The organism is Neobacillus sp. NPDC097160 (assembly GCF_044762155.1).
GTDB lineage: Bacteria > Bacillota > Bacilli > Bacillales > Cytobacillaceae > Neobacillus.
In genome coordinates, this window is record NZ_JBIWDU010000023.1 from 1 (window position 1) to 57671 (window position 57671).

The 57671-nt window shown below is 39.6% G+C and carries 59 protein-coding genes and 1 other annotated feature; of the genes, 21 read left to right on the forward strand and 38 right to left on the reverse strand.

Going from position 1 to position 57671, the window contains the following annotated elements:
• Nucleotides 1-114: 114 nt before the first annotated feature.
• The 5 genes from ccpA to ACIQXV_RS25560 form a co-directional block, all read right to left on the reverse strand.
• Nucleotides 115-1113, reverse strand: coding sequence for a catabolite control protein A (gene ccpA / locus ACIQXV_RS25540; RefSeq protein WP_402963854.1), 999 nt, complete (start codon nt 1111-1113; stop codon nt 115-117).
• A gap of 237 nt (nt 1114-1350) precedes the next feature.
• Nucleotides 1351-2427, reverse strand: coding sequence for a bifunctional 3-deoxy-7-phosphoheptulonate synthase/chorismate mutase (locus tag ACIQXV_RS25545; RefSeq protein ID WP_402963857.1), 1077 nt, complete (start codon nt 2425-2427; stop codon nt 1351-1353).
• 304 nt (nt 2428-2731) lie between these two features.
• Nucleotides 2732-3064 (reverse strand): bacillithiol system redox-active protein YtxJ, encoded by a 333-nt coding sequence (gene ytxJ / locus ACIQXV_RS25550; RefSeq protein WP_402963860.1) that lies wholly within the window; start codon nt 3062-3064, stop codon nt 2732-2734.
• Nucleotides 3065-3131: 67 nt separating this feature from the next.
• Complete coding sequence (locus ACIQXV_RS25555; RefSeq protein WP_402963863.1) at nt 3132-3626, reverse strand: YtxH domain-containing protein; 495 nt, start codon at nt 3624-3626, stop codon at nt 3132-3134.
• Between the two features lie 17 nt (nt 3627-3643).
• Nucleotides 3644-4105, reverse strand: a complete 462-nt coding sequence (locus ACIQXV_RS25560; RefSeq protein WP_402963866.1) for a DUF948 domain-containing protein — start codon at nt 4103-4105, stop codon at nt 3644-3646.
• Between the two features lie 214 nt (nt 4106-4319).
• Between ACIQXV_RS25560 and ACIQXV_RS25565 the strand changes: the two genes are divergently transcribed.
• Entirely contained in the window at nt 4320-5435 is a 1116-nt protein-coding gene (locus ACIQXV_RS25565) for an aminopeptidase (protein WP_402963869.1), read from the forward strand.
• 37 nt (nt 5436-5472) lie between these two features.
• On the opposite strand, the gene murC is transcribed toward ACIQXV_RS25565, so the two are convergent.
• The 7 genes from murC to ACIQXV_RS25600 form a co-directional block, all read right to left on the reverse strand.
• Nucleotides 5473-6771: a UDP-N-acetylmuramate--L-alanine ligase gene (murC, locus tag ACIQXV_RS25570; protein ID WP_402963872.1), complete on the reverse strand. Its 1299-nt coding sequence runs from the start codon at nt 6769-6771 to the stop codon at nt 5473-5475.
• Between the two features lie 245 nt (nt 6772-7016).
• Nucleotides 7017-9608, reverse strand: coding sequence for a DNA translocase FtsK (locus tag ACIQXV_RS25575; protein ID WP_402963875.1), 2592 nt, complete (start codon nt 9606-9608; stop codon nt 7017-7019).
• Nucleotides 9609-9773: 165 nt separating this feature from the next.
• Nucleotides 9774-10562, reverse strand: a complete 789-nt coding sequence (locus tag ACIQXV_RS25580; RefSeq protein ID WP_402964104.1) for a DUF1444 domain-containing protein — start codon at nt 10560-10562, stop codon at nt 9774-9776.
• An 88-nt stretch (nt 10563-10650) separates the two neighbouring features.
• Nucleotides 10651-11019 carry a thioredoxin family protein gene (locus tag ACIQXV_RS25585; RefSeq protein WP_402963878.1) on the reverse strand — a complete coding sequence of 123 codons (369 nt, stop codon included), beginning with the start codon at nt 11017-11019 and terminating at the stop codon, nt 10651-10653.
• 104 nt (nt 11020-11123) lie between these two features.
• On the reverse strand, nt 11124-11621 hold the full coding sequence (locus ACIQXV_RS25590; protein WP_402963881.1) for a hypothetical protein: 498 nt from the start codon (nt 11619-11621) through the stop codon (nt 11124-11126).
• Between the two features lie 134 nt (nt 11622-11755).
• Nucleotides 11756-12277 carry a DUF84 family protein gene (locus tag ACIQXV_RS25595; protein WP_402963884.1) on the reverse strand — a complete coding sequence of 174 codons (522 nt, stop codon included), beginning with the start codon at nt 12275-12277 and terminating at the stop codon, nt 11756-11758.
• Between the two features lie 57 nt (nt 12278-12334).
• Nucleotides 12335-13408, reverse strand: coding sequence for a M42 family metallopeptidase (locus ACIQXV_RS25600; RefSeq protein WP_402963887.1), 1074 nt, complete (start codon nt 13406-13408; stop codon nt 12335-12337).
• Between the two features lie 178 nt (nt 13409-13586).
• On the opposite strand from ACIQXV_RS25600, the gene ACIQXV_RS25605 reads away from it, so the two are divergent.
• On the forward strand, nt 13587-13910 hold the full coding sequence (locus tag ACIQXV_RS25605; RefSeq protein ID WP_402963890.1) for a PepSY domain-containing protein: 324 nt from the start codon (nt 13587-13589) through the stop codon (nt 13908-13910).
• Between the two features lie 61 nt (nt 13911-13971).
• Here ACIQXV_RS25605 and ACIQXV_RS25610 read toward each other — a convergent pair whose 3' ends face one another.
• Together ACIQXV_RS25610 and trmB are read right to left on the reverse strand one after the other, a co-directional pair.
• Nucleotides 13972-14814, reverse strand: a complete 843-nt coding sequence (locus ACIQXV_RS25610; RefSeq protein WP_402963893.1) for a YtnP family quorum-quenching lactonase — start codon at nt 14812-14814, stop codon at nt 13972-13974.
• Nucleotides 14815-14907: 93 nt separating this feature from the next.
• Entirely contained in the window at nt 14908-15549 is a 642-nt protein-coding gene (gene trmB / locus ACIQXV_RS25615) for a tRNA (guanosine(46)-N7)-methyltransferase TrmB (RefSeq protein ID WP_402963896.1), read from the reverse strand.
• Nucleotides 15550-15712: 163 nt separating this feature from the next.
• Between trmB and ACIQXV_RS25620 the strand changes: the two genes are divergently transcribed.
• On the forward strand, nt 15713-15991 hold the full coding sequence (locus tag ACIQXV_RS25620; protein ID WP_402963899.1) for a YtzH-like family protein: 279 nt from the start codon (nt 15713-15715) through the stop codon (nt 15989-15991).
• Nucleotides 15992-16114: 123 nt separating this feature from the next.
• On the opposite strand, the gene ACIQXV_RS25625 is transcribed toward ACIQXV_RS25620, so the two are convergent.
• From ACIQXV_RS25625 to pepV, 5 genes are all read right to left on the reverse strand, one after another.
• Nucleotides 16115-16888, reverse strand: a complete 774-nt coding sequence (locus ACIQXV_RS25625; protein WP_402963902.1) for a phosphotransferase — start codon at nt 16886-16888, stop codon at nt 16115-16117.
• Nucleotides 16889-17096: 208 nt separating this feature from the next.
• Complete coding sequence (pulA, locus tag ACIQXV_RS25630) at nt 17097-19232, reverse strand: type I pullulanase (protein WP_402963905.1); 2136 nt, start codon at nt 19230-19232, stop codon at nt 17097-17099.
• A complete protein-coding gene (locus ACIQXV_RS25635; protein ID WP_402963908.1) occupies nt 19219-20202 on the reverse strand; it encodes a diacylglycerol/lipid kinase family protein in 984 nt (327 codons plus the stop codon). The genes pulA and ACIQXV_RS25635 overlap by 14 nt, the downstream gene beginning before the upstream one ends.
• A gap of 12 nt (nt 20203-20214) precedes the next feature.
• Entirely contained in the window at nt 20215-20784 is a 570-nt protein-coding gene (thpR, locus tag ACIQXV_RS25640) for an RNA 2',3'-cyclic phosphodiesterase (RefSeq protein WP_402963911.1), read from the reverse strand.
• Between the two features lie 122 nt (nt 20785-20906).
• Nucleotides 20907-22328 (reverse strand): dipeptidase PepV, encoded by a 1422-nt coding sequence (gene pepV, locus ACIQXV_RS25645; protein WP_402963914.1) that lies wholly within the window; start codon nt 22326-22328, stop codon nt 20907-20909.
• 423 nt (nt 22329-22751) lie between these two features.
• On the opposite strand from pepV, the gene ACIQXV_RS25650 reads away from it, so the two are divergent.
• Together ACIQXV_RS25650 and ACIQXV_RS25655 are read left to right on the forward strand one after the other, a co-directional pair.
• Complete coding sequence (locus ACIQXV_RS25650; protein WP_007086548.1) at nt 22752-22973, forward strand: DeoR family transcriptional regulator; 222 nt, start codon at nt 22752-22754, stop codon at nt 22971-22973.
• A 395-nt stretch (nt 22974-23368) separates the two neighbouring features.
• Nucleotides 23369-24724, forward strand: coding sequence for an amino acid permease (locus ACIQXV_RS25655; protein ID WP_402963919.1), 1356 nt, complete (start codon nt 23369-23371; stop codon nt 24722-24724).
• A 797-nt stretch (nt 24725-25521) separates the two neighbouring features.
• Here the strand turns inward: ACIQXV_RS25655 and ACIQXV_RS25660 are convergent.
• From ACIQXV_RS25660 to ACIQXV_RS25670, 3 genes are all read right to left on the reverse strand, one after another.
• Nucleotides 25522-25854, reverse strand: a complete 333-nt coding sequence (locus ACIQXV_RS25660) for an ArsR/SmtB family transcription factor (RefSeq protein WP_402963922.1) — start codon at nt 25852-25854, stop codon at nt 25522-25524.
• Nucleotides 25855-26277, reverse strand: a complete 423-nt coding sequence (locus ACIQXV_RS25665) for an SRPBCC family protein (protein WP_402963925.1) — start codon at nt 26275-26277, stop codon at nt 25855-25857.
• 136 nt (nt 26278-26413) lie between these two features.
• A complete protein-coding gene (locus ACIQXV_RS25670; protein ID WP_402963928.1) occupies nt 26414-26842 on the reverse strand; it encodes a DUF2935 domain-containing protein in 429 nt (142 codons plus the stop codon).
• 153 nt (nt 26843-26995) lie between these two features.
• Here ACIQXV_RS25670 and ACIQXV_RS25675 point away from each other — a divergent pair, with 153 nt between their 5' ends.
• Nucleotides 26996-27742: an AAA family ATPase gene (locus tag ACIQXV_RS25675; RefSeq protein WP_402963931.1), complete on the forward strand. Its 747-nt coding sequence runs from the start codon at nt 26996-26998 to the stop codon at nt 27740-27742.
• A gap of 40 nt (nt 27743-27782) precedes the next feature.
• On the opposite strand, the gene speD is transcribed toward ACIQXV_RS25675, so the two are convergent.
• Entirely contained in the window at nt 27783-28592 is an 810-nt protein-coding gene (gene speD, locus ACIQXV_RS25680; RefSeq protein WP_402963934.1) for an adenosylmethionine decarboxylase, read from the reverse strand.
• A 221-nt stretch (nt 28593-28813) separates the two neighbouring features.
• Between speD and ACIQXV_RS25685 the strand changes: the two genes are divergently transcribed.
• The 8 genes from ACIQXV_RS25685 (at nt 28814) to ACIQXV_RS25720 (ending at nt 37730) form a co-directional block, all read left to right on the forward strand.
• Nucleotides 28814-30070 (forward strand): TolB family protein, encoded by a 1257-nt coding sequence (locus ACIQXV_RS25685; RefSeq protein WP_402963937.1) that lies wholly within the window; start codon nt 28814-28816, stop codon nt 30068-30070.
• Between the two features lie 94 nt (nt 30071-30164).
• Nucleotides 30165-30599: a Dps family protein gene (locus tag ACIQXV_RS25690; RefSeq protein ID WP_402963940.1), complete on the forward strand. Its 435-nt coding sequence runs from the start codon at nt 30165-30167 to the stop codon at nt 30597-30599.
• A 191-nt stretch (nt 30600-30790) separates the two neighbouring features.
• A complete protein-coding gene (locus tag ACIQXV_RS25695; protein WP_402963943.1) occupies nt 30791-32281 on the forward strand; it encodes a spore germination protein in 1491 nt (496 codons plus the stop codon).
• A 16-nt stretch (nt 32282-32297) separates the two neighbouring features.
• Nucleotides 32298-33389 (forward strand): GerAB/ArcD/ProY family transporter, encoded by a 1092-nt coding sequence (locus ACIQXV_RS25700; RefSeq protein ID WP_402963946.1) that lies wholly within the window; start codon nt 32298-32300, stop codon nt 33387-33389.
• Nucleotides 33386-34450, forward strand: a complete 1065-nt coding sequence (locus tag ACIQXV_RS25705; RefSeq protein WP_402963949.1) for a Ger(x)C family spore germination protein — start codon at nt 33386-33388, stop codon at nt 34448-34450. Before ACIQXV_RS25700 ends, ACIQXV_RS25705 begins: the two co-directional genes overlap by 4 nt.
• 67 nt (nt 34451-34517) lie before the next feature.
• Nucleotides 34518-35771 carry a DUF4309 domain-containing protein gene (locus ACIQXV_RS25710; protein ID WP_402964107.1) on the forward strand — a complete coding sequence of 418 codons (1254 nt, stop codon included), beginning with the start codon at nt 34518-34520 and terminating at the stop codon, nt 35769-35771.
• 133 nt (nt 35772-35904) lie between these two features.
• A complete protein-coding gene (locus ACIQXV_RS25715) occupies nt 35905-36936 on the forward strand; it encodes a hypothetical protein (RefSeq protein WP_402963952.1) in 1032 nt (343 codons plus the stop codon).
• A gap of 5 nt (nt 36937-36941) precedes the next feature.
• Nucleotides 36942-37730, forward strand: coding sequence for an alpha/beta fold hydrolase (locus tag ACIQXV_RS25720; protein ID WP_402963955.1), 789 nt, complete (start codon nt 36942-36944; stop codon nt 37728-37730).
• Between the two features lie 102 nt (nt 37731-37832).
• On the opposite strand, the gene ACIQXV_RS25725 is transcribed toward ACIQXV_RS25720, so the two are convergent.
• Nucleotides 37833-38552: a pseudouridine synthase gene (locus ACIQXV_RS25725; protein WP_402963958.1), complete on the reverse strand. Its 720-nt coding sequence runs from the start codon at nt 38550-38552 to the stop codon at nt 37833-37835.
• Complete coding sequence (locus ACIQXV_RS25730; RefSeq protein WP_402963960.1) at nt 38542-40173, reverse strand: putative polysaccharide biosynthesis protein; 1632 nt, start codon at nt 40171-40173, stop codon at nt 38542-38544. Before ACIQXV_RS25730 ends, ACIQXV_RS25725 begins: the two co-directional genes overlap by 11 nt.
• Before the next feature lie 204 nt (nt 40174-40377).
• Here ACIQXV_RS25730 and ACIQXV_RS25735 point away from each other — a divergent pair, with 204 nt between their 5' ends.
• A complete protein-coding gene (locus tag ACIQXV_RS25735) occupies nt 40378-41658 on the forward strand; it encodes a BaiN/RdsA family NAD(P)/FAD-dependent oxidoreductase (protein ID WP_402963963.1) in 1281 nt (426 codons plus the stop codon).
• A 108-nt stretch (nt 41659-41766) separates the two neighbouring features.
• On the opposite strand, the gene ACIQXV_RS25740 is transcribed toward ACIQXV_RS25735, so the two are convergent.
• Nucleotides 41767-42345: a DUF2087 domain-containing protein gene (locus tag ACIQXV_RS25740; protein ID WP_402963966.1), complete on the reverse strand. Its 579-nt coding sequence runs from the start codon at nt 42343-42345 to the stop codon at nt 41767-41769.
• A gap of 192 nt (nt 42346-42537) precedes the next feature.
• Nucleotides 42538-42723: a sporulation protein Cse60 gene (locus ACIQXV_RS25745; RefSeq protein WP_283919851.1), complete on the reverse strand. Its 186-nt coding sequence runs from the start codon at nt 42721-42723 to the stop codon at nt 42538-42540.
• 131 nt (nt 42724-42854) lie between these two features.
• Between ACIQXV_RS25745 and ACIQXV_RS25750 the strand changes: the two genes are divergently transcribed.
• The 3 genes from ACIQXV_RS25750 to ACIQXV_RS25760 are packed head-to-tail and all read left to right on the forward strand — an operon-like array spanning nt 42855 to nt 44654.
• Nucleotides 42855-43250: a hypothetical protein gene (locus ACIQXV_RS25750; RefSeq protein WP_402963970.1), complete on the forward strand. Its 396-nt coding sequence runs from the start codon at nt 42855-42857 to the stop codon at nt 43248-43250.
• On the forward strand, nt 43250-44128 hold the full coding sequence (locus ACIQXV_RS25755; RefSeq protein WP_402963973.1) for an FAD:protein FMN transferase: 879 nt from the start codon (nt 43250-43252) through the stop codon (nt 44126-44128). Before ACIQXV_RS25750 ends, ACIQXV_RS25755 begins: the two co-directional genes overlap by 1 nt.
• Nucleotide 44129: 1 nt before the next feature.
• On the forward strand, nt 44130-44654 hold the full coding sequence (locus ACIQXV_RS25760) for a ferric reductase-like transmembrane domain-containing protein (RefSeq protein ID WP_402963976.1): 525 nt from the start codon (nt 44130-44132) through the stop codon (nt 44652-44654).
• 43 nt (nt 44655-44697) lie between these two features.
• Here the strand turns inward: ACIQXV_RS25760 and ACIQXV_RS25765 are convergent, their stop codons facing one another.
• The 9 genes from ACIQXV_RS25765 to ACIQXV_RS25805 all read right to left on the reverse strand — a co-directional run bounded on the left by ACIQXV_RS25765 (nt 44698) and on the right by ACIQXV_RS25805 (nt 53207).
• A complete protein-coding gene (locus ACIQXV_RS25765; protein ID WP_402963979.1) occupies nt 44698-45003 on the reverse strand; it encodes a rhodanese-like domain-containing protein in 306 nt (101 codons plus the stop codon).
• 59 nt (nt 45004-45062) lie between these two features.
• Nucleotides 45063-47480: a leucine--tRNA ligase gene (leuS, locus tag ACIQXV_RS25770; protein WP_402963982.1), complete on the reverse strand. Its 2418-nt coding sequence runs from the start codon at nt 47478-47480 to the stop codon at nt 45063-45065.
• A gap of 41 nt (nt 47481-47521) precedes the next feature.
• Nucleotides 47522-47746, reverse strand: a binding site (T-box leader).
• A 156-nt stretch (nt 47747-47902) separates the two neighbouring features.
• Nucleotides 47903-49096 carry an MDR family MFS transporter gene (locus ACIQXV_RS25775; RefSeq protein ID WP_402963985.1) on the reverse strand — a complete coding sequence of 398 codons (1194 nt, stop codon included), beginning with the start codon at nt 49094-49096 and terminating at the stop codon, nt 47903-47905.
• Nucleotides 49097-49137: 41 nt separating this feature from the next.
• Entirely contained in the window at nt 49138-49323 is a 186-nt protein-coding gene (locus ACIQXV_RS25780; RefSeq protein WP_402963988.1) for a hypothetical protein, read from the reverse strand.
• A gap of 165 nt (nt 49324-49488) precedes the next feature.
• Nucleotides 49489-50940, reverse strand: coding sequence for an ammonia-forming cytochrome c nitrite reductase subunit c552 (locus ACIQXV_RS25785; RefSeq protein ID WP_402963991.1), 1452 nt, complete (start codon nt 50938-50940; stop codon nt 49489-49491).
• A 2-nt stretch (nt 50941-50942) separates the two neighbouring features.
• Nucleotides 50943-51455, reverse strand: coding sequence for a NapC/NirT family cytochrome c (locus ACIQXV_RS25790; RefSeq protein WP_402963994.1), 513 nt, complete (start codon nt 51453-51455; stop codon nt 50943-50945).
• A 105-nt stretch (nt 51456-51560) separates the two neighbouring features.
• Nucleotides 51561-52376, reverse strand: a complete 816-nt coding sequence (locus ACIQXV_RS25795) for a hypothetical protein (RefSeq protein ID WP_402963996.1) — start codon at nt 52374-52376, stop codon at nt 51561-51563.
• Between the two features lie 386 nt (nt 52377-52762).
• Entirely contained in the window at nt 52763-52927 is a 165-nt protein-coding gene (locus ACIQXV_RS25800; RefSeq protein ID WP_402963999.1) for a glycogen biosynthesis protein GlgD, read from the reverse strand.
• A 16-nt stretch (nt 52928-52943) separates the two neighbouring features.
• Complete coding sequence (locus ACIQXV_RS25805) at nt 52944-53207, reverse strand: YtzC family protein (RefSeq protein WP_402964001.1); 264 nt, start codon at nt 53205-53207, stop codon at nt 52944-52946.
• A gap of 206 nt (nt 53208-53413) precedes the next feature.
• Between ACIQXV_RS25805 and mnmL the strand changes: the two genes are divergently transcribed.
• Nucleotides 53414-54373, forward strand: coding sequence for a tRNA modification radical SAM protein MnmL/YtqA (mnmL, locus tag ACIQXV_RS25810; protein ID WP_402964004.1), 960 nt, complete (start codon nt 53414-53416; stop codon nt 54371-54373).
• Nucleotides 54370-54942, forward strand: coding sequence for a tRNA 5-(aminomethyl)-2-thiouridylate-methyltransferase MnmM (mnmM, locus tag ACIQXV_RS25815; RefSeq protein WP_402964007.1), 573 nt, complete (start codon nt 54370-54372; stop codon nt 54940-54942). The genes mnmL and mnmM overlap by 4 nt, the downstream gene beginning before the upstream one ends.
• Nucleotides 54943-54964: 22 nt before the next feature.
• On the opposite strand, the gene ACIQXV_RS25820 is transcribed toward mnmM, so the two are convergent.
• Together ACIQXV_RS25820 and ACIQXV_RS25825 are read right to left on the reverse strand one after the other, a co-directional pair.
• Nucleotides 54965-56047, reverse strand: coding sequence for a tetraprenyl-beta-curcumene synthase family protein (locus ACIQXV_RS25820; RefSeq protein WP_402964010.1), 1083 nt, complete (start codon nt 56045-56047; stop codon nt 54965-54967).
• A gap of 18 nt (nt 56048-56065) precedes the next feature.
• Nucleotides 56066-56869 (reverse strand): alpha/beta hydrolase, encoded by an 804-nt coding sequence (locus ACIQXV_RS25825; RefSeq protein ID WP_402964013.1) that lies wholly within the window; start codon nt 56867-56869, stop codon nt 56066-56068.
• Nucleotides 56870-56987: 118 nt separating this feature from the next.
• Between ACIQXV_RS25825 and ACIQXV_RS25830 the strand changes: the two genes are divergently transcribed.
• Nucleotides 56988-57500: a gamma carbonic anhydrase gene (locus ACIQXV_RS25830; RefSeq protein ID WP_402964016.1), complete on the forward strand. Its 513-nt coding sequence runs from the start codon at nt 56988-56990 to the stop codon at nt 57498-57500.
• Nucleotides 57501-57671 lie beyond the last annotated feature (171 nt).

Here is a 57671-nt window from a genome sequence, read left to right on the forward strand (position 1 = left end):
TTTTTGCCATAGAAAAATCCCCTCCAAGTAGTAGTGTATCATCCATAAGAAATAATGGACTTTTTTACACTGTCTACCTAAAGGGGATAATATCATATGGGCAGCCTTTTTTGCTTACTTCGTTGATTGTCGCTGTTCAATTCTATGTGGAAGTACAACTATTTGCTCATCTGTTTTTTCCTTATTCATCAATTTGGTTAAGAGCCTCATGGCAACTGCACCAATATCATATAATGGCTGAACAATCGTTGTAAGCTGTGGACGCACCATAAGTGACAGCCTTGTATTGTCTGATGTGATGATTTCAAAATCATCAGGAATACTATAGCCTTTGTCCTCGGCACCATGAACAACACCCAGTGCCATTTCATCAGAACCCACTAAAATGGCAGTTGGCCTTTCAGCAGCTTCCAATAATTTATCGAAGGCTTCAATACCAGAGTCGTAGGTATAATCTCCTTCAAAGACAAGCTCTTCATTATAGCTGAGCCCGGAATCCTGAAGTGCTCGTTGATATCCTTTGAGTTTTTTCTGTGCATTTTTTGGCTCATGAAGCGGACCAACAACGAAGGCAATATGTTTATGGCCTTTGTTAATGAATTCCATAATAGAATCATAAACGGCTGCTTCGTAATCAATATTGACTGAAGGAATTGCATTGGACTCTTCGATTGAACCAGCCAATACGATAGGCACCGGTGATTTTTCAAATTCCTCTACATGATCAGGGGTAATATTTCCTCCCATAAACACAAGGCCATCCACTTGTTTACCGAGCATGGTATTCAGCAAATGTAATTCCTTATCTTTGTTTTGGTCAGAATTGCTTAAAATGATATTGTATTTATACATAGTTGCAATATCTTCAATACCGCGCGCTAATTCAGCAAAGAAGATATTGGAGATATCGGGAATGATGACACCGACAGTTGTTGTTTTTTTACTAGCCAATCCTCTTGCCACTGCATTTGGACGATAGCCGAGTCTTTCAATAACCTCTAACACTTTTTTGCGGGTTACTGGTTTTACATTTGGATTTCCATTGACTACACGGGAAACGGTTGCCATTGATACATTGGCTTCCCTTGCCACATCATAAATAGTAATATTCACGAATAACACTCTCCTAAAACGTACATTGTTTTCATTATTTTACAACAACATAAGTAAACTTAGTCATTTTTGTTAATGTATGTGAGAACATAAACAATCTTAATGATGTTTTAATGATACGACAAGAATAGTAAAGCCGCAATTGCATTTGTCAATATTTTTTTATAAACTTCCCTTTTTCATAAAAAAACCTTCTGCATTGGGGATACAGAAGGTTTTTTTAGTGGTATTGTGAAATTAAAGCTTAACAAAGTTTGATGCAAGTAATTCAGTATAGAATTTGTCAAACTGGTTGAGGTCCATTTGTTGTTGCGCATCTGAAAGGGCTACTGCCGGATCTGGATGAACTTCAGCCATAACTCCATCAGCGCCGATGGCAATTGCAGCCTTTGCACATGGGAGTAGCAGATCTCTTCTGCCTGTAGAGTGTGTAACATCTACCATAACTGGTAAATGTGTTTCTTGTTTTAAAATTGGAACTGCTGAAATATCAAGCGTATTTCTTGTTGCACGTTCATATGTTCTAATTCCGCGTTCACAAAGAATAATTTGTCCGTTACCTTGTGCCATAATATACTCCGCAGCATTGATAAATTCCTCTATCGTAGCGGAAATCCCTCTTTTTAACAAGACTGGCTTATTGACGGCACCGGCAGCTTTTAACAATTCAAAGTTCTGCATGTTTCGGGCACCAATTTGAATAACGTCAATATAATCGATGGCCATTTCAATATCGGCCGGGTTTACAATCTCACTGATGACCGCCATATCGAATTCATCTGCCACACGTTTTAAAATCTTCAGACCCTCTACCCCTAAACCTTGGAAATCATATGGTGAAGTCCTTGGTTTATAGGCACCACCACGAAGGAGCTTTAATCCTTTTTCCTTCATCGCTTTTGCAACTGTTGCTACTTGTTCATATGACTCTACTGCACAAGGGCCAAACACGAAATGCTGCTTTCCATCTCCAATATTTTCACCTTTTAAGGTCACAATTGTATTTTCAGGCTTCTTCTTTCTGGAGACAAGCAATGCCTTTTCATGGTCATCCTTTTGCAAATCTAATCCTGCTTTAAAAATTTCTTTAAAAAGATGGTCAATTGTTGAATTTTCAAATGGCCCATCGTTATGCTCTTTAATCAGTTCAAGCATTTTTCTTTCACGGACCGGGTCGTAACGATACACTCCTTGATTCCCTTTAACTCGTCCAATCTCTTGAACAAGCTCAGCTCTCTCATTAATAACCCTCAACAATTCCAAGTTAAGTTCATCCACACGCGTCCTCAATTGTTCCAATTCATTTTCGCTCATTATTTGTCCCCGTCCTTCCTTTTGCAATCATTTTTCACCCGATTACCTAGATGTATTTTCTGGCATACCTAGATGATTTACAAGCTTAAAGTCTAAAATTTTAAATTTTTTAATAATTAGGCTTTATTATAGCTGAAATGATTTCCTTTGTCACCTACTTTTTCTTTATTAATTAAACGCTTTTAAGCACTAAAGCAAATTAATGTATTGTAGAGTATAATATGTTATTTATCAAACGACGTGTCCATTTATAAAAAATTTTTTTATATAAGGAAGAGGATGAAGCTATCATCCTCTTTCTCACTTATTGATTTTCATTGCTGGCACTTGCCAGTGATCGATTGGTAATTTTCCAGTGGGAGGCATTCCATGATACTTCTCCGTTTGAAATAAGAATGGCTTGTGGTGATTCGTGCTTAATCTGAAATCTTTCCGCTACTTCGTTTGATAACGGTCGTGAATCCTGAACAGCTAAATAATAGGTTGGAACATTCTGACTTTCATTAGCAAACTTTTCATATTCCTTATAGGCAGCATGGCTGATTGGACATGTTAAACTATGCTTCAAAAGATAAAATTTGCTTTCATTTGTGATTAATTGATCAAATTGTTCAATGGATTCAATTTTAGTAAGCATTTTCATTCCTCCAAAAATAATAAACGGTGAAGTAATTTTAACACTTCACCGTTTTTATCACAAATAATTAAATTTTAACCTTGCTTTCTTCCTCATCAAAAGCCTTTTGAGCCTCCTCTAATTTTTTTCTTACTTCACTGCTGTCCAACGATTTTAGTTTAATCGATTTTTTAGCAGTTTGGTTTACGTTTGGAGTTTGAAGCGGAATATAGGTCGATTCGGTATCTTCCACCATTTCATCTGAAGTTCCTGCTTTTCCTTTTACCTTATTTAATAGTTCTGTGGATTGCTGGACAAATCCCTGTGAAATGGAGGATGTTTTAGACCTGAATTCATTGCTTTTATTCATAACATTTTCCCGCAATTGACAGGATTTATCCATAATCGAACCTGCTTGATTACTTAATGTAATACGGAGCTCTTTTCCAGACTTCGGAGCCAAAAAGAGTGCCGCAGCGGCTCCTACCACCCCGCCGATTAGCGCACCTAGTAAAAAACTATTAGAGGACTCCTCATTGCGGCTTTGATTCGTTTCCCTTGATTCATATTCTCTACTGGACATGTTTAGTACCTCCCTTTTTAATGTGATCTTACTCTTTGTCTCTCATTTGAGCCTGCTTCATTTTTAGACTGCTTTCTTGCCTGCCACTTATCCTTTAATTCAAGGATAATATTACTCCATTGGACAATTTGTGAGATTTTCTCTTTACTCTCTTCTACCTGCTGATCAACTGAATTCGTTATGTTTTTTAGTGTTCCATTAAATTGGGAAACCGTTGTTCCTACATCCTTGACAGCTTCCACCACACTATTTAGACTTTCCGATTTTTGCTGAATATCCTCGGCAAGAGCATTTGTTTTTTGTAAAAGTAACGTGGTTTCAGTTGTCACGCCGTCCAATTGTTTTTCTAAACCAGTCAACGTTTTCGAAACGCTCGTAAGTGTTACTTGAAGTGATTTAAGCGTTGTCGATAAGTAGATGACTAGCACAAAAAACGCAATTGCTATCAAGGCTACGCTTAAGTATAAAATAATTTGCATTGTGCACCCCCAAGTTAATTCTATCATTATGTATTACCCATCCAATAAGGATGTAAACCTCGCTCATTATCTTATACTACTTCCCCATTTTTGTCTTGTTTTCCTGCCAATTGTTGAAAAATTTTACCGTTATTGCTCCTTGTATTTTCTACTTTCCCGCCTCATTCGGGTACAATAGAAATGGTTGTTATTTATTTTGATGGAGGCGTTTGTGTTGAAAGATCCTCGTATTGAAAAACTAGCTAAAAATTTAATTAATTATTCGGTACAACTCCAAAATGGAGAAAAGGTGTTAATTGAAAACTTTGGACTGCAGAGGGAGCTTGTTACTGCCCTTGTTAAAGAGGCTTACTCCGCAGGCGGCTACCCTTTTGTTCTGCTAAAAGATCACCAAGTTGACCGCTCAATGCTATTAGGTGCACAGGAAGAGCAATTTAACATGATGGCAGAATTCGAAGCAAATGTGATGAGTAAAATGGATGCCTACATAGGCCTCCGCGCAGGTGATAATATCAATGAGCACGCTGATGTCCCGGATGAAAAAATGAAAATCCACGGGAACACGATTGGTAAAAAGGTTCATCGTGATATCCGCGTACCGAAAACCAAATGGGTTGTGCTAAGATACCCAACAACATCCATGGCGCAATTAGCAAAAATGAGTACAGAAGCATTCGAAAACTTTTATTTTGATGTTTGTAATTTAGACTATGGTAAAATGGATCAAGCCATGGATAGTCTTAAGGAACTAATGGACAGGACAGACAAAGTCCGCATCACCGGCCCTGGAACAGACCTTAGCTTCTCGATTAAGGATATTCCGGCTATCAAGTGTGCAGGACGATTAAATATTCCTGACGGGGAAGTTTACACCGCTCCTGTTCGTGATTCCGTTAATGGAGTTATCACCTATAACACTCCGTCCCCTTACCAAGGTTTTACGTTTGAAAATGTGAAGCTTACGTTTAAAGATGGAAAGATTGTCGAAGCTGAGTCCAATGATTCAAGCCGTATCAATAAAATCTTTGATACTGATGAAGGGGCACGTTACGTTGGGGAATTCGCAATTGGGGTTAATCCATTTATTCTGAATCCAATGCAGGACATTTTATTTGATGAAAAGATTTGCGGAAGTTTCCACTTCACTCCTGGTCAATGCTATGATGATGCCTTTAATGGAAACCATTCCAATATCCATTGGGATATGGTGAACATTCAGCGTCCGGAATACGGCGGCGGAGAAATGTATTTTGATGATGTATTAATCCGCAAAGATGGTTTGTTCGTTTTACCAGAATTAGAAGTATTAAACCCGGAAAATCTAAAGTAATGTAAAAGGATGCCAGCTTAATGCCGGCATCCTTTTTTTATAATAGTTGTTTTTCATACGATTCCTGGAATTTTTGAATGTCTCCGGCGCCCATAAAAATAATGACACTGTTGATATATTCGTTTAACACAGATGTATTTTCTTCAGAAATAATTTCAGCCCCATCAATTTTATCCTGTAAGTCTTTGATTGTCAGCTTACCGTGGTTTTCCCTGGCTGATCCAAAAATTTCACACAAATAGGTTTTATCTGCGTGCCGTAAGCTTTCAGCGAAATCCTCTAAAAATGCTTGCGTACGTGTAAAGGTATGCGGCTGGAATACCGCAACAATCTTCCGGTCAGGATATTTCTGCTTGGCCGCCTCGATGGTTGCTTTAATTTCTGTCGGATGATGGGCATAATCATCAATTAAAATTTGTGAATTGAAGCTCTTTTCAGAAAATCTTCTTTTTACACCTTGGAACGTTTGCAAATGTTCCTTCACTACTTCAACATCAATTTCTTCATAATGGCATAACCCAATGACCGCCAATGCATTTAACACACTATGGTCGCCGAAGGTTGGAATAGAAAAGGTGTTATAAAAGGTATTGCGAATAAAGACATCAAAGCTCGTTCCGTGAGTCGTTTTCACTAGGTTTTTAGCCTGATAATCATTTTCCTCGCCAAACCCATAAAACAAAACCGGAACCTTTGCCTGAATTTTTTGCAGCTGTTCGTCATCCCCATAGGCAAATATTCCTTTTTTCACCTGGACAGACATCTCCTGAAAGGCGGAAAATACGTCATCAATATTGGCAAAATAATCGGGATGATCAAAATCGATATTTGTCATGATGGCATAGTCCGGAAAATACGATAAGAAGTGTCTTCTGTATTCACAGGCTTCAAATACAAAATACTCCGCACCTTCTTCTCCTTTACCTGTTCCGTCACCAATTAAATAGGATGTAGGTTTTGCCCCTGCTATTGTATGTGCAAGCAAGCCTGTTGTGGATGTTTTTCCATGTGCACCTGTTATCGCTATGCTTGTAAAGTTTTGCATAAAATCGCCTAAAAAGCGATGGTAACGTACTATAGGGAGTCCGAGCTTCATAGCCTCTTGAATTTCATCATGGGAATCAGGAAACGCATTTCCTGCAATAATGGTCAATCCTGGCTTTATATTTTCCTTTTGGAAGGGAAGGATCGTGATCCCTGATTTCTCCAGGTCATCCTGAGTAAAAAAATGTTTATCGACATCGGAGCCTTGCACCTGAAATTTCATATCGTGCAGAACTTGTGCGAGTGCACTCATTCCAGACCCCTTAATACCTACAAAATGGTAAATAGTCATAGAAGAACCTCCAACCAAACGTAATACTGTAAAACAGTATATGACATCTGTCTGTATTTGCTAATTGTCTTGAAAATCTTAGAAACGTTGTCTATTTATATTTCATAAAATGAAAATCATTTAATTATTATACCATTGTTTTTTCGTAAAAACTATTTCATGCCTTACAATTTACATTCGCCTTTTATGCTCACGTTTATTCTTTGTCCTTCATTTCAAAGAACACAAGGGTTTACGAAAGTGGATTATTCTTGAATTGCTTCTAAATCGGCTTCCGTTATTAAAACGTCACGGGGCTTGCTTCCATTAGCGCTTGTAATATATCCGTGTTGCTCAAGCATATCCATTAATCTCGCAGCACGGTTATAGCCAATTTTAAATCGCCTTTGTAAGCTGGAGGTGGATGCACCGCCCTGGTCAACAATAAATTCACATGCCTCATAAAAAAGTTCATCTTCATCTTCCGTTACTTGCGCCTTTTTAAGAAGTTCTTCCTGCTCAAACAAATACTCTGGCTCCCTCTGCTCTCTCACATGGGCAACGACAAAATCAATTTCTTCATCAGATACGAATGTACCTTGCAAGCGGACAGGTTTTGATGAGCCATTTTCTAAAAATAACATATCGCCGCGTCCAAGCAATTTCTCCGCGCCGCTTATATCAATAATCGTGCGTGAATCTACCTGAGAAGATACAGAAAAGGCAATCCGTGTTGGGATATTGGCTTTTATTAATCCTGTTATGACATCCACTGATGGCCTTTGGGTCGCGACAATTAAATGAATCCCACAAGCTCTAGCTTTTTGGGCAATCCGACAAACCGCTTCTTCAACATCTGCCGGTGACATCATCATCAAATCAGCTAACTCATCAATGATAATCACAATAAACGGCAGCTTATCTGAATAGCGCTTATGCTGCATCGCCAGTTCATTAAATCGATTAATGTCACGAACACCAGTATGTGCAAAAAGCTGGTAGCGCCGTTCCATTTCATCCACAGCCCATTTTAATGCCGCAGTTGCCGCTTTCACATCCGTGATCACTGGGCTGACAAGATGTGGAATTCGATTGTATGGTGCTAATTCGACCATTTTAGGATCGATGAGTAACAGTTTTAACTCTTCCGGACGGGCCTTATACAACAGACTAATCAAAATGGAGTTAATACATACACTCTTTCCTGATCCGGTGGCACCTGCTATTAATCCGTGCGGCATTTTCTTCAAGTCGGTCACAATCGGTTTTCCGGCGATATCTAGACCAAGCACCGCCGTTAGCGGTGAAGTGGTCTCGCGAAAGACGCTGCTTTCAATAATTTCGTTTATGAGGACAGGTCTAGATTTTTGATTTGGCACTTCAATCCCAATCGTATGCTTTCCAGGGATAGGAGCTTCGATTCGGATATCCCGTGCCGCCAGACTTAACTTTATATCATCGCTTAAGTTTGTTATTTTGTTTACTTTTACGCCAGGCTCCGGCTGTACCTCAAAACGGGTAACGGATGGGCCTTGTGTCACATTGACAACACTCGCCCCAACATTAAAGTTTTGTAATGTTTGGTTTAAAAGCTCTTCTTGTCCTTGTAACCAATCATGATCCCTGACCTCTGTTACTGGTGGGTTTAATAGACTCGATTTTGGGAGTACATATAAACCATCATCCTGGTTTTCTTCTTCTCTATTTGATAATGGTTCCATAACCAGAGTAACTTTTTCTACTGGCTTTTTCTCGACCGTAAGTGCTGGCTGCTGTTCCAATTCCCTTTTTCGCTTTTTTTCTTCCCATTTTTGTTTATCCTGCTTTAACATCATCACATTGAAAGGCAGACGCGAACGCTTTAGGGCAGGTGGTTCTGGTTCAGAAACAGTTGCTCCATCATTTCCATCTTGTGGGGGAAGTACTGTTTCAGGTATGGTCTCTGTTGGCGCAATGGGAGTTTCAAACTCAGGTACCGGTATATTCACCGTTTTCGCAACTGGTGTTTCTAACTCAGATTCCTGTATAATCTCTGTTTCCGCAACTGGCGTTTCTAACTCAGGTTCCGGTTCGGTCTCCGTCACCGCATCTGGAGTTTCTAACTCAGGTTCCTGTATAGTCTCTGTTTCCGCAACTGGCGTTTCTAACTCAGGTTCCGGTTCGGTCTCCGTCACCGCATCTGGAATTTCTAACTCAGGTTCCTGTATAATCTCTATTTCCGCAACTGGAGCTTCAAACTCAGGTTCCGGTTCGGTCTCCGTCACCGCATCTGGAGTTTCTAACTCAGGTTCCTGTATAGTCTCTGTTTCCGCAACTGGAGCTTCAAACTCAGGTTCCGGTTCGGTTTCTGTTGCTGCAATTTCACTCATTACCTCTTGTGCCACAACGAGATAATCCAGCTGGTTTTTTAATTCATCATTTAAAAAGTGGCTCAATTCGTGCTCTACAATTGTATCCGTCTTTTTAGGTCTGTTAAATCCAAAAACAGGCGATGGAATTTCCGTGGGATGAAAAGGCCCCCGTGCCCTTGTTGAAGGTTCGGAAATTATTTTAGGCAGTTCTTTTTTAACTAGAGGCGCTTCAGGTTTTTCAGTCTTCCTTCGTTTTTCCGGAAGACCCACTGACCTTTTTGGCAGTAAGCTTTCCTGCTTTTGCTTTTGAATGGTCTTTGGCGGACTCGATGGAAGATTACCGCCTTTAGGGTATTGATAGGCTATTCTCGTATCTAAATCCTTTAGACTTTCATTTTGACTGTGGGACAGAAGGTTATCCGGGCTATGGTTATGTATATTGTAATCTTTATATTCTTCTTCCTCATCTTTTTTAAACTTTTGAAAAAAGTCTTGGATCCAACTCAAAACTATCACTCTTTCTGCTTCATCTATCATTCTATTTTATCAGGTATTAATATTTTTTCGAGATAATTCTTTAGAATGAGTCAAATTATATGTTCCAATTGGATATATACGGTATGTTCTCATGAAAAAAGACCACTTTTTTTGTGATCTTCTTTCTGCTTCATTTCATTTATTTTTTCCTAAAATAAAAATCGGTTCTAATTCCCCAAATTCATAGTAAAATGACAAAGCCGTAATCGGCACCCTTCCGTTTGTGAAAAAGCTCATCGCCATCTGGGCAATGACATCATAGCCTCTGTCATTACGAATATCAGCAATAATTAACACATCCTGGTGTGGAACGGAAAGCACCATTTTCCCAGTGATTTGCTTCTCGATTTCATTAAGGAACCCCTTATTCAAGATCCTGCTGGCATCGTATCCATCGTTGGTATTTAGAAAATAAAAGGTATTCCCGGCAACCTGATCCTCTTTTAATGGAGTTGAAAGTGACCTTACATTAAATAAGGCAATTTCCTTAATCCTGCTTGCGTCCCATCCCTCTTTTTGCATGATCTTTGCATCAATCAACCGATAGGTTTTCCCCATGTCATAAGCATAATAAATCTTGGTTTCTGCTGTATGTTCGTCAATTAAGAATGGGATGCCTTCTTCTGCTTCAGCGGGAAAGGATGCGGAGCGAATAACAGGAAAGATTTTTTTCTCGTGGTCTGTTAACTGAATGGGATCCTCCATCGCCCGAAGGCCTTCATCGACATAATAAACAATCTCATCAATTGCCTTTTCTTTTTCTATATTCCATTTAGCGATGATTCCCGGTAATGAAACCGTAATTCCTTTGCCGACTAATTCACTTTCGATTCGGAGCTGATCTTTGTCACGGTCATAGGAAATCACTCTGTCTTTTCCAGCCAAGCGCGCCTCTAATTCACGTCGCATTTTTTTGCTATCCATTTTCATCATAAACCCACCATTTCTAGAAGTGTGTACCTTATTGTACATTAAAAAACCCCCATCTCAAAAGATAGAGGTTATGGTTCGATTATTTTAAACCGGCAATGAATGCTTCGATTTCTTCTTGTGTTTTACGGTCCTTACTTACAAAGCGGCCAAGCTCTTTTCCGTTTTCATAACCGATAAAGCTTGGAATCCCGTACACGTCCACTTGTTGACATAAATCGATAAATTGATCCCGGTCAACATGAATAAACGTAAAATCAGTAAATTTCGCTTCAATATCCGGCAACACTGGGTCGATAAAACGGCAATCCCCGCACCAATTTGCTGAAAACATAAAGATTGTTTTTGATCCGTCACGAAGTTGTTCAAATTGCTCCATTGACTCTAAGTTTTTCAAGTTCAACGCCTCCGATTGAAGATATGCTTTTTTGTTAGATTCTTCCCAAATCATAACAGTACTAAAGCTTTTCAGTCCAATGATATGCACTTAATTTTAGAATTACAACATAGCTTATGATGCCCTGCTGAAAAATTTTTGAAACAGAAAGATAAGGTTTATTCCTTTGTTTCTTTTGTATATTTTACTGAATTCGCGATTTGCATCATTGCTTTAGAATCTTCATTCATATCACTTGTTTTTATTTGTGTCGTTATTTTTGCCCCGCCAACACCGATGATCAGTTCATTTGTTTTGTTTTCATCCAGTTGTTTGATCGTTAAAAATCCAAATTTATTATCTTTTGTAAATGTTTCGTTTGTATCAAGCTTTTTGTATTGTTCAACAGTAGCATGATAAACGACATTACTTGATGTGTCTTCTTGTGGATTTATGAAAAGAATATAAGTGTCAGAGCCATTTTTTAAGATGATATTATTCGCGGATTCATCCTTTATTTCGTAACCTGCAGGTAAATAGAAATGTATTTCCCCACTCTTTTTATTTGCCTTTTTTACCTTTTCATTAAACGTTGTTTTAACGGTTTTAATGGTGGCTTTATTTTCTTCTTTAAATGATGCATCGTTACAAGCACTTAGTATCAGAATCGATAGCATGAAAATAGTAATACTTTTGAAGAATTTCAGATTTTCCGCCTCCCAGCATATGAATAAAGCCCTATCTCTATCATACCTGTCGGAATATTCAGCTGACAAGACTTTTGTCGATTGCTGGTGTCGAAAAATCAGGATTATTTTCCTAGTTGTCTGGTTTGATATGTATATTGGCCGATTAATAGCTTTGTCACATGTGTAAACATATCAACCCGATTAATCATTCCATACGTAAAAATTCCAATTGCACCCTCGTGTTTCCTTACATTTTCCATTTTGGCATATTCATCCATAACAGGACCGAGCTCGTCTCCGGCTCTTAACCTAGCTGCCACTTCTTCAGGAAGAAGGAATCTTGCCCCGCCGGCAATAATCGGTTCCATGTTAGTCGTTGCTAGGGCTCCCCAATTACAAAGCAGCAAACCGTGGCTTGTTTCATGAACACCGCCCTCAAGTCCAATCCCTATATCGCCATTGCCTTGCTTTAATGCACCAATCGCACGATTGATGGCTCCTTCGATGGTTTCTTCATCAGAAAACGGCTGTGCGTTGACACCAGATGGAATATCGATCGTAACAAACTCTGCCTCTTGATCGACAAAACTATTTTTTACTGCATTAATTTTTGCAGGATTCTTTGACCCGATGATAATTTTCATGAAAGTATCTCCTTTTTAATCAACAAAAAGGAGGCATGATAAGTGCCCCCTCACTGATTAGCTGTTGGATTTGATGGTATCGACCGTTGTTTGATCACAAGCTTTAACAAGTTTAACCAATAATTCTTTTGCTGCGGCGTAGTCATCCACATGAATAATGGAGGCATGTGTATGAATGTAACGCGAACAAATACCGATGACCGCACTTGGAACACCTTCATTAGACAGATGAACACGGCCTGCATCTGTCCCGCCTTGTGAAACGAAATATTGGTAAGGAATCTTATTTGATTCTGCTGTATCAAGAACGAACTCTCTCATCCCACGATGTGTTACCATGGAACGGTCAAGAATACGGAGTAATGTTCCTTTGCCTAATTGGCCAAATTCATTTTTATCTCCAGTCATATCATTGGCAGGACTTGCATCCATGGCAAAAAAGATATCCGGATTGATCATGTTGGCCGCCGTCTGCGCACCACGTAAGCCAACTTCCTCTTGAACTGTTGCTCCGGAATACAAAATATTTGGCAATGTTTCATCTTTTAGTTCTTGAAGTAATTCAATCGCAAGTCCACATCCGTACCGATTATCCCATGCTTTCGCTAAAATTTTCTTTGGATTCGCCATCGGAGTAAAGGGACAAATTGGCAAAATTGCTTGTCCTGGCTTAATTCCAATACGTTCAGCGTCTTCACGGTTATCTGCACCAATATCGATCAGCATATTTTTTATTTCCATTGGTTTGTTTTTCTTCGATTCATCTAAAAGATGCGGTGGAATTGAGCCAACAACACCAACGATCGGGCCGTTCTTCGTCATAACCTGAACGCGCTGGGCGAGAAGAACTTGACTCCACCAGCCGCCAAGTGTTTGAAAACGAAGCATTCCATTTTCTGTGATTGCCGTTACCATGAAGCCAACTTCATCCATATGCCCCGCGGCCATTATGGTTGGACCTTTACCATTTCCTTTTTTTACTCCAAAAATACTTCCTAGTTTATCTTGAATAATTTCATCTGAGTATTGGGATAATTGTTCTCTCATGAAATTTCTTACTAAATGCTCATTACCGGGTGCTCCCGGAAGCTCAGTTAATGTTTGAAAAAGGTTTAATGTCTGTTCGTTCATTTTTAGGCTCCTTTGGAATTTTTTGAAGTAGTATGTATCTTTTTATTTTACAGAAACTTCGCAGTTGTTACCAACAATTCATTTCGTTTTCTGTAATATTATCTTCCTCTTGGCAAATACGTTATACTGAAAAGAGAATCCTTTAAAGTAATCTTTTCCAATTTTGGAGGTGCGATTTATGAACTGGAAGTCATTTTTTCTTGGTACAACGATTGGTTTAATCGGTGGTTATGTTACAAAGGAAATCCTTAGTCAAAAAACGAATGTATCACCTGAAAAGGTCTTGGAGCATGTCAAAAGACAATTTAAACAGAATGGGCCAATCAGCGGATCATGGATCCATATGGCCGCGGAACCATATGTGAAACAACAAATTAACTATCGGGTTTATAAGGGTGGCATTTCCAAAAATAATAATGGTGCAAATGAGCAATACGAATTTATTGCGGATGCTTCGACTGGAACGATCTTGGATTTACGTCGCTTAGCAGAAGTTTCTTGAAATGATGAGATCTATCATGAAAAGCCGTATCTTAGATAAAAATGATACGGCTTTTTTAATATTAACTTTCTCTTTTAATGCTATCCACTATCTCTTTTCCATCAAGTCCCCATTTAACAGCCCGGTAATAGGCATCATGATAAAAGGTGAACCAAGCATTTCTCTTCAATCCGTATGGCAGCCATTTTTCCTTTGCCGCAATCGAATCCATTGGGTAATCATCATAGGCCATAACCCACAATACATTTTGATGGGCATGTGTAGCCATGAGGTCTGCCATGTGAATCGACATTTCGCTGCCATCTTCAATGATCAAAATCGAATGTCCATCACTATGCCCCCCGGTATGAATCATCGTGATCGCTCCTAAGTTCCACTTTTCCTCAAAAGGAACCACCTGCGATTCAATCGCTTCCCAGTTTTCTTTCCAATATGTATTTTTTGAACGAATGTTAGGATTCTGCATTTCGTCCCATTCTACTTGTGAAGTAATAATTTTCGCATTCGGGAAGGTGGGAACATATTGGTTATCCACAAGCTTTGTCAAGCCGCCGGCATGATCAAAATGCAAATGGGTCATTAACACATAATCAATGTTCTCTGTGTTCAATCCTAATTTTTCTAATGATTCTTCAATCACTGATTCCCTTGTAACACCATAATTTCTTAATTGTTTATCGGTTAATTTCCCTTTTCCAAGTCCTGATTCGACTAATAAATTTTTCCCATCCATCTTGATTAAAATTGGATCGGTTGGTAATTCAATTTGATTTTTTTCATTAGCAGGATATTTTCTTGACCATAATCCCTTTGGAACCACGCCAAACATAGCACCGCCGTCCAAATTCGTTACCCCGCCTGATAACCAGGTTAAGGAAACCTCCCCAACTTTTAATGTTTCCATTTTAATTCCTCCTTCCATTTTCTACATTTTAACATTGTGAACAAATTGGAGAAACAAAAAAAGGACAGCTCATTATAAGAACTGTCCTTAGAACTAGTTTTGGTACTTAACCTCACAGCGATAAATCCGATTTCCTTGTTCGGAAAATTTCTGCTCGTATTCAGTCATGATGTTTCCTTCATAGCCACTACTATGAAAATCAAGACTTACATATTTTAATAATAATCCGTATGCTGAAAAGCTCATGAGGGAGTATTCAAATAAACCTTGATTATCGGTTTTAAAATGAATTTCGCCGCCATCGACCATAATATCTTCATAAAGCTTTAAAAAATCTTTATACGTTAATCTTCTTTTTTCATGCCGGACTTTTGGCCACGGATCAGAAAAGTTCAAATAAACGCGGCTCACATCATTTTTTGTAAAATATTTTGCTAAATCAGCTGCATTCACGTTTAAAAGCTTGAGATTCGGTAAATCCGCTTCAATTAAACGATCCAATGCAGCCACGATGACGCTGTCATATAATTCAATCCCCATATAATTAATGTCGGGATTTGCTTTAGCCATTTCAGTGATAAATTGACCTTTTCCTGTACCGACTTCGATATGAAGCGGTTGATCTTTTTCAAAAACCTCATTCCATTTCCCTTTGCTTAATTCGGGATTTGCTACAATATATTGTGGATGCTGCTCTATTTTCTCCTTCGCCCAAGGCTTATGTCTAAGTCTCAATTGTGACACTCCTAATAAAAAATTATCATTCAAAACATATCATGCTGTCTTTTTACTTGCAAGAAAAATCAAATGGAAATTAAGGTCGCGCATAAACAGAAAAAGAATTCACAACCTAACTGTGAATTCCTTTTTAAATTTCCACTTGAAAGGATGTGCTTTTATGCCATTAAGTCACGGTGACCAAGTTACATTATTAAAAGATATCCTAAACAATCATCAAACAGATTGCTGTGGATCCGTAGCCGAATGTGAACAGCTGGAACGCTTAGTGAAGTCCCTAATGGTCAACACACAAGTTGATCAGAATGTTAAAAACATCCTGCAGGAGGTATATCAATACGGCCAGCATGGTGCACAAACGGCTGATTTAGATCAGCATATTTTATCCAACCAAGAAAACTTATCCCAGTGGGTAAGCGATATTGGACAATTTTCATAGAAAAGCGCAAGCGCCTTGTCCAGGGGCGTGAGTCTAGACGAGCAGGCTAGAAGGTTGCTCTTTAACCTTCTTGACTGATTGGCTTATGACCCAGAGCTCCTAGGCGCTGAAGCTGGACAATAACTAGAGGATTTCGTTGATAAACTTAATCCACCTATTCATTTCTTCTAGACGGTTTTTATTTTTATACCACTGAATGGAAGAAAGCGTTTGAATGGTCACATACCATTTCATTCTCAGCTTCAGATGATCTGTTAACTCTTTACCGTACATGCTTAGCCATTCCTGCCAGTTTTCTTCAGGAATGTACCAATAGAGGAGCAATCCTAAGTCAATGGCAGGGTCGGCAATCATCGCCCCGTCCCAATCAATCAAGTACAACTGGTTGTCTTCTGCAAGCAGCCAGTTGTTATGGTTGACATCACCATGACAAACTACTTTTTCATCACAATAAACATTCAATGCTTCCTGCTTTAAAAAGCCCATCGCGTTTTGTGCTTCTGGTAAAGAAAGCACCTGTTCATCCAACTCATTTACCACCGATTGTAAAATGGGCTCCGGATGTATGGGTGAACTCTCTATCCGGCTTAACATTCCAAGCATTGGCTCCGAACAATGAATTTTCTTAAGCAATCTGGCAACATCCTCTTGGTTCATTTCTGTCGGCGTTAATTCTCGGCCAGGAAGCCATTGCTGGGCTGTAATTACATCTCCATTTTCCAGTCGTTTTGTCCATACAAGCTTTGGGACGATGCCTTCTGCTGATAGTACAGCAAGGAATGGAGAGGAGTTCCGCTTTAAAAAAAGCCTTTGATCTTCAAATTCCGCATAAAAGGCTTCTCCTGTTTTGCCTCCAGCAGGGGTAATTTCCCACTCTTGTCCTAGTAAATGTTCCAAAATTGCTCACCTTCAATTTATGCCGTTCTAATGGGCTTAATCCCCAAGATTCAGAGGTAAAACCTGTGAACCGGAAGGTTTAATTAACCACAATTATATCAGTAGCTTTTTTTTGAATAAAAAAAAGCTATTGAAACCATTGCACACAATAGCCATCTTAATAAATTTTATCTCCAATAACCTTTTTTCGTCAAGTCATCTTGAAAAACTATTTTTTTAGCAAAATATTTAGAGAAATAGGATCCATCATGTTTTCTCCTCCCTGCATGACTCCTTTGGAAGAAATTCCCGCATGCTCATGATTAGCTAAAACGGTCCAATCTCCATCAGGAAGGGTAACGAGCTGTCTCTTATTAGATGGATTTATCATGAAAATGACTTCCTCATGATTCATTTTGAATAGGCAGCCTAAAGTCGGAGCGGTAACTGATAATGGGTGTAAATGGGTGCGGATTTCTTCAGAAGTTCTCATTCGAAAACATGGAAATGCTTTGCGAATATGAATGAGCCCCTTGATATATTCCACATTTTCTTTAAACTGACTTTTCCGCACCCAATCAAGCTGATTTATCACATCCGGGGAGCGGTAGCTATTTCCTTCTCCATATTTGGTACGGAAAAATTCCTGCCCGCTGTGGAGAAAGGGTATTCCCTGCGATATTAGAACAATACCTGTTGCAAGGCGATGGTATTTCATTTGTATCGAAGCATCCGCATCAGGGAAGCAGGCTTGAAGCTTATCCCACAATGTATGATTGTCATGACATTCCACATAATTCACGGATTGATATGGTTGATTAAAAAGCTTGGTTCCTTTCTTTGTCAAACCAATACTGCCGGATATGACCTCAATAGCAGCATCCAAGATATGCTCATTTCCTAAGGCATAGCCTTTATCAAACAAATTAAAGGTACTGCCTTTAATGGAGTCACGAAATTTATCGTTAAACTGGGCGATATGCGGCATTTTCGCCTGGTTCGCAATTGTCGCCTTTTGATCCTTAGTGAGCGGTGTGTTTAGGTTCCATCCCTCACCAATGATCAGCGTGCCTTGCTTGATACGGTCGCATGCTTTTCTCACTTCGCCCATCGTTTCTACATCTAAAATTCCCATTAAATCAAAGCGAAATCCATCGATATGATATTCTTCCAACCAATAGCGAATGGAGTCAACAATATACTTTCGCACCATTTTTCGCTCCGAGGCGATGTCATTGCCAACACCGGTACCGTTTGAAGGCAAACCAATTTCGTTATGACGAAAATAATAACCTGGGACTACTTTTTCAAAAGGAGAATTTTCGCGTATAAAGACGTGATTATACACCACATCCATAATCACCCTGAGGCCTATACTGTGAATCTGATCGATTACTTTCTTCAACTCATTGATTCTAGAATACGGATTGGAGGGGTCTGAAGCATAGCTGCCCTCGGGAGCATTGAAATGGAGAGGATTGTAACCCCAGTTATAGTCTTTATTTGGATGTAATTCATCAACACCGGCAAAATCATGAAAAGGGAGGAATTCAATATGGGTAATGCCCAATTCTTTGAGATACGATAATCCGGTCAGCTCACCGTCTTTCCCTTTCGTGTTCAGCTCACCTGCACCAAGATACAGCCCCTTATTCTGGATTCCACTATTTTTATGGATGGAAAAATCTCTAATATGTGTTTCATAAATAATCGCATCTACGGGGTTTTCTATGGGAGGCAAATTCGGTCTTGGCCGGGATGTTTTTTCCGGCTTCACAATGACCCCCTGCTCTCCATTGGCTGTCACTGCTTTTACATAAGGATCAACCACCTCACGCCATTCTTGATTCACGAGGACGAGAAAACTATATTGATATAATTCTACATTACTGCTAACATTAACTGACCAAATGCCGCGATCCTCTGATCTCATCTTAATGATTTCAGAATACTCTCCCGATTTGGGGCGTAATTTTAATTTGACTCCAGTCGCAGTCGGTGCCCAAAGCTTAAATCGTGTTTGATTAGCAATAAAGGTTACACCGAGGTCATTGCCATCATAAAAGAATTTTTCATCAAATAAATCAGTTCTAATCACGGCACCGATTTGCAGATCAGTTATCCCGCCATGCTCGTCAAGAATCCAATATTGCTTTCCGAATAAAAATTCCCCTTCAAACTGGCAAACATATTTATGATTATGTTCAATTTCTGTCTTCTCCAAAATATGCAGAGGTGTCTTCACAGCATCAGTTGTCATATAGAAAGTGGATGACATGCCATGATGATAGGAATGAGGTAGAAGAATCGTAATGATATTCATCTCATCTAAGTAGGCAAAAAACTTCCTGTCAGCAGAAATCATTCGAATCCCTCTCCTTCATATCAATTTTTTCCTTCCCGCGTCTTCTAGATAACACCCCAACGGCTTTCCCTTGAAGGTGGATTGATAGTGGTGTAGATCCAATATGCTCCCCGTCTGCGTGAACATATAATGATTCCGGCGATTGAATCAATATAACTTTTCCTTTAAAGGTTTTTACTTCCTTAAAGTGAATATGCTTTCCCCAAAAAACACTGATAAAGACGAGGAGCAGCTTCAGCCGTGATAATTGATGCACAACGGTTATATCAAAAAGCCCATCATCCGGCTCAGCACTCGGTGCAATCTTCATCCCGCCGCCATAATAGGGCTGGTTGGAAACGGTAACAAACCATGTTTGTTCAAATATATGCTTATTCCCGTCAATTGATAAATCAATTGTTGCTGTTTTATAAGTAAATATCTTTTTTAAAAGAAAAAAAACATAAACTAGCCTGCCTAGTGAAAACTTATTTAACAACGCCTTCATCCGCGATTGGTTAACCTCATAGGAAATGATCGCATCAAATCCGGCGCCCATATTATTAATAAAGAAGTGTTTCGCACCATCATCCATTGTCACTTTTCCAATATCAATCGGCAATGGCTCCTGCTTCATCAGGCGGAGAATCACTTTTAACGCTTCCACCGGATCCGACGGAATATGAAATCCTCTTGAAAAATCGTTCCCGGAGCCGCCGGGAATAAATCCAAGAGTAGTATTTTTATCATTGACGATTCCATTCATCACATCGTGCATCGTTCCGTCGCCGCCAACAGCAATAATAAGCTTTTGCTCCTTGTTCTTCGTAACAACTTGGCTGGCAATTTTTTTAGCATGTCCTGGATATTCGGTAAAAAATGCGAGATAGGGTATTTGTTCAATCTTTAGTTGTCGTTCAATTTGTTCCCATATTTTAAGGCAGTAGCCATTTCTTGCTTTTGGATTGACAATAAAGTAAATAGTCTTCATAAAACCAACCTTTTATGTTTGTAATGGAAATAGTGTAATCGCCTCATATTTAGGTGTTTGCTGTAGATGTGTTTGATATAAAGCGACATCATGTGCTTGGAATGGAAGAGGTTCTGGCTGCAGCTTATTCCAAACCTCTAACAGCTCCATTTGAAAGGAGTGGGCCCCGTTCCATTTTCTTGCTAGTGTAATATGGGGGCGAAATGGTCTTGTTTCCAGTTGAAAACCCGACTTATCACACGCTGAAAATACCTTTTTTCTTATGGCCCTAAGCTCAGTGCTTTCCTCCGTATCCGCCCAAAATACACGCGGTGATTCTTTCTGACCAAAAATTCCCAGTTTGTTAATTTTCAATGTAAATGCCTCGGCACCTCTTAAGACTTCTTTTATGTTGTTTTCTGCCACGGCTAGTTTTTCAGGAGCGGCCGCCCCGAGGAAAGCTAGGGTAATATGCAGGTCTTGATGATGTACCCAGCGGCTAAAAGGGAGGTCAATCTTTATTTTTTCAATATGGGCTTTCATGATTACTTTCGTTTCTTCAGGAATTCTTACGGCAAAGAAAAAATGTGTTCGTTGTTCCATTGTATTTCAGTCCTTTAATTAATTTTAGTCTATTTTCCCCCAATTGTATCCATTGGCAAACGGATAATTTTGCGAGAAAAGTAAAAGACGTGCTTAAATATTGAAAGCACGTCTTTTGTTATTTATTCCGTTTTTGCTAATTCATAAATGGCCTGTGCGTAAATAGCTGTTGCCTTTACTAAATCTTCGATGTACATATACTCATCTTTTTGATGGGCGATATCCGGTCTTCCAGGAAATAACGGGCCAAATGCAACTCCAGCTTTTAGAGAACGAGCATAAGTACCGCCGCCAATTGCAATTAACTCCGCTTTTTCCCCTGTTTGCTCTTCATATACCTTTTTCAAGGTTTGAATCAGGAATTCCTGTTCATCCACATGATGCGGTTTTGAGTCAGAAAAGTTTTCAATTACGAAGCCTTCATTTAATAAAAGAGCATCTAGTTTTGCTTTTGTCTCTTCCATTTTGTTTGTGACAGGGTATCTGCATGTCATCCCAATTCTGCCACCGGATTCAAGTGTAAAGCTTAGCTTTCCGGGATTAATCGTTAATTCTCCGGAAATCTCGTCCGAATAGGCTACCCCAAGGTTTACACCTCTCGAATCGTCAAAGAAGTAGCGAGAAACAAATTGGAAATATTGAGCAGCATTCCCATCCAATGCTTGCTTAGATAGAAACTCCGCTAAAAATAAACCGGCATTCTTCCCATTTCTTGGTTCCATGCCATGGGCAGACACGCCAATTACTTCTAAAATTACTTCTTCGTTTTGGACATGGTAATTATATTCCATCTCAACTTGCTTCATGAAAGCGATGAATTGTTGAGCCACTTCCTCTTGCTGTTCCTTTACACGGAGCATTGCTTTTGCATGATCCGGAACCATGTTATATCTTTTTCCAGAGACAAAACTAACAACCTCAATGTTTGCCTCCGCTCCACTCTCCGCAGATTCTTTCTGCACCATATCAAAATCGGCAATTCCTTTTTCTGCATTTATAATTGGGAAATCAGCATCAGGGGCGAACCCTAATGTCGGCATTTCTTCGTGCTTAAAATAATGCTCCACACAGCGCCAATTGCTTTCTTCGTCGGTGCCAATGATCATCCGAACACGCTTTTTAAGCGGCAGACCAAGTTCTTTGACAATTTTCATCGCATAATACGCCGCCATTGTCGGACCCTTATCATCTAACGCACCGCGGGCATAAATTTTCCCATCACGAATTTCCGCTCCGAACGGGTCACTTGTCCAGCCATCCCCTTCCGGCACGACATCCACATGGCACAGGATTCCTAATAGTTCGTTTCCTTCGCCAAACTCGAGGTGCCCGGCAAGATTGCCAACATTTTTCGGAATGAATCCATCCTTTTCACCTAGATTTAGCATGAAATCAAGTGCTTCCTTCACTCCTTGCCCTAGCGGCGCCTCAGCTGATGTATACTCCTCATCTAAAAGACTTTTAATATGTAGTAATCCTTGTGTGTCCTTAAGGAAGGAATCTTTTCTTTTTTCAACTTCACTCATCCAATCAATATTAGTCATTGAGCGAAACCTCCTATATCTTTATGTCTTCTTTAACAATATCATTTCTGCAATTATGTTAGCAATTTTGCATTGGGATCTAAAGTTAAAATATTTTTACTAAAAATTCAAATAATTTATCATAAACCAAACACCCTATCCCATAACCTATAGTAAGAGAATGATAAAGGAGGCCATAATCCGAACAATTCACGGAAAATAGGAAGATTATTTTGTAAACTTTGCTATAGTGGTAGAAATTTTCAGAAATTGTGGGTACAATAAGGTTAGATGTATGACATCTAAGTACTCACTTCACTCTTCCATAAAAAAGGAGATGGCTGCGCGGAAAAGAAACTACATATTCTTGAAGAGTATTCTTCATACAGGCTGTCGGTAGAGGGATTAAGCCATAGGTTTGAAAAAAGGATAGGGAGTGGTTCTTTGAAGCCTTCAACTAACCGGATGTTAAACCGCATCAAATGTATCTACATGTTTATTCGTAATAACGGCACTGTCACGACGCAAGAACTTGTAGAGGAATTTGGTATCACTCCTCGCACCATACAACGAGATTTAAATGTCTTAGCCTATAATGACTTGGTCATAAGCCCAAGCCGCGGAAAATGGACGACAACACAAAAGAAAGTGAAGATGTCATCTTAACACAAAAATAGTAGAGACTTACACATAGAAAAGCACGCGATGGTTGATCACGCGTGCTTTTTATCTGTCAAAAAATCACCGCTTCTCTTGTATTGGAGTAAAATTAGTGATTTGGTTAAATTCTTGTTCGGTTAAGATTCCAAGTTTTTTAAAAACATACGTATACATTAAAATCCTCCGCTGCATTCGAGGGGTTACGATCATGAAAATCATCTCCTCTTTTAAAACAGTTTATTCACCACCCCCAATAAAGTTTCCTTTAGGCAAAAAAATATTTCCAGCGTTCAGAACCTACTACCCTAATTGACAGTATGTAAAAATATGATATATTAGAATAAAAAATACTTTAGTGCTTAAAAGCGTCTAAGTAAGAGAGAAAAGGGGGTAGATACATCATGGAGAATAATCATCAAGACTTAAAAAAGGGGCTATTGCCGCGGCATGTTCAGTTCATTGCTTTAGCAGGTATGATTGGAACGGGAATCTTTAAAGGGAGCTCCGACACGTTAACTATTGCAGGACCTAGTGTCGTGGTTGCCTATTTAATTGGCGGGCTTTTGCTATTTATTATTATGGCAGCATTAGGAGAATTGGCGCTAGCCTTTCCCAATATGAATGTACAACATCTAGTAAATAAAGCTTTTGGCTTCCAGGTATCTTTTCTTGTTGGATGGCTTTACTGGATCAATTGGATTATTGTAACCGTCGTTGAATTATTAGCAGCGGGAAGTTTTCTGCAATACTGGTTTCCTACGATCCCATTATGGCTTTTAAGTTTTCTTTGTGCAGTTGTTATTGTAGGAATCAATTTATTTCAAGTGAAATATTACGGAGAGCTTGAGTTTTGGTTTGCCGGCATTAAGATTATTGCCTTGGTTGCTTTTATCCTTTTAGGCTGCTCCCTGCTTTTTGGTTTGATTCCGAGCGGTATTGAGGATCCATTCTCAAATTATACTGCACATGGCGGATTTTTCCCGCATGGATTGGGTGGTACCTTCAGTGCCTTTTTAGTTGTGATGTTCTCCTATGGAGGCGCGGAACTAATCGGGGTAGCAGTAACCGAAACAAAAGATGCGGAACGCGTTTTGCCCAAAATCATTAAAGGTGCCGTTTGGCGCGTCATTATTTTTTATATTTTTCCAATCCTTATCATCTGCGGTCTTATACCCTGGGACAAAGTCGGCAGTGCAGACAGTCCCTTCGTACAGGTGTTCAGCAGTACCGGGTTACCTGGAGCAGCACATATTATGAACTTTGTTCTATTGACAGCAGTGCTTTCGGCTGCAAATTCAGGAATTTATGCCACATCAAGAACATTATTTTCAATGGCACAAAGTGGTGTAGCACCAAAGGGGCTAGCCAAAGTATCAAGTAAGGGGATTCCTTTAACAGGGATTATGATTACGAGTGTCTGTATCGTAGCAGGTGTTTACTTAGCCTATCTAACTCCAAGCCAGGTCATTAGCTACCTCATGACAATCCCAGGTTTTACGGTCATGATCATTTGGATCAGCATTTGTGCAGCCCAGTTAAAACTGCGGCCACTCTACAAAAATCAACCTGCTTTTAAGGTAAGATGGTTCCCATATACAACCATTTTTGCGATTGTTTCCTTGAGCGTGATTTTTATTGGATTTTTGTTAAATCCAACTAATATCATTGGTTCATCCGTTTGCATTGTAACAATTGGAATTCTTATCATTCTCTCTTTTATTAATCGGAAAACGAGTGTTAGTGAAATTACTGTTTAAAAGGCCGGCGTTTTTGCTGGCCTTTTTCTATTAACATTTCACTCGATTTTTTACTGTTGACTTGTCAATTATATATTCGTAATTTTTTGAAGGCTGATGATAGACTCGATTTTTGAAATTACCTGTGTAAGGCAAATTCATTGATTTTAGTATCTTAACTCAAATATGGATAGAGTCAATATGAAGGAACCGGCAAAGTTTTGCATTGGTTATGGAGGGTTTTATTAATAAAAAATAGTCCCTGATGGCTTGAAAATGTGCTGTTTTGGAAATTGCTTTACACTTTGAACAACACCAGTTTCCCTTTTTATAAACCATTGGAATTGTATTACTTTCTGGGCATTGGACACCTGTAATGATATCTTTTGGAGTTAAATTGAATGCTTTGAGGATATCTGGGTTATCTGGCGTGTGGTTGGTTAGAAGGAGACGTTTTATCTTTTTTAACTCTTTTTTGTCTATTTTGTCGGTTCCAACCCTATCCAGTGCGCCTTTCTAAACAGTTGAAAAGCCAGGCGGGCAGCCTGGCTAAGGTAACTTTTCAATAAGTATAATGGTTTTGTGTCGATCATTCCCTTGATAGCACCCTTTTAAATTACCTTTTTAGGGCAATTTCCCCGGTACTCGTCACTTTTTATGATTTACTCGTCTGAATGGCGGATTTACTCGTCGACTTTTCCATTTTACTCGTCGGTTTTATCGCTTTACTCGTCACAATTCCCGTTTTACTCGCCAACCCATCCAGCATACCTTCTAAACAGCCAAAAAGCCAGGCGAGAAGCCTGGCTCAGGTAACTTTATACATCCTTCTCGTCTGACTCCACAAACAATTTCAGTGCGGTCAGTTTATTTTCCCAAAATAGTTCAAAATACTGGAGCCAATCTTTTAATTCAACTAGAGGTTCCGGCTCTAGCTTGTACCGTGTTTCTCTGCCGACTTTTCGTTCCTTTACCAGTCCAGCATCTGCTAAAACCCTTAGGTGTTTGGATACGGCCGTTCTGCTCATTGGAAAGTGTCCACTAATCACCGTGACAGGCATCTCTTCTTTACTAAGTAGTTTCAACAACTTTCGTCTGGTTGGATCAGCGATGGCTTGAAAGACATCATGCTTTGCTGATGATGCAGCCATTTACGCCTCAACATATGCTTGCAATTTTTGCACAAGACCTGCCCAACCTTGGTTCATGTTGTCGCGAATTGGCGTATGTGGCGCACCAAATTCCGTAACTTTTCCAGAATCCCAACCGCCATGAATGAGGGTAAATTCTGTTTTTCCTTCAACTTCTTTTAATTCAAACGTAAGTGTCCAATCTTTTCCCCAATTAAATGATAAGCTGTTAGGCGGGTCGACTTTTGTTACCTTACATGGAGACATCCCGAATTGGCCGGCATTTAGATGAAATTCATGACCTTCAACTGGCTCCATATCATTTGGCATAAACCAAGCCGCTAACCCTTCTGAGGTGGCCACAGCGTTCCATACTTTCGTAATTGGTGCATTGTAAACCAGGGTGTATCTAATATCCGGTAATGTTTGTGTTTGATTTTCCATTATGAATGCTCCTCTATTTTTACAATTATGAAACCAATTGGTTTCCATTCAAAATAATATAACACCTTTTGGTTTCATGTCAAGCATAAAAAGGTGACTCTACATAAGTAAAGTCAGCCTAATCTGATTATTTCATTCATTGACCGCTAGACAGCAGTGCGCGGGCAATCCCGATAAAGTACTCGGACTCACGGATGATGTGATTAAGAACAACTTTAGCAGTATGATTGCTGCTGACCGCTTGGCTATGTGTTTTAATTTGCTCACATAGTTGAATAAACGATTCACTCTGCTCCAAGCAAAAGGATACTAGTTGGAGCACCTGCTGATACAATTGATTCGATACCTCCGCACCGGACCGAATCACAGATTCAATGAAACTGACAACTTGTTTGTGTGTATCCCCGAGTGCTTGTTCCCATTTTTTCAAGGCATCGACAAATTCTGGCTCAAGGCCAGACACCAGCTCCCGAATGACAACCGTGTGTTCCTCTTCTTGGTGCTTCCAAAATTCTGCTTCATCTAAAATGCGCAGCGGCATTTGCGGCCCATAGTAAAATTGCATAGACATCCCCCCATTATCTTGTCATTTCAATCTATGGGATGGGCTATGAGAATATTCGTAATCAAAACCAATTCTTTACTACTCCCGTCAGCGCTATTCACCGCAAAACATGTTACAATTATTTAAAATTGGTAAAATTAAGAGGTAGGATTGATGTTAAACACACAATATATCAGAAGTATCAAAATGAAAAGAGATGAAATCCCTTCTTTTAAAAAATATCCCTTTAACCTGCCCAGTTTGAAGACATTAGACGAGCTTTCTTTTCATCCAAATGTAACATTTCTTGTGGGTGAAAATGGGATGGGGAAATCAACCTTGCTTGAGGCAATTGCGGTTGCCTTAGGATTCAATCCTGAAGGCGGTTCATTTAATTTTAATTTTTCAACATTTGATTCGCATTCACCGCTTGGGGATTATCTTCAAGTAATCAAAGGGATTGAAAAACCCAGGGATGGATTTTTCCTGCGGGCAGAAAGTTTTTATAATGTTGCTTCCAATATTGAGGAAATGGATCAAGAAATTTTGGGGCGGCCGATAATTGATTCCTTTGGCGGCGTTTCCTTGCATGAACAGTCACATGGTGAGGCTTTTTTTGCCACGTTCCTTCATCGGTTTGGCGGAAATGGCATTTACATTCTGGATGAGCCGGAAGCTGCCCTTTCACCACTACGTCAAATGTCAATGCTGACGAGAATTCATGACTTGATCAATGAAAATTCCCAATTTATTATCGCTACCCATTCACCGATCATCATGGCCTACCCAGATGCAAAAATCTTTGAACTCACCGAAGAAGGAATAAGTGAGAGCAAGCTTGAGGAAACAAACCATTACCGAATTATGAAACAATTTTTTGATGATAAAAATAGAATGCTGCATCATTTGCTGAATGGTTAATCATGCTCATGGAAAAAGAGCGCGAACACCCGCGCTCTTTTTATGGAACAATATTTTTCCCATAAAAAATTTCATCCATCTCAATCTTTAATCTTTCGGTGATTTCAATATGTTCATCCGGTGACAGCTTATCTTTCGTATAGCCAAACAAATAGTTATTTAAATCGAATTCGCGCAGCTTGCATTTTGTGTGGAAAATATGCTCCTGATAGACATTGACGTCAATCATATCGAATAATTCGCCGACATCTTCAGGGATGTAATTTTGAATTGAGTTGATTTCGTGGTCAATAAAAAGTTTGTGCCCTGTTTTATCCCTTGTAAAACCACGAACACGGTAATCAATCGTCATCACATCGGTCTCAAACGCTCGGATTAAATAATGAAGTGCCTTAAGCGGCGATATTTCTCCACAGGTTGAGACATCAATATCCGCCCGAAACGTGCTGATTCCTTCATCAGGATGAAATTCCGGGTATGTATGAACCGTGATATGACTCTTATCTAACTGCATCACGACCGATTCCGGAAGCGGCCCAGGGGATTCCTCAAAGGATTCTGATGGAGCATTGGCAACGGGCCCCTCTGATACCAACAAAGTCACACTCGCCCCCGCCGGTTCAAAATCCTGACTTGCTACATTTAGGACATGGGCACCAATTATATCGGAAACATGCGTCAATATTTTCTGCAATCTTTCCCCACTGTATTGTTCATCAATATAGTTTAAGTAGGCCTCCCGCTCTTGCCGCGTTCTTGTAAAACAAATGTCGTACATATTAAAGCTTAACGACTTCGTCAGATTGTTAAAGCCATGTAGCTCAATGGCCTGCTCATGTGTGAGTCTCATATTCTTCCCCCTTCATCCTTAAAACTATTTAGGTTTTATAATACCCATTGTTATACCCGGTTACTTATTTTTTCAAAAAGAATACTCTGTTTTAAAAAAATTTCCAAATCCAGTTTAAAAATAAGGCAGAGTATCGATTTTAGATACTTTGCTTTTTTATTTATCATATTTCCCGCTTTCTTGTGGAAAATAATTGAAGGTCTTCTAAATGAGGTGAAAGGATGAAAAAACAATTTTATCTTTTATTGATTTTTCTATTATGGCTGCCTAGCAGCTTGGCGAATGCGGAATCCGTTTCTGAAAATAATGTAAAGATTTCCTTTATTAGGGATGGTTTTCTCTGGACAAAAATAAATGGCAAGGAAGAAAAAATTACGAAAGAAGCAGCCAAGTATGACTATCCTCCCCATTGGTCTCATGATGGAAAATGGATTGTCTATCAAGTTGAAGCGAAAAGGAAGCTTGATCCGAGCATGGAGTTTCAGACAGAAATATGGGTGTATAATCTGGAATCGAAAAAGCACAAAAGGATTACACTGGATGGATACAACCCTAAATGGTCGCCTGTTGAGAATATCCTGGCTTTTAAAAGCGGCGGTGTCCTAAATGTCTCGAACCTTGAAAACTTTTATAATATTGCGTTAGGTGTTGGCGATTATAGCTGGTACCCGGATGGTCGCTCGTTCATCACAGCCTCTGGTGCTTCCCTTAGACCCGATGGTTGGACAAATCCAGTTCTTTTTCAAATTGGTCTTGAAAAGGACCTATCCAAAATGACCAGTCTAACCAAGAATGTAAAGAAGCTTTATACCATTCCGAGTGAAGTGAAAAAAGGAAACATTAGCGTTCTAGCACTTGATGTACAGAATTTTCAATTCTCCCCTGATGGAAAGTGGATTTCTTTCGTCGTCAGCCCAACAGCATCAGGGGCCATGGACAGTAATATGGTCTGTGTCATTTCCTCTGACGGCCAACACTTCGAAGCTATAGATGAAATAAATGGAGAATCCCCGAAAAAATGGGCGTTTCAACAAAATCGGTTAGGATATATTGCCGGTGGAGGCAGAATTGTCTTTGGATTTAAAGATAAAGATATGAAGGTAACGGATTTTCCCGCCTTTAAATCGATAAACCTAACACCGCCAAAGTTTGCGGAACTTGGCTTTACTTGGAAGGATGATCATTCCTTAGTTGTTTCAAGAGTAAAAGAAAGCGAATGGTCCAATGATGCCAAGCAGCGGCCAGACCCTTCATTATTTTTGATAAAAATTGGCGAACAAAAGCAAACTCAAATTAGCCATCCCCCTAAGGACTATGGCGATTACGACCCGATTTATCTCCCCTCTGTCAATAAATTAACATGGCAGCGGTACAAAGATTTGGTTGATTTACATAGAGACTTATGGATTGCTGATCAAAACGGGGATAATGCAAAGGTTTGGATTAAAAACACTGTTTTGTATGATTTTTATTATTAAATTATATATTATTTATAATTATTATAATTTGATATTTACTTCTAAGTAATATATGTTATAATTAAAATAGATAAGAAATTAGGAGGAATGCTAAATGACACTTGAACAAGTTCTCAACCAACAAATCGCAAACTGGAACGTATTATACACAAAATTACATCAGTTTCACTGGTATGTGAAAGGACCACACTTCTTTACCTTGCATGCAAAATTTGAAGAACTATATGAGGAAGCAGCAGCAACAATGGATGAATTTGCAGAACAATTACTCGCAAATGGCGGCAGCCCTATTTCAACATTAAAAGAGTCACTTCAACTAGCAACCATTGAGGAAACGAATGAAAAATTGACGGCAGAAGAAATGGTTCAAGCAGTTATTAATGACTTTTCTCTAGTCATTAATGAATTAAAAGCTGGGATGGAAGTGGCGGAACAAACTAACGACGAAGTGACCAGCGATATGTTCCTTGGTCTTATTGGAAAACTCGAAAAACATAATTGGATGTTGAAATCCTTCTTGCAAGCATAATTAAACACCTAAAAATGACTTGGAATTTTTTCCAAGTCATTTTTCTTTTTCCATTTATTTAATCTAAAATCCGCTCTGGTTTTGATTCTCATCATCTGTTCTTCATTCTTTGATGCACATTATTCCTTCTATTCATAGTTTATCCAAATAGGGAAACAATAGAAATACTCTATAATTGACGGTGATTGTTGATGAAAAGATGGTTTAGCATGAAAAAAGGACAAGGGAATCTTGAAGAAAAAGAGTGGGAACATATATTAGCAAAATCCAAAGATTTTAAAAAAGCCTTTTATTCCCATCCAAAAACAAATGTACGTTTTTGTCTTAGCTTTTTAAATACATTAGTTGATGAGAAAAGTGTTCAACAATTCCTTTCTTCTCTATTAGAGGGAGATTTTCATACGATTAATGATTTGAAGAAAATCGTTCCATTTGAGGATGTTCAAATCTGTGAAGACTCTTCCAAAATTGAAGAAAGGTTATGTAATGGCTATGCACTCCTGACAATTGAAACAGAGGAAAATCAATTTGGTTTGATTGCAGCCAAAAAGGAACTGATCCGTGCTGTAGCGCCTCCAGAAATAGAGGTTTCCGTTATTGGTCCGAAAGAAGCTTTTGTCGAATCAATTGAGGCAAATTTAAATTTAATCAGAAGAAGATTGCCTGTGAAAGAACTAATAGTCGAGGAATTTATAATTGGCAGTTTATCTAAAACAAGGATTGCGATCTTACATATGGAAGGAATTACGAATCAGGAGAACCTGAATACCGTTAGGCAGCGATTGCAAGATGTCGAATTTGATGCGATTACCGACAGTTCATATATTATGCAGATCATATCCGATAATTCGAATTCTCCATTTCCTCAGTTGCTGGATACAGAAAGGCCAGACAGAGTCGCAGCGGTTTTGGCTGAAGGAAAGATCGCCATTTGTGTAGACGGGTCACCGCATGTTTTGATTACACCAGCTAATTTAATAAATTTTTTCAGTGCCTTCGAAGACTATTATTTAAATTGGGCAATAGCCTCTTTTTTCAGATTACTCAGGGTTTTTGCCGTTGCGTTTTCTATCTTGGTTACCCCCCTTTATGTGGCTGTACTAACCTATCATTATGAAATTATTCCACATGATTTGTTGGGAACATTAATTTCATCAAGGAGAATCGTGCCTTTTCCACCCGTTTTGGAGGCTGTGTTTTTAGAATTGACGATTGAATTGTTACGGGAGGCGGGAGCGAGGCTGCCGACAAAGGTCGGGCAGACAATTGGTATCGTAGGCGGGATCGTCATTGGGACTGCATCGGTTGAAGCAGGCCTTACAAGCAATGTTCTTCTTATACTCATCGCGCTGGCAGCACTTGCTTCTTTTACGACACCCATCTACAAGATGGGCAATACAATTCGGTTACTTCGCTTTCCATTTTTGTTTTTTGCCCACCTATGGGGATTAGTTGGCATTGTCTTTTCTTTTTGTATTTTATTGACCCACTTAATTCGGCTTACATCCCTTGGCAGGCCTTTTTTAGAGCCATTTTATCCACCAAGAATGATAGACATGCAAGATTCTCTAATCAGGTTACCGTTCAAAGAACATGCGATGCGTCCGCAATTTTTAAGAACAAAACATCCTTACCGATATAATAGTAAAAAGCCAAGCATGAAAAAGGATATTGAGGAATGATAGGAAGTGACCAATAATGCAAGCGCAAACAATTCCCGACAGGCTGAAAATTTCCCCTTTCTTAATTTTTTTCGTGATTATGTCCATGCAAATCGGTCTCGGTGCTTTTGATTTTCAGCGCAGAATTGCCAAATATGCTGGCTATGATGCCTGGATCTCAATCTTGTTTGCAGGCGCATGCCTTCATATTATTATATGGATGATTTATAAAATTACCGAAACTGTTAATGGAGATTTGGTAACAGCCCATATCTATGTTGCGGGGAATTTTTTCGGAAAGCTACTAAGTTTTCCCGTTATCGTCTATTTCCTCATGCATTCTTTGGCTACTTTGCGTACGTACATAGAAATCATTCAGAGTTGGATGTTTCCGGAATTGAGCCTATTCTGGTTCACCCTCTCTTTTATGCTGCTTTGTATGTATATTGTCTTTGGAGGATTGCGGACAATCGTTGGAATTGCTTACTTCAGCTTAGTCTTACCGGCATACTTATTGTTAAGTTTTGGGTTCAATTTACCCTATTCTCACTTTGAAAATTTATTGCCCATTTGGGATCATTCTGTAAAAGACTTGCTAAAAAGTTCCTTCCACATGACACTTTCGTTTATTGGCTTTGAAATCGTGCTCTTTCTTTACCCGTTTATTAAGGATCCACAAAAGTCTAAAAAATGGGCCCATTTAGCTGTATTAACCACCACACTCCTATTTACAGTTTTTGCGGTTATTACGTTTGCCTATTTCTCGGAAGGACAGCTGCAAAAGGCAATATGGCCCACATTGACGATGTGGAAGATTTTGAAACTATCCTTTGTAGATCGCTTCGAGTTCATTGGAATTGCTAACTGGAATTTAATTATCCTACCCAACGTGTGTATTTCGATTTGGATTGGCTCAAGGCTAGTAAAAAGAATTTTTAATATTAAACAGAAAAAAGGGGTGTATTTGTTCATTATCTCCCATTTAGTTTTCATCAATTTCATTAATACACGGGAAAAAATTGATCTGTTAAATAGTATTATGGGGAAAATAGGATTTGCTTTTATCATCCTGCACATTCCTTTATTATTCATTGCGATCCAGATTGTTAAGAGGGTGAAGAAAAATTGAAAAGGCTTTTCCTATATTTAATCATCTTATTTCTAATCTCGGGCTGTGTTGAGAAGAAAATCATTGATGATATTAATATTGTTACTGGGGTAGGCTTTGACACCCTTGATGATGGTCAAATGATTGGCACCTTTCTAACACAAAATTTCAAACCTGATAAAAGTATCACGAATCAAACGTTTATTTCAAAAGCTTCTCTTCGAAGAGACATTTTAATAAAAGCAGCGAGGCAATCCTCCCAGCCACTTGTCACTGGCGGTGTGGGAGTGACCATAATCGGGGAGGAGCTTGGAAAGAATGGAATTAAAGATATATTAGATGTATATCAAAGAGATGTTTCCATAGGGGCGAGAAATTATTTTGCCATTGCGGATGGGAAAGCGCAAAAAATATTACAAGGAAAATACGGAACAATTGGAACTGGAAATTATTTATATAATTTATTGGATAATAACGTAAAAAGTAAGGATATACCTAAAACCAATCTCCATTTGTTATTGCATGATTATTATCAAAAAGGCAAGGATATTTATCTTCCTATTTTAAAACCAAAAAGCGCTGATCAAGTCGAGATCAACGGGATTAGCTTTTTTAAAGCAGATAAAGTAGCAGGCGTTATCCCATCAGAAAATATGTTTTATTTCAGACTGCTTGTGGACAAGTACAGTAAAGGTAATTTTTCAGTTCCGAATGGTGATGACGGGAAGGCATCCATCAAAAGCTACGTTTCAAAGCATAAATTTAAAATATCCCCAAAAAATCCTTCCCACGTTACTATACAAATAAAAATTAAGGGTTCCATTCAAGAATATACAGGAAAGAAACTTAATCAAAAAGAAATAAATAAAATTCGAAGGAATTTAGAAAGAAAAGTAGAAAAGGAATGTTTAAAGCTAGTAAAAATTTTTCAAGAAAAAAGGGCGGACCCTATCGGATTGGGAAATTTTTATAAAAGCAAGAAACGAGGTTTTGACTTCAAAAAATGGGAAAATGAATATAATAATCTGAATATTGAAATAGTCTGCAACGTCATTATTGAGGAAACTGGCATAGTCGATTAAGGTAGGAATAGAATGTCAGGATGTAGGGGAGGGATGAAGCCTGGAGAAGTTACTAAAAACTTTGCTGATGATCCTATTTTCTTTTTCCACGATTTTAACAGCATGTGTTTCGCAAACTCCGCATCAAAGCAATAATGTGAAACCAAAGGAAAATGCCTTAAGTCCGAAAGATGTAAACCGTTTCTCCTCAAAATTTCTGGATGAACTAATGGATTGGGCTCGAAAAGGCATGGTAAAGAATTGTCCATTTAATGCCTATGAAAGCACTATCGAACAGGTGAAATCAGCATGGGGAGAACCGGACAAGGTTGATCAGGCAGGATTTGGCTTCTATGCAACCTATACTAAAAAAAATATTGTTATTGGCTATAACAAGGCAGGGGAAATTTTCGATGTGCGATCTTTTACGAATGAATTGAAAGAGATTTCCGACCAGATGGTTGTAGAAACATTTGGACAGCCAGCAGAAAAAAGGGAAAACAACGTTGAAGTGATTTTTGTTTATGAACCGAACCAAGACATTCAATTAAAAATCATCCTTTCGAAAAGCAGCAAAACCATCGACCATATCTCTGTTTTTCATTCTAAAAGAGCAGAATCAACAAATGATTATATTCTTGATATTAAAGGAATTTCTAATCAACTAACTGAATCCGCATGGGCATCCATGCAAAAATGGAGGAAAGAGATTGTTCTTTTTGCGAAAAATCAAGAAAATGTGTTTATTAATGGACCAAATATAAAGAAAGTTGCCCTTACATTTGATGATGGGCCGGATCAAGCCATCACCCCAGCTATCGTTGATATTTTAGCTGCCAATCATGTGAAGGGGAATTTCTTCTTTTTAGGAAGTAAAGTGAAGGAACACCCTTATGTTGTTAAAGAGGCTTTCAACCATGGAAACTTAGTCCTTAGCCACAGCTATAATCATATGGAATTAACGAAATTAGGAAAAGAAGCTGTTCGGAAAGAAATCGATGATGCCGGGCAGGCTATTAAGTTGGTGATCGGAAAAGAACCAGCCATCATTAGGACACCATATGGTGATACAAACGCACAAGTAGCCGCGATTTCTAAGCAAGAAGGTTATTCGATTGTCCTATGGTCGATTGATACACTGGATTGGTCGCAAATGGAAGCGAAAAATATCGTTAACAATGTGATCGCCAATGTTCGAAACGGCGACATCATTTTAATGCACTCCGATTCTGATAAGGTTGAAACAAAAAAGGCCTTACCGATGTTAATCGAAGAATTACAAAAAAGGAATTTTGAAATTGTTGATTTGGAAGATTTGTTGAATATTAAGGCATATCAATAAGCAAAGGCAGAGTATGGGATTCTCCACTCTGCCTTTTTTTGTAAAAGCTACTTGACATAATGAATATTCAGAATATATTACTCCTAAGAGTAATTTTTTTATTTCAAGAGTAATTTTTTCAAGGAGGCCAATAATGGATGAATTGAGATTAAATGTCGAGCTGTTACGAAAGCGTGTGCCAAATTTAACAGTTGCTGCCGCAGCTGTTGGACTTAGGCCAGCAACCGTTTCAAATCTTTGCACCGGGAAAATTCCGCTAGGCAGAGCAGAAGTACGAACCCTCGTAGCTCTTGCAGACCTTGCCGAGTGTTCTGTAGATGAACTGATCGTTCGGACAAATGATGCGGAAATGCTGGAAACTGGGATTAAGGCAATTGATTTATTTGCCCCACTCACCCTTGGAGATACCATCGGGTTTGTCGCTAGACCGGGAATGGGTCAGCTTGTCCTATTAGCTGAGATTTTTCATAGAATGAATCTTAAAGGCTATCAAACCTTCTTTTTAAAACCAAAAGGAGAAGCTGTTGGATTAAGTGATGTCACCGATGAAGCCAAATTTGTCTGTCACTCTTCCGATGATGCCTTTGAAAAAATTCTACAAATGTCGAAGCAGCCTGTTCTTCTAGCTACTGACCGGGAGACCGTTATAACTGGTGAAATCTATTCTCTGATCGAGAATCTGCAGGAAAAGGGAGTCTCCCCCACTACATTATTAGTAGATTTAAGAGGCGAGGCCGTAGATGAACTGGAGCCATATGGGCCATTGGATACCCTGTGGCAATTTGATGCAGATCTTGTTTCACGAAAAATTTATCCGGCCATCAACCCGCTCTACTCCACTTCGGTCCTAATAGAAGGGGCACATCTTTCAAAGGTTCATCAACAAACACAGCAGCAAGCAAAGAAGTTACTGCACCGTTATCGTGAATTAAGATTTCTAGGTATGGAACGAATACCTGAATCAGACCGAGATACCTTTCGTCGAGGCATGCGTCTCGAGGCTTATTTTTCACAGCCGTTCTTCATTGCGGAACCGTTAACAAAAAAACAAGGCGTTTCGGTACCGCTTCAAACCCTTATTAAGGATGTACAGCGAATTATTAAGGGTGAATTAGATGATGTTGAAGTTGATTCACTATCTTATATTGGAGAAATCGGAGGCTAAAAAAAATGAAAACTGGATTTGCTGAAATCAACGGAGCGAAGCTTTATTATGAAATGACAGGTGAAGGGCAGCCGGTATTATTGCTGCATGGTTATCCACTTGATTCGCGAATGTGGGATGCACAATTTGAAGAATTCGCACAACACTTTCAAGCGATTCGCTTTGATTTTGCTGGGGTGGGTAAATCCGGCACACATGATCAGGATTTTTCACTTGTTGAGGACATTAAAGGATTATTAGCATTTTTGGGGATTGAAAAGGTAAATCTTGTTGGGCTTTCCGTTGGCGGAAATCTAGGAATGGATTTCGCATTAGCCTATCCTGAAATGGTCAATAAATTAATTCTAGTCTCTACTGGGTTATTAGGCTGGAGTGACTTCTCTCCTGAGCGACAAAAGTATAATGCGCATTTACGAGAGTGCTCCGATCAAGAGAAGGTAATTGAACTCATGTGCAAGGCATGGGTTGCTGGTCCATTTCGGTCAACGGATGAAATCAATTCAGATATCATAGAGAACTATGCTATTATGTTGAAGGACAATTTAGCAAGGGAAAATGGTAAAGGAAAAATGATCCTGCCGGAAACAAAGACGATTGATAGGGTGGAAAACATCTCAGCCCCAACACTGATCGTATCACCTGATGTCGATTTCCCGGATTTCATTGCGATTGCTAATTACCTACATGAAAAAATAAAGCATTCTCAAAAGGTCGTTCTTCCTGGAACCGCACATTTGCTCAGTATGGAAAAACCGCAAGAATTTAATAACCTAGTGGTGAATTTTTTAAAATAAAAATCGAAAAAGCAGCTCAAAAGTGAACTGAACCTTCAATTGTTAGAATGTGTCTAACAATTGGGGTGCAGTTCAAAGTAGCTGCTTTTTCAAAAAAATCCTTTATTTCACTTGATAGTCTCTTAATAACTCGACTTCATCGTCCGTTAGTTCCCGATATTCACCAAGCTCGAGTGTTTCATCTAAAGCAAGAGGTCCCATCGAGATCCGCTGCAGGTAAACAACTCTTTTACCAACTGCTTCGAACATTCTCTTTACTTGATGAAATTTGCCTTCGGTGATGGTTAACTCAATGTCAGAGCGGATGCCAGATTTTAAGATTTTCAAGTCGCCTGGCTTTGTTTCATAACCATCATCTAAGGTTACTCCCCGAGCAAATGATGCAATATCCGCCTCCGTCACTTCTCCCTCAATCACAGCAAAATACGTCTTCGGTACATGCTTTTTAGGTGAAAGCAACCGGTGAGCAAGTTGGCCGTCATTGGTGATAAGCAGCAATCCCTCTGTATCCTTGTCGAGCCTGCCGACAGGAAAGGGCTCATACACCTGATCCTCCATCTCCAACAAATCAATGACGGTTTCGCAAGAATTATCCTCTGTCGCTGATAAAACCCCTTGCGGCTTGTTCATCATGAGATAAATAAATTCTCTATATTCAATCACTTCGCCGTTTAAGGTTACGGTTTGTTTAGTTGTATCAACGTGCTGCTTCGCATCCTTGACCACCGCATCATCTACTTTTACAGCACCACTTTTTAGCAGCTGTTTGACTTCCTTCCGGCTGCCGTAGCCGAGATTGGCTAGCATCTTATCAATTCTCAACGCTTTTCCTCCGCCCTGGTAATTTAAATTTGGTCATTAACCGCTCGATCCTGTCACCGAATAAGCGGTGGACTAGACCCGATTTAAAACCTAAGTAAAAGTAAATAGCAGCTCCAACTCCGGCACTGATTAAAATAATCAGCACTGATTGTGGCTTGGATGCTGGGGAAAGGAATAATAACATTACTTTATAAGCAATCTCTGTCCCCGCCCACATTAATCCTGCGAAAATCACAATCAATAAACTTCTGCGCCATACAAGACGGAATGGATAGCGGGAAAATGCTTTAATAACAATGAGATTAATCACGATAGCAACCGTGTATCCTAGTGCTGTTGCCAGCACTGCCCCTTTTGTTTCAAACATTTTGATCAAAGGAATATTTAGGGACAGTTTAACTAATAGCCCAATGAGTAAACTTAAGATCGTAAAACGCTGTTCATTAATTCCCTGTAGAATGGCAGCAGTTACCGAATAAAGGGAAAATAAAATGGCTACTGGCGCATAGGCACCTAATACTTGTGTGCCAAGTGGATCATGCTCATAAAACGCTGTATAAACGGGCTCAGCTAATAAAGAAAGACCGATTGCCGCCGGTAATGTTAAATACAATAAAACTTGAAAGGTCTGGTTTAATTGGCGGTTTAAGTTTTTTCGATCATTCTCAACAAAGGCTTTCGTAATGCTTGGCACAAGTGTTAATGAAAAAGCCGTTGCCAGTGAAACCGGAATAATGACAATTTTATGTGACTCAAAATTCAAGATACCAAATGCAACATCCGCTAACTTCTCTTTCATTCCTATTTCCGTCAACGTTCTTGTTAGCGTAAATTGGTCAATGAATTGAAATAATGGATTCGCGATCCCAACAAAAACGAATGGTGCCGCGTAAATAAATATTTCTTTATAAATCTCCTTTAACGAGATGTCGATTGTTCCTTTATCATGTTCTAATAGTTGATTCAAATATGGCTTTCTTTTATACCAATACCAAAATAAAACGAGCAAACCGCCAATTGCACCAATAAAGGCAGCAAACGTAGCGACACTAACAGCAGAAACGATTGTTCCATTTAAAAACTTCAGGACAACATAGGCACCTGCAAGCGTAAAAATAATTCGGACGATTTGTTCTACTACCTGTGAAACAGCTGATGGCCCCATTGATTGATGCCCTTGAAAATAACCCCTGATTAAGCTCATAAACGGAACAACAATCAGCGCAAAACTAACAGCCCTTATGACAGTAGTTACATTAGCTATATCTTTTTTACTGGGATGGCTCATCTCTGCCAACATTGGTGCAGCTAAATACATAAATAAAAACGCTGCAAACCCAGTTAATAACATAACCACTAAGCCAGATTTAAACAGCTTTCGGCCAACCGCGTATTCCTCCAGCGCATTATATTTTGCAATAAATTTAGAAACGGCAAGTGGTACCCCTGCTGTTGCGATACTAATAAATATCGTATAAGGGACATACGAGAAAGAATAAAGCTGTGTCCCGTGTTTACCGACAATTTGATAAAACGGAATAACATAAATTAAGCCGATTACCTTCGAAAGGATCGTTCCTAACGTTAATATAAATGTTCCTCTTAAAAGCTTAGACTGCATAAAATCCCTTCCTACCCGAAGAAATACGTGTGCAGCTTCAAAAAAAATTCGACTTTTTTTGCACACTATTAGTAGTTTACAACTTCTTTCACCCGGACGCTACTCACAACCTATTTATTTTTATCAAGAATCCGACGGTTTTCGTTTTATTTTCACAAGATATGTTTATAATGAAGGGATGATTAATATAAAGTTGGTGGAAATATGGAGTACGATGTAATTGTCATTGGCGGCGGTCCTTCAGGGTTAATGGCGGCTATTGCTGCCGGTGAAAAAGGGGCAAAGGTGCTGTTAATTGATAAAGGAGACAAGCTTGGCCGAAAGCTGGCGATTTCCGGAGGCGGACGCTGCAATGTCACAAATCGCCTGCCTGTCGAAGAAATCATTAAACACTTGCCAGGAAACGGGAAGTTTTTATATAGTGCTTTTTCTATTTTTAGTAATGAAGATATTATTAAATTCTTTGAAAAACTGGGTGTCGCTTTAAAGGAAGAAGATCACGGGAGGATGTTCCCGGTTTCGAATAAAGCGCAATCGGTTGTCGATGCGCTTTTAGAACAATTAGAAAAGCTCCGCGTGAGAATCTTCAAAAATAGTCCCGTTGCTGATATAATTTATGAAAATGGAACTGTTGCAGCTGTCATATGTAAAGATGGACAAAAAATATCCACTAAATCCATAGTGGTTGCAGTTGGAGGTAAATCGGTTCCCCATACGGGTTCGACCGGTGACGGCTATGCCTGGGCGAAGAAAGCCGGACACACGATTACCGAGCTGTTCCCAACCGAAGTGCCCGTGACGTCTAATGAACCTTTTATCAAAAATAAATCACTTCAAGGTTTATCTTTAAGAGACATTAATTTAAGTGTCTTGAATCCAAAAGGCAAGCCGATTATTACGCATCGTATGGATATGCTGTTTACTCATTTTGGTCTAAGCGGCCCGGCTGTTTTACGCTGCAGCCAGTTTGTTGTGAAAGCGATGAAGAAGTGGAATTTAAAAGAAGTGACGATGAGCCTTGATGTCTTGCCGGACAAACGGGAAGAAGAAATTTTTCAAGAAATCGTTAAACTTGTAAAAAGCGAACCAAAGAAAAGTATTAAAAACACCTTAAAAGGTCTCGTTCCTGAACGGTATCTACTCTTTCTATTAGAACAAAATGGGATCGACCCATCTGAACAAGGCGGTACCATTTCCAATGAAAAAATTCGCAGTTTTGCAAAAAGCTGCAAGCAATTCTCGGTTAAAGTAAATGGTACCTTGCCCCTTGAAAAGGCATTCGTGACAGGGGGCGGTGTATCTGTTAAAGAAATCGAACCGCAAACAATGGGCTCGAAAGTAATGGATGGGTTATATTTTTGCGGTGAAATTCTCGATGTTCATGGGTACACCGGTGGCTATAATATCACCTCTGCCCTCGTTACCGGCAGGCTCGCCGGAACCAATGCTGCATTGTCCGCGAAAAAAGACCAGATTTCATATTAAAGGTTCCGATTTCGAAAATAACACATTAAATAGCGTGTGAATTCACACGCTTTTTTTCTTTTAAATATAGGGGAATATTCCTAAAAATCGGGTACCGGGTGACACCCTTTAACTCAACCACCATAACTCCACCGGATTTAGCTCATATTGATTGTTTTCTCGATACATATATTGACACATAATGAGCTCGCGTCTTAATGTTGCATAATCATCATGAAATTGCTTTAAATATTCATTGATTTCTTTCTCTTGATAGATTTTCCCAAATTCTAATCCTTTGGTTATATGCGCAAGTACAACAAGCTTTTTCTTTCTTTGGGCAGGATAGTTTTTCAGTTTTCCATCTTTTGTGACGAAATTTTTGATAATGGCTGAACGCTCCTCTTCAGTAACCGACATTTCCATATTTGGATCGCCTCCCGTTCCAACAGTTAAAATGCCCTTAGCACTAATCTCCAATATTTTTGTGTTTAGAGAAAAATAGATTGTATTTTTATCACGGCGCTCTTTTATCATTCCAACATCACGCAGCTTCGCAATATGGTGGGTAATTGTCGGCGGCTTAAGTCCTAACTTCTCAGCAATCGCTTGCCCATTCAATGGACCTTGCCTGAGCAAAGCAATAATACGAACTCGTGTAAGGTCACCTAATGCTTTATGAAATTCAACAATTTTGTTTAATTGCATCCAGTAATTCACCTACTTTAATAAGTATCTAATTAGATATTAATCGAATTCCCTTTCATAAACAAGAGGTAAAATAATTTTTATTAATTTCTAATAAAAAAAATGGCGTGCTAAAACTGTTTCCAGTTTACACGCCATTTTCAATGTCATTTTACGGTTTTAAAACCTCAAATGGAGCCCTCAAATGTAATATTAGGCCTTGTAAATAATCATCGCCGAAAAGCAGTAAATCTGCTCTTCCTCTTCTTCCTCTGTCATCGCTGCTACATTATATTTAATATCTAATAGACTCTTTTCATCAATCCCTCTTAAAAAGCGATTCATTTCCTTTTCCAAATCCTTTTCATGCTCCCGATCAAACAACTTTACCTGAATCACAGTACTCTTCCTCTCTTTTTTACTATCATTATTGACAGTTTTTCAGAATTTTAAAAATAAAGAAGTTAAGATTATTTTAAGATTGAACTTGTAAACTTCCTTTTGAAGTCAATTTTAAAAGGAGCATTTCAATGGATAAAAAACAGAAAATCACTTGGGGAGTCAGCTTTGGCAGTTTGGCTCTCGTAGCTGGGATGGTCTCTTATCTCGGATTATCAAACGGAGATAAGACTGACAATAAAATGACATTCAATCAAGGGCAACAACCTGGTATTAATACTAATCAGCAGGAACAAGATAGGTATAACATACAACAAGGTCAAGGACCGGGACAAAATTCCGACGATTCCTGGGGTGGCGATAGTCCCTCACAATTTAATCAAAATGATCAAGCGTTTGGTAACGATTACGATAATGGCGGGCAGTCATCTGGCAGCAGCAATCAACAGCAGGATCAATTTTCGAATGGCGGAGGCCGCTCATCCGGGCATCATCATGGCTTTGATACCACTACAGGTGGAACCTAATGTATCACTATCAATTTAATTCCATGAGTACGATGGTGCAAATCTCGATTAGTCAGGAACTTTATGCCAATGAAATGATGCCGATTTATAAGCAATTTGAATTGGTAGAGATTACGTGCAGTCGTTTTCGCACTGATAGTGAACTATCAAAATTGAATCAACAAGTAGGGAAAGAGGTTACCGTTTCTAGCGAAATGTTCTTAATCCTATCCGAGGCAGACCAGTTTTATAAAGATACTGGAGGAATTTTTAATCCTAGTATTTTATCTGCCCTAGAAAACAACGGCTACGCAAAATCAATTGAATTCATAAGAGACCGTGAAATAGAAACACCTGCCCGTTCAACAGCGTCGGCGGCTCAATCACAAACATATACTCTTAATGAAAAGCAACAGGCCGTTATTTTACATTCAAAAATCGACCTCGGCGGCATTGCTAAGGGCTGGGTCATCGACCGTACTTCCCTTTTGTTAGCGGAAATGGGCTATGGGTTTATCAATGTTGGCGGCGATATTCGGATATTTGGTTCTTTACCACGGCCGTTAAACATCGGGATTGAGAATCCATTTGAATCGTCGAATATGATTTCTTCTATTCAAATAGAAAACGGTGCTGTGGCAACTTCTACCACGAAGAAAAGAAAATGGCTTGTGAATGGTGAATGGCGGCATCACCTGATTGACGCTAAATTAGGAAGACCGTCTGAAAGCGACATTGTATCGGCAACCGTAACTGCCCGAACTGCAATAGAAGCCGATGTTTGGGCAAAAACGGTTCTTCTCCTAGGAGAAAATTACGGTCGGGAGTGGGTCGCAAAAAAAGGCATTCGTGCCGTGTTAATCAATAAAGAGGGAGATATTTGGAGAGGAGGCGAATAACATGGAGATGTTTGAATGGTATATTATTCGGGCAACAGGTACGGTTGCATATCTATTACTTTATCTATCTGTCATCATTGGACTATACACTCAGGTTCAGAAAAAGCGGAAACAAAAGGTTACGTTATCACTAGTTTTACATGAGTCATTGTCAAATTGGGCTCTCTATCTTGTCCTGGGACATGTCGGTTTCTTACTGATCGATTCGTATATTTCGTTCCAATGGTTTGAGATCCTCATACCGTTTAACACCGACTATAAACCCTTGCCAATGGCGATGGGGGCTTTATCATTGTATTTTTTAATCATAACGGTAGTAACTTCAAAGGCACGAAAGAAAATTGGTTATCAAAAATGGCGAAAATTACACGCCTTGAATCCAATTCTATATATATTAGTTACAGTACACGGCCTATTTATTGGTACAGACTTTCAAGGGGTTGTGATCGCCGCTGTGAATATTGTTCCATTATTCATTATGGGAGTTATGCTGCAAAAAAAGGATCAGAAGCTAAGCGTATCATGATAATAAACAGGCAATGAAAAACCGATTCCAAAAATGGAATCGGTTATTTCGTTTCTCCTGTCCACTTCATCATACCGCCAACCATGTTACGGACTTTATAGCCCTGATCTTGGAGGTAATAACAAACATTCCCGCTGCGGGCACTAGAACGGCAGATAAAAATATATTCTTTATCCTTATCAAAATAGTCGAGGTTAACAGGGATTTCCCCCATGCGAATATGCTTTGCTCCTGGAATCATGCCAGTTGCTACTTCTTCATCCTCTCTCACATCGACAAGCTCGAGTTTCTCCCCTGCCTCAAGCTTCTTTTGTAACTCTTCTGGTGTAATCGTTTGAATTTCTTCCATCCCAATCATCCCTTCAGAAAGACATCCCCCCGACTAAACAGGAGGATGCTCTTATTTTATTAATTAGCTACGATATTTACAAGTTTACCTGGAACGGTAATAACTTTGCGAATCGTTTTTCCTTCAATTTGTTCCTTCACACGGTCATCATCCATTGCGATTCCTTCTAATGCTTCTTTGCTAGCATCCGTAGGCACCATAAGCTTCGTTTTTACCTTGCCATTAACTTGAATGACAATTTCGACTTCCTCATCAACCAGTTTTGCCTCATCATATGCAGGCCATGCCTCATAGGAAATCGTGCCGCTGTGTCCAAGCTTTTCCCAAAGTTCTTCAGCAATATGCGGACTAACAGGTGCGAGCATTTTTACAAATCCTTTTACGTAATCCTTAGGCAGTACTGTTGCTTTATAGGCTTCGTTAATGAAAACCATCATTTGTGAAATTGCGGTATTAAAACGTAAGCCTTCATAATCCTCAGTTACTTTTTTCACAGTTTGATGATATACCTTTTCCAAACTTGAAGCTTCATCTGTTGACTGGACTTTTGGGCTTAATGAACCATCTTCTTCTACAAATAAGCGCCAAATTCGATCTAAGAAGCGGCGGGAACCGTCCAAACCGTTTGTCGACCACGCAATCGAGGCGTCAAGCGGCCCCATAAACATTTCATATAATCGAAGTGTATCGGCACCGTGACTGTCGATGATATCATCAGGATTGACAACATTTCCTTTTGACTTACTCATTTTTTCATTGCCTTCACCTAAAATCATTCCTTGGTTAAATAACTTTTGGAATGGCTCTTTTGTTGGAACAACACCGATATCATATAAAAATTTATGCCAGAAACGGGCATATAGCAAGTGAAGCACGGCATGCTCGGCACCGCCAATGTAAATATCAACCGGTAACCAGTGATTTAATTTTTCGGCTGAAGCCAGTGCCGTGCTGTTCTTTGGATCAATATACCGTAAATAGTACCAACAGCTGCCGGCCCATTGTGGCATCGTATTGGTCTCCCGGCGGCCCTTTTTACCCGTTTTCGGATCAACCACATTTACCCAATCAGCAATATTGGCAAGTGGTGATTCACCGGTTCCAGACGGTTTGATATCTTTCGTTTTTGGTAACATCAATGGAAGCTGATCTTCAGGAACAGCTGTCATTGTTCCATCTTCCCAATGGATAATTGGAATCGGCTCGCCCCAGTAACGCTGACGGCTAAACAACCAATCGCGTAAACGGAACGTTACTTTTTTCGTACCAATGCCTTTTTCCTCTAACCAGGAAATCATTTTTGAAATCGCATCTTCTTTATTTAAGCCATTTAAGAAATCGGAGTTGATGTGTTCACCGTCACCTATGTAGGCTTCTTTTTCCACATCACCGCCGGCAACAACTGGCTTGATTGATAAATTAAATTCTTTTGCAAAATCATAATCTCGTTCATCATGAGCTGGTACGGCCATAATAGCACCTGTTCCGTAGCTTACTAAAACATAATCGGCAATCCAGATAGGCATTTTTTCGCCATTTGCCGGATTGATTGCATATGCACCCGTAAATACGCCTGTTTTTTCTTTCGCAAGATCTGTACGCTCAAGGTCGCTTTTCGTTTTCACTTTATCTAAATACGCATCAACTGCTGTCCGTTTTTCAGCTGTAGTAATTTTATCAACAAAAGCATGCTCTGGAGCAAGAACAGCATAGGTTGCACCGAATAATGTATCTGGACGAGTAGTGAAAACGGTAAAGGTTTCATCATGTCCATCAATTTCGAAGGTTACTTCGGCACCTTCAGAGCGGCCAATCCAGTTGCGCTGCATTTCTTTCAAGCTTTCCGGCCAATCTAATTCCTCTAGATCCTCAAGTAAACGGTCACCGTAAGCGGTAATTTTTAACATCCATTGCTTCATCGGGCGGCGTTCAACCGGGTGTCCGCCGCGTTCACTCTTACCGTCGATTACTTCTTCGTTTGCTAAAACAGTTCCAAGTGCCGGGCACCAGTTCACGGCTACTTCATCAATGTAGGCAAGCCCTTTTTCCCAAAGCTTTAAAAAAATCCACTGCGTCCATTTATAGTATTCAGGGTCTGTCGTGTTGACTTCACGATCCCAGTCGTACGAAAATCCAAGTGCTTTAATTTGTCTGCGGAAGGTGTTAATATTTTTCTCAGTGAATTCCGCCGGGTCGTTTCCGGTATCTAATGCATATTGTTCTGCCGGCAGTCCGAATGCATCCCAGCCCATTGGGTGAAGTACATTGTAATCCTGCATCCGCTTCATCCGAGATAAGATATCTGTTGCTGTATAGCCTTCCGGGTGTCCGACATGCAGTCCCGCCCCTGAAGGATATGGAAACATATCTAACGCGTAGAATTTCCGTTTATCGTATTCTTCACTTGTTTTAAATGTCTTTTCTGTTTCCCATTTCTGTTGCCATTTCTTCTCAATTTGCTGATGGTCGAAACTCATATTGTTTTCCTCCTAAAAAAAATAAAAAACCTCTCATCCCAAAACGGGACGAGAGGATTGTATGTATCTTCCCGCGGTACCACCCACATTAGTGCATCTATGCACTCGCTTCATTCATCCTTAACGCGGAAAACGGCAAGCATTACTGTTCCTTCATGCCTGCAACTCAAAGGCGAGTTCATGATGTACCCGGTTGACTTCCACCTGCCGTCAACTCTCTATAGGTTCGGGTATTGACCACTACTACTCCTGATCACTGTTTTTCTAATATAAAAAGTATTACGGTTATTGTATTAAATTTTTCGGCGGGTTGCAAGTAAACTTGTGTCTAATTTCATGGTAGACCAAATTTCTTGCTTTTAAACTCAAAAAGAAAAGACAATGATGCAAAACCATCACTGTCCTTCCCACATGGACAAATGCTACATTTGTCCACGAACGGTGCCTGACACCATTTTTGTTTTTAATCCGCGATCATACATAAGTGTGGTGACGATTGCGATGAGGAATAGGCCAATCAAAACGAAAAATAATGCGGACATGCTATACATATCTACAATTATTCCGCCTAGTAATGGACCAACCATTCTTCCGCCGGTTGCGGTGCTGTTGACGATACCTTGATAAAAGCCTTCTCTCCCTTTAGGGGCTAAATCGAAAGCAATTGTCGGCACGGCAGGCCAGATAAACATTTCACCAATAGTTAAAATGATCATAGCAACCAAGAAGCCTGAAAATGCACTCGCTTTTCCGGCAACTAAAAATGAAACGATAAAGATGCCAATTCCAATTAGGATTTGCATCTTTAGTGATGCGGAAAGTTGTTTTAGCACACCATTTAATATTGGCTGCCCGAGGACGATAATGGCTCCATTTATCGTCCAAAGTAAACTATATTGTGTCAATGAAATATTGATTTCCTGGGTGTAAGAGGCAATCGTTGTTGTCCATTGACTATAAGCAACCCAACAAAGCAAATATCCTCCACAAACAATCAGTAATGCCTGCAGATTTGCTTTGCTTTTTACAACGGTTATTGCTTTTTCTTTTTGGTCATGGATTGCATTTTCTACCAAGATTCCCTTATATCCAAATACAGCGATTAATAGAAAGATTACATACATGATGGTGTTCGCTAAGAAGATTAATTGGAAAGAGTAATCTGCTACGATTCCGCCAAGTGACGCACCCACTGCAACCCCGAGGTTTTGTGCGACATAAAGAGCATTAAACGATTTACGCCCGCCTTCTTTCCAGACTGAACCCGCCATTGCGTACATCGATGGAAAAATAATTCCTGTTCCAAAGCCGGTGATAGTAAGGAAAACGACATATTGTGGCCAGTCATGCCAGATAGATAGGCCGACAAGGGCGAATAGGGAAATAGCAATTCCCATTATTATAGATTTATAGCCGCCAATTTTATCGAATAAATGGCCGCCATAAAGGTTTCCAATTACGTTTGCTCCCGAGTTGAGCATGAGGACAATCCCTGCAACGGAAAGGGACTTTCCTAAATGATCGTGAATATAGATTGTATTTAAAGGCCATAAAAAAGAAGAGCCTATTACATTCACTGCCATCCCGATGATTAAAAGCCATAAGGCACGTGGCATGAAAAACGCTCCTTTATCATTAACTATTTCGATTACCTTGGTTATTTTAGCTGTTTTCCTGATAAGGTGCAATGCTTTTGTATTTCCAAATTTCGCAGGGATATATTTCCGCGGCTTTTTGCAGGATTTCCGCCAAACTTGGGTCGGATTCCGCCAACTTTCAAATTAATTCCGCCAAACTCGGACGGAATTCCGCCAACTTCACCATTAATTCCGCCAACCCACATTTGAAGCCTACAAATTGACTCATTGCCATAAATTTGTCAAAATAAACAAAAGAAAGCACTGTTCCCCAAAGGAATACAGTGCTTTCAAAAACTTGTTCAACGACTCTTTCCCAATTTCTTATTCCTTCTTGGCGGGACGAATAAGAATATAAAAATGGAAAGGGTCTATTTTTTTGGAACTGCTGGTACAACTGGTGCCTGAGCAGGGAAATAACTATTAACTGCTTGGTCTTTTTTCTTTTCATTCACTTTCTCATCGGCAACAGCTTTTTTCGCCTTTTCAATTTCGCTATCAAGCTCTTCCATGTTGACGCCTTTTTTCACGAGCTCTTCCGTTGCAAGGCGAATCGCTTTATTTGACTGCTCAATTGAAATCCTTAAAGAATCCATTGAACCCTGTGGATTGTGGAAGCCTGAAGAGTTTTCAGCAGCAATGATATCCCAGAACCATTGGCCCTTACGGACAAATTCCTGCGCCTCTTTGATTTTATCCGCACTCACACCAGAGGTTATCATCTTGTTCACATAGTAATGGGCAGAAGTTGAAATATCTTGTGCATCATGTAATCCGCTTACGTTTGCCTCTTGAATTTCAAGAACACGGTCTTTCAATTTATCTAAATCACGGTCACCATGGCATTGTCCGCAAGATGTTTGCATCGTCTTAAGTGGTGAAGTCCACCAGTGAGACGAAATCTTTCTTTTTCCATCGACACGTTCATATGGCATATGGCAATCGGCACAGGATACATTTGCCTTACCATGCGTTCCAGATAAATGGGTTTCAAATTCAGGATGCTGTGCCTTTAACATTGGCGTTCCGGAAATATTACTGATCCAGTCTTTTTCAAAACCATTTTCCTTGGCAATTGTATTATAGTATTCATACATTTCTTCCGGCTTGAAGCCTTTAGTCCATGGATAGGTAACTTCACTATTATTGGCAGCAAAGTAATATTCATCATGGCATTGGCCGCAAACATAGCTGCGCATTTCATTTTTCGTTGGTTTTGAAACATCAACACCCTTTGCTTCCAATGCTTTAAATAGACTTGGACGGGTAACACGTAAATCCATTGTTTTCGGATCATGACAATCAGAGCATCCGATTGGCGAGTGGCCCATCGCTTCGCCTTTAGGCCAGATATCTTTGTTAAAATTAGCGCCCCAGTAACTGTCGCCCATTTCTTCAATCATTTTTGGCACAGCGGTTGATTTACATGTATAACAGGACCCAACTGACTTGTCGGTAATCCGTTTGACATTACGGATATCTTCTAATGCGTAAATGTGGCCGCGGTCTTCGTTGTATTCAGTGGCGAAACCATAGCCATTAAATAGGATTGGCAGTAATGGCTCTTTATCCGCATCGTATTTGCTTCGTTTTACCGAACCATTGTATTTGGTATCTTCCATCTTTTCGTTTTTCTTGTAGCTGTTATATTGAAGCGGAAATAAGTCCTTGAATGCTTCATTACTTATTTCATCTGCTGAAAGGCCTGTCGTCTTCTTGCCTGCTGCTGAAGCTGTTTTGTCACCGGAATCGTTGCCGCAGCCAGTGATAATTAACACGAATGCAAGCAGGAGAAGATATGCCCCATATCGGAACCTTCCCATTCTTAAAATCCTCCCTTATTTTCTAATAACTCTCCTGATACAGGTGGCTTATTATAATGATCATCTTTAAAGCCTTTCCCGTGTGGTACCGTTTTGTGACAGGAGATACAACTATCCTTGGCATCATGTGATACATTGTTTACCGTACTCTCGTGGCAGGAGATACAGTTGTCATTCATAATGCTTTTCGTACGCTCTGTTGCTTCAATCACATCCGGTATCTTCTCTGTTCCAAGTGTGTTGAAATAAATATGCGTCATCCCGGCACGGCCTTTGAAAAATAATTTTCCAACCTCACTCTTATGCGGCAAATGGCAGTCATTACACTGCAAATCCGAATGTGTGGAATCCAAGAATGAAGTATAGACGGATTTCATCGTATGACAGTTTTGACAAAAACCTGGTGAATCCAAGTAAGCCATTGTTTTCACTGTTGAAAATGATAAAAACACGCCAATGAGCAGGGCTAAAACAACTAAAAACTTTTTGTTCATCTTTAAAAGCTTTTTAAACATTTTTTCACCTCCCATAAAATATCTTTAATCTCTCTATTTATTTATTAAAGTACCTTTTAGATACCTTAATCCCAAATGAACCACGCCAATTGAAATCGCTTTTGTTTATTGCTGCTTTGTCTTTCGATTTCTGATTATTACTGTCAATGCACCAGCTGCTAGGACGCTTATCCCACTAAATGCTCCGACGGCAAGGCTTGTGGATTTCTTATTATCTTCTTTTAGATCCCCAGAGTTTTTATTATTCGTTAGTTCTGTAGTTGGTTTCGTCTCGCTGCGTTCATATGTTAAAGTGAATTTTTTTTCTTCACCTGCTTTTACATCTTGAAATAGATATGAGAAGGTATTATCGCCGCCACCATGATTCTGTTTTTCTTCCGGTGCTGGTGTGAGCTTCAGCTTTTTTGCCTTGGACGGTTCGGTAAAGGACACATTGACCAGCCCTATATCAGCAAAACTTTTAAACTGATACGATAACGATTTCTTTTCTTTCTTAACCTTTAGACTGTCTGAATAAAACTCAATGACAAACTTATACCGCTCCTTTGGCGCAATCTCTTCACTTGTTGTCCAGGAAATCGTTCCTTTCTCACGGTCAATCACATATTCAATTTCATAGGACTTTCGTAAATCACTTGAGTAATCGGCAACATAGCCAATCCGAAAATTCTTTTCCTCCATCGGAAGGGGAATTTCGATTTGTCCCTTCTGAGGCTGGACGGTATTATTTACCATCGATCCCTGGTATCCAATTAACAGTGGTGCATGGTCTTTCTTTTGATCGTTTGGGTGATAGGCATACTCCGGCATAACTTGAATCGTCAGCTCTTCCATGCTCAAAATAGGATTATTTTCTGCAAAGCTAGTCGCAGGATACAGTATGGTAAAGACAATGCTAAAAATTAATAAGTACTTTTTCATTTTTTTACTTCCTTTGCTAGGAAAATTTGCGGATAAAATGTGAACATATTCACATGAAGTTCTAAAAAAAGTGCTAGGGTTAACCAATATGGTTTTCCTAACAAAAAGTGGAGGTTTTGGAATGAAATTTTCTATTCCATACCTTATTTAAACCAGAAAAAAAATCTCCATCTGTGACCAACATCACATATAAAACATCACTTGTTTCCAATCTGTGAACGAGATTTTTCTTCTATTTTCATATTGTTTTTATTAAGAAATTGATCTATAGGGTCTTGAGAGGCTTGTTATGATTAACTTCAGCCAGATTTTCAAATAAAAAAATTTGTAAAAAATAATCAAAAAAATTCCCTCAACGAAAATGTTGAGGGATTTGATAAGTATTATTATTCTTGATGCATTTTTGATTTTACAGGCTGACCGCCTGATTTTTCATATTTCTGTTTTGCTTGTTTTACAAGATCAACATCCTGTCCCAGTTCGAGATCTTGATTGTTAATGCCATTTCTAGTTGTTTGTTCAGGGTTTTGCTGCTTTGAACGCTTTTTCAAAAAGCTTCTCCTCCTTTTATTGCTCTTCTAAAATCATCGAATTCTGCAGCTGCTGAAGCTGCAGTCTCATTCTATGGAGTTGTTCGCGCTGCTGCGAATTCGCACTATGAGCCATTTTGGCAATATCCTGATAGGTTTCCTCCAGCTGTTGCAGCGCATTTGTATAATTATCGTCATTATAATGCTCTTGAAGGCTGCTTTGTTTGTATTGTTCCTCGGCATAGCGAATTGCATCCTCAACCTGCTGCATTAAATCGTTCATTGAGTCGCGAGTAGCCATCTAAGAACCTCCTTGATGTTAGGGCACAATCCCTCATTATGAAGCAAACTGCTTCACTTCTTATTGTGTTCTCAACTCTTTTTCCTATTACACAAACAGTTGGATAAATGATGGAAAAATGCTTGAAACAATTACATTTGGATAAGGCTATCGCTTCATGATAAAATTGATTTTATGTTCATTATTTTAAAAAGGAGGTTTTCTGAATGCTTCAGATTAAACCTTTTCTATATGCATCAGATGATAAACGGTACCATACATGGAATTACCACCTACGCCAGCAATTTGGCCATAAGGTGTTTAAAGTGGCACTAGATGGCGGCTTTGACTGTCCGAACCGTGACGGTACGGTCGCACATGGCGGTTGTACTTTCTGCAGTGCTGCCGGTTCTGGTGATTTTGCCGGGAACCGTGTGGAAACCCTGGAAACACAATTCAATGAGATTAAAGAAAAAATGCACACGAAATGGAAAGACGGCAAATACATGGCCTACTTCCAAGCATTCACAAATACCCATGCACCGGTGGATATCCTTCGTGAAAAGTATGAAACAGTGCTCAAGCAGGATGGCGTTGTTGGTTTGTCAATTGCAACCCGGCCGGACTGCCTTCCAGATGATGTTGTCGAGTATTTAGCGGAATTAAATGAGCGCACCTATTTATGGGTTGAGCTCGGGCTTCAAACTGTTCACGAGCGCACTGCACTTCTGATCAACCGTGCGCATGATTTTCAATGTTATGTTGAAGGGGTAAACAAATTAAGAAAGCATGGGATTCGTATATGCTCCCATATTATTAATGGATTGCCGCTTGAATCGTATGACATGATGATGGAAACGGCGCGTGAAGTCGCTAAATTAGACGTACAAGGAATTAAAATTCATTTGCTCCACTTGTTAAAAGGCACGCCAATGGTCAAACAATATGAAAAGGGAATGCTTGAATTTCTTAATCAAGAGGACTATGTAAATTTAGTATGTGATCAATTGGAAATTTTACCGCCGGAAATGATTGTCCATCGCATCACCGGTGATGGCCCGATCGACTTGATGGTCGGACCGATGTGGAGTGTAAATAAGTGGGAAGTATTGAATGCCATTGATGCAGAACTTAAGCGAAGAGACAGCTGGCAGGGAAAGTTTTTTCAAGGGACTTTGAACCGATGAAAATGGAGCGTATACTTCCATTTGCGAAAAATTTACTCGATAAAGCGATTAGACCAGGTGACGTTGTGGTTGACGCGACTGTCGGGAATGGACATGACACCGCATTTTTAGCAGAGCTCGTTGGGGAAACCGGGAAAGTCTACGGCTTTGATGTTCAAGAAGAAGCCATTGCGGCATCTGGGAAGCGCTTAGCAGAGCATCATCTTTTAGAGCGGGTCACCCTCTTCCATGAAGGCCATGAAAAGCTTGCAGCTAAGATTCCTACTAATGATCATGGTAAAATCACAGGAGCGATATTTAACCTAGGCTATCTGCCGGGCAGCGATAAAATGATAGTAACCCTTCCTGATACGACAATTGCCGCCATCGAACAGTTATTGATAATGATGGCACCTGAGGGGATCATCGTCCTTGTGATATACCACGGGCACGAACAAGGTGCGATAGAAAGGGATTCACTCCTTTCATACTGCCAACAATTGGATCAAAAAACGGCTCATGTCCTGCAATATCAATTTATTAATCAACAAAATAACCCACCGTTTATCATTGCGATAGAAAAACGATAAAAACCAGGACATGCCTGGTTTTTTATTTTGCCAATAATCTTGTTACAAATGCAGGTATTGATTTTTGAAACGAACGGTAGGCAAGTCCATTAAAATAAAAGAAATAACTGATCCAGCCACCGGATTTAATAATTCCTTTTGCTAATTTGCGGACATTTTTCTGTTTTCGAACCTTTACATCCGAAAGGTAAATCCCTAACAGACCGCGATTAATAAGCTGATGGAACTTTTTGTGAGGAAGATATTCGGTGTGCCTGTCAGCCTCCGTCACGAAATGTTTTAAGCGATTGAAAAGAATTTCTTCGCTTTTATAGTAGGAACAGAAATTCAGGTCGCCTCCCGCAATGTCCTCTTCCTGGTCAATAAAATAATCCAAAAGAATATGTAATCCTTGAATATAGGGAAAATATCCGTTCCGAATATTTTCAGCATCGCTCGCCTGAAAATCCTCACGCAGCGCATAGGAGATTAAACAAAAGATCCCCAGTGTGGAACCGGAGCAGGCCGAGAATTCATACCATTCCATTTCAGGCAGACTGTCTTGGTAGTGATGAAACCAATTTTCCAGTCGCGGTACCCGTTCCTCCTTCACGACATGCTTGTGGATTTGTAAATCACAATAGTACTGGCATAACTCAAGAAGATAGTCTTTTATGATATCATAATGCTCTAACTCCCTTAGAACGGTGCGGCAGGTTTCCGATAAATCATGCAAATACTGATCGTCATCCTGATCCGAACGGAGGCGGTAATAATTTTTCTCATCGGCATGGAGAACAAGGGCATCTGACATCGATTCATGCAGGGCAGCAAAATCATTGGGGTCAAGGGACGTACTCCGGTCACACAGATTATCTAAGTAGTCGCTGATGGTTTGATAGGCAACGATAAACTTAATTGCTTTTTTATAATGCTCGCCAGCCGTAAGCGCAAGGATGGCTCCACCTTCACAGTGAAAGGTTTTGTGCTCGATACTGGCGAGCGCCTGATTTCTTAGCTCAAGGTTCGGAATTTTTTCAGCACGGCTTCTCCAATAAGCCAATTCTTGATGGACTGCTGGAAGTATTTTGCGATAGACCCTGGACATGAGGGTGATTGGCATCATGGATTAGATCAAACCTTTCTATACAATGTATCCTATTGCTTTTAATTGACTGTTAACAAAATCCTTTGCGTATTCGAAAACCTCTTCACGCTCCGGTTCATTAAATATTTCATGATAGCATTTAGGCCATTCCTTAAACCTTTTTTCCGATAATGGAACATGATTGAACCATTCTTTCACCGTTGCTTTATTCACAATCTGATCATCCCCGCCTTGCATCACAAGCATCGGGATATCCTGTATTTTCTCAAGATTTACAAAGGCCTGTTTTATCGCACCTGCAAGTTCACGATACCATCTGACAGAAATCTTTGTCACGTAAAGTGTATCATTGGAATCGGCTTCCCTTACGTCCTCATTTCTTGTTGCCATCTGGACGCTTAATCCAGAATTCATCCTTAAGGAAGGATAAACAATATTTAAAAGATGTGACATGGTGTCTAAGAATTTAGATGGAGTATGAACAAGTCCTAAACAGGGGGATGATAGAATCACACCTGCAATATTCAATCGTTCTTCCTGTAATAAGCGGATGGAAATCAAGCCCCCCATACTATGTCCTACCAAAAAAACCGGCAGTTCATAGCGGTAGGCAGCTTGAACCCAATCCTTTACCTCAATGATATATTCATCAAAGGAATCAATATGGCCGCGGCGGGATCTTGTTGTCATGCCTTGCCCTGGAAGGTCGGCCATGATGACATGAAAGCCGGATAACCGCCACATTTCAATCAGCCAGCCATATCTGCCATGGTGTTCCATTGCCCCATGAACGATTACGATTACCGCCTTTGCTTCCCCTTCAGCTTCCCACTTCCACATATTTTATCCCCCTAGAAAAAAGTAATAAGCAATTGTTTTCGTAAATAAGATGAATTTTTTTGAAAATCGCTTTATTCATCGATAAAATAGTACTATCATGCAAAAAGGAGCGAACCCGATGATTTACCCCTATAAAAATAAATATCCGTTAATTGCTGAGACCGCATTTATTGCCGATTATGTAACCATTACTGGCGATGTCGAAATTGGCGAACATTCCAGTGTCTGGTTTAACTCAAGTATAAGAGGTGATGTCGCACCAACGAAGATTGGCAATAAAGTAAATATTCAAGATAACTCTATCTTACACCAAAGCCCTAATAACCCGCTAATTTTAGAAGATGAAGTCTCGATTGGACACCAGGTGATCCTTCACAGCTGTATTATCCGGAAAAGAGCATTAATCGGGATGGGCTCGATTATTCTTGATAATGCTGAAATCGGTGAAGGTGCATTTATTGGCGCAGGGAGTCTTGTACCTCAAGGGAAAAAAATACCCCCTAATACTTTAGCATTTGGCAGACCAGCTAAAGTTATTAGAGAATTGACTTCAGAGGATAAAAAAGAAATGGAACGCATTTATACACAATATGCCGAGAAGGGTCAATATTATAAGTCTTTGCAGTCATAAAAATTTGAAAAGCACCCATCAACCGGATGGGTGCTTTCATATTACAAGTTACGTAAGTATAAATTTCGACTTTGAGAATTGTCCAGCTCCAGCGCCCTAGCGGCTAGTGTCCTTCGCTCTCCGCCCTACGATAAGTCAACATCGAATCGCCTCCGGCTCTCCGTGTTTCCT

Bases quoted from the DNA above. Each gene is read 5' to 3' on its own strand.
- ACIQXV_RS25545 (WP_402963857.1), bottom strand. From the start codon at position 2,427: ATGAGCGAAAATGAATTGGAACAATTGAGGACGCGTGTGGATGAACTT.
- ytxJ (WP_402963860.1), bottom strand. From the start codon at position 3,064: ATGCTTACTAAAATTGAATCCATTGAACAATTTGATCAATTAATCACA.
- ACIQXV_RS25555 (WP_402963863.1), bottom strand. From the start codon at position 3,626: ATGTCCAGTAGAGAATATGAATCAAGGGAAACGAATCAAAGCCGCAAT.
- ACIQXV_RS25560 (WP_402963866.1), bottom strand. From the start codon at position 4,105: ATGCAAATTATTTTATACTTAAGCGTAGCCTTGATAGCAATTGCGTTT.
- murC (WP_402963872.1), bottom strand. From the start codon at position 6,771: ATGACTATTTACCATTTTGTAGGTATTAAGGGGTCTGGAATGAGTGCA.
- ACIQXV_RS25580 (WP_402964104.1), bottom strand. From the start codon at position 10,562: ATGGATAGCAAAAAAATGCGACGTGAATTAGAGGCGCGCTTGGCTGGA.
- ACIQXV_RS25585 (WP_402963878.1), bottom strand. From the start codon at position 11,019: ATGATTTGGGAAGAATCTAACAAAAAAGCATATCTTCAATCGGAGGCG.
- ACIQXV_RS25590 (WP_402963881.1), bottom strand. From the start codon at position 11,621: ATGCTATCGATTCTGATACTAAGTGCTTGTAACGATGCATCATTTAAA.
- ACIQXV_RS25595 (WP_402963884.1), bottom strand. From the start codon at position 12,277: ATGAAAATTATCATCGGGTCAAAGAATCCTGCAAAAATTAATGCAGTA.
- ACIQXV_RS25600 (WP_402963887.1), bottom strand. From the start codon at position 13,408: ATGAACGAACAGACATTAAACCTTTTTCAAACATTAACTGAGCTTCCG.
- ACIQXV_RS25605 (WP_402963890.1), top strand. From the start codon at position 13,587: ATGAACTGGAAGTCATTTTTTCTTGGTACAACGATTGGTTTAATCGGT.
- ACIQXV_RS25610 (WP_402963893.1), bottom strand. From the start codon at position 14,814: ATGGAAACATTAAAAGTTGGGGAGGTTTCCTTAACCTGGTTATCAGGC.
- ACIQXV_RS25620 (WP_402963899.1), top strand. From the start codon at position 15,713: ATGCCATTAAGTCACGGTGACCAAGTTACATTATTAAAAGATATCCTA.
- pulA (WP_402963905.1), bottom strand. From the start codon at position 19,232: ATGATTTCTGCTGACAGGAAGTTTTTTGCCTACTTAGATGAGATGAAT.
- ACIQXV_RS25635 (WP_402963908.1), bottom strand. From the start codon at position 20,202: ATGAAGACTATTTACTTTATTGTCAATCCAAAAGCAAGAAATGGCTAC.
- thpR (WP_402963911.1), bottom strand. From the start codon at position 20,784: ATGGAACAACGAACACATTTTTTCTTTGCCGTAAGAATTCCTGAAGAA.
- pepV (WP_402963914.1), bottom strand. From the start codon at position 22,328: ATGACTAATATTGATTGGATGAGTGAAGTTGAAAAAAGAAAAGATTCC.
- ACIQXV_RS25655 (WP_402963919.1), top strand. From the start codon at position 23,369: ATGGAGAATAATCATCAAGACTTAAAAAAGGGGCTATTGCCGCGGCAT.
- ACIQXV_RS25660 (WP_402963922.1), bottom strand. From the start codon at position 25,854: ATGGCTGCATCATCAGCAAAGCATGATGTCTTTCAAGCCATCGCTGAT.
- ACIQXV_RS25665 (WP_402963925.1), bottom strand. From the start codon at position 26,277: ATGGAAAATCAAACACAAACATTACCGGATATTAGATACACCCTGGTT.
- ACIQXV_RS25670 (WP_402963928.1), bottom strand. From the start codon at position 26,842: ATGCAATTTTACTATGGGCCGCAAATGCCGCTGCGCATTTTAGATGAA.
- ACIQXV_RS25675 (WP_402963931.1), top strand. From the start codon at position 26,996: ATGTTAAACACACAATATATCAGAAGTATCAAAATGAAAAGAGATGAA.
- speD (WP_402963934.1), bottom strand. From the start codon at position 28,592: ATGAGACTCACACATGAGCAGGCCATTGAGCTACATGGCTTTAACAAT.
- ACIQXV_RS25685 (WP_402963937.1), top strand. From the start codon at position 28,814: ATGAAAAAACAATTTTATCTTTTATTGATTTTTCTATTATGGCTGCCT.
- ACIQXV_RS25690 (WP_402963940.1), top strand. From the start codon at position 30,165: ATGACACTTGAACAAGTTCTCAACCAACAAATCGCAAACTGGAACGTA.
- ACIQXV_RS25695 (WP_402963943.1), top strand. From the start codon at position 30,791: ATGAAAAGATGGTTTAGCATGAAAAAAGGACAAGGGAATCTTGAAGAA.
- ACIQXV_RS25700 (WP_402963946.1), top strand. From the start codon at position 32,298: ATGCAAGCGCAAACAATTCCCGACAGGCTGAAAATTTCCCCTTTCTTA.
- ACIQXV_RS25710 (WP_402964107.1), top strand. From the start codon at position 34,518: ATGATCCTATTTTCTTTTTCCACGATTTTAACAGCATGTGTTTCGCAA.
- ACIQXV_RS25715 (WP_402963952.1), top strand. From the start codon at position 35,905: ATGGATGAATTGAGATTAAATGTCGAGCTGTTACGAAAGCGTGTGCCA.
- ACIQXV_RS25720 (WP_402963955.1), top strand. From the start codon at position 36,942: ATGAAAACTGGATTTGCTGAAATCAACGGAGCGAAGCTTTATTATGAA.
- ACIQXV_RS25730 (WP_402963960.1), bottom strand. From the start codon at position 40,173: ATGCAGTCTAAGCTTTTAAGAGGAACATTTATATTAACGTTAGGAACG.
- ACIQXV_RS25735 (WP_402963963.1), top strand. From the start codon at position 40,378: ATGGAGTACGATGTAATTGTCATTGGCGGCGGTCCTTCAGGGTTAATG.
- ACIQXV_RS25740 (WP_402963966.1), bottom strand. From the start codon at position 42,345: ATGCAATTAAACAAAATTGTTGAATTTCATAAAGCATTAGGTGACCTT.
- ACIQXV_RS25750 (WP_402963970.1), top strand. From the start codon at position 42,855: ATGGATAAAAAACAGAAAATCACTTGGGGAGTCAGCTTTGGCAGTTTG.
- ACIQXV_RS25755 (WP_402963973.1), top strand. From the start codon at position 43,250: ATGTATCACTATCAATTTAATTCCATGAGTACGATGGTGCAAATCTCG.
- ACIQXV_RS25760 (WP_402963976.1), top strand. From the start codon at position 44,130: ATGGAGATGTTTGAATGGTATATTATTCGGGCAACAGGTACGGTTGCA.
- ACIQXV_RS25765 (WP_402963979.1), bottom strand. From the start codon at position 45,003: ATGGAAGAAATTCAAACGATTACACCAGAAGAGTTACAAAAGAAGCTT.
- leuS (WP_402963982.1), bottom strand. From the start codon at position 47,480: ATGAGTTTCGACCATCAGCAAATTGAGAAGAAATGGCAACAGAAATGG.
- ACIQXV_RS25775 (WP_402963985.1), bottom strand. From the start codon at position 49,096: ATGCCACGTGCCTTATGGCTTTTAATCATCGGGATGGCAGTGAATGTA.
- ACIQXV_RS25780 (WP_402963988.1), bottom strand. From the start codon at position 49,323: ATGTGGGTTGGCGGAATTAATGGTGAAGTTGGCGGAATTCCGTCCGAG.
- ACIQXV_RS25785 (WP_402963991.1), bottom strand. From the start codon at position 50,940: ATGGGAAGGTTCCGATATGGGGCATATCTTCTCCTGCTTGCATTCGTG.
- ACIQXV_RS25790 (WP_402963994.1), bottom strand. From the start codon at position 51,455: ATGTTTAAAAAGCTTTTAAAGATGAACAAAAAGTTTTTAGTTGTTTTA.
- ACIQXV_RS25795 (WP_402963996.1), bottom strand. From the start codon at position 52,376: ATGAAAAAGTACTTATTAATTTTTAGCATTGTCTTTACCATACTGTAT.
- ACIQXV_RS25805 (WP_402964001.1), bottom strand. From the start codon at position 53,207: ATGGCTACTCGCGACTCAATGAACGATTTAATGCAGCAGGTTGAGGAT.
- mnmL (WP_402964004.1), top strand. From the start codon at position 53,414: ATGCTTCAGATTAAACCTTTTCTATATGCATCAGATGATAAACGGTAC.
- mnmM (WP_402964007.1), top strand. From the start codon at position 54,370: ATGAAAATGGAGCGTATACTTCCATTTGCGAAAAATTTACTCGATAAA.
- ACIQXV_RS25820 (WP_402964010.1), bottom strand. From the start codon at position 56,047: ATGATGCCAATCACCCTCATGTCCAGGGTCTATCGCAAAATACTTCCA.
- ACIQXV_RS25825 (WP_402964013.1), bottom strand. From the start codon at position 56,869: ATGTGGAAGTGGGAAGCTGAAGGGGAAGCAAAGGCGGTAATCGTAATC.
- ACIQXV_RS25830 (WP_402964016.1), top strand. From the start codon at position 56,988: ATGATTTACCCCTATAAAAATAAATATCCGTTAATTGCTGAGACCGCA.